Genomic DNA, 57,397 nt, shown 5'->3' with positions numbered 1-57,397 from the left:
CGCACCTGCCACTGACAACACGCCCGGCGGCCACCCGTAAGTGATCTTGATTGGTCGGCTCTGCTCGGAAAAGTGCCTGCTTGGACCGTTGCGGATATGTGTGAGAGGGATCCCGGAAAGGTCAATTCGGGACCACTCGGCAACCAAGGGCCACGGGCGCGCGTCTTTCCACCGGACAACGATCCGGAACGTCCCGGAAAGAAATGACCGGACGGAATCCGACCCGTCGGCGCCCTGTTCGGCGGCACTACAGTAGGTCGGAACACCTTCGGACAGACCCCCGGACCGAACCAGCGTCCGGACGGGACCAGCCAGACCAGCAGGGAGCGCATGACGTGCGGCCGGTAGGCAGCAAGTACCTGCTCGAGGAGCCGCTCGGGCGCGGCGCCACGGGCACCGTCTGGCGAGCCCGCCAGCGGGAGACCGCGGGCGCCGAGGCGGCCGTTCCCGGCCAGCCCGGCGAGACCGTCGCGATCAAGGTCCTCAAGGAGGAGCTCGCCAACGACGCGGACGTCGTGATGCGCTTCCTCAGGGAGCGTTCCGTCCTGCTCAGGCTCACGCACGAGAACATCGTCCGCACCCGCGACCTGGTCGTCGAGGGCGACCTGCTCGCCCTCGTCATGGACCTCGTCGACGGCCCCGACCTGCACAAATACCTGCGCCAGAACGGTCCGTTCACGCCGGTCGCGGCGGCTCTGCTGACCGCCCAGATCGCCGACGCGCTCGCCGCGAGCCACGCCGACGGCGTCGTGCACCGCGACCTGAAGCCCGCCAACGTCCTGCTCAAGCAGGACGGCCAGGGCATGCACCCGATGCTCACCGACTTCGGCATCGCGCGCCTCGCCGACTCCCCGGGCCTGACCCGCACCCACGAGTTCGTCGGCACGCCCGCGTACGTCGCGCCGGAGTCCGCCGAGGGCCGCCCGCAGACCAGCGCCGTGGACATCTACGGCGCGGGCATCCTGCTGTACGAGCTGGTCACAGGACGTCCGCCGTTCTCCGGCGGCTCCGCGCTCGAAGTCCTGCACCAGCACCTCAGCGCCGAGCCGCGCCGCCCCTCGACCGTCCCGGGGCCGCTGTGGACGGTCATCGAGCGCTGCCTCGACAAGAACCCGGAGCGCCGCCCCAGCGCGGAGAACCTCGCCCGCGGCCTGCGCGCCGTCGCCGAGGGCGTCGGCGTGCACTCCACCCCGGCGCAGATCGCCGCCGCGGAGGGCGTGGGCGCCCTGCTCATGCCGGACCCCGCGCCCGCCCACGTGCCGGACACCCCCGGCGCGGCCGACCCCACGCAGGTGCTGCCGAGCAACGCGGGCTCGTACGACCCGGCCGCGCCGACCAGCGTCATGCGGAGCACCGGCGGGCACGGCCCGGACGCCGACCCGACCTCGGTGCTGCCCACCGGACCCGGCGCCGCCGACCCGACCGCGGTCATGCCGCCCGTCCCGCCGAACGGACCCGGGGCCGACCCGAACGACCCGCATCCCTGGCAGAACCAGATGCGCGCGGCCCGCGACCGCAACGAGCAGACGCAGTACCAGGCGCACCTGGACCCGAACGACGACCCGCTGCGCCGCCGCCCCCAGCGCCAGGTGGCGCGCCCCCAGCAGCCGCCGCAGCAGCGCCCCCAGCAGTACGCGCCGCAGCAGCCGCGCGGGCAGCGGCCCCAGCAGCAGTACGCCCCCGCGCCGCAGCACCACCAGCCGCAGCACCAGCCCCAGCAGTACGCGGCGCCCCCGCAGGCGCCGCAGCCCCAGCAGCCCGCACCGGCGCCCACGCGCGAGCCGCGGCAGCCGCGTCAGCGCAGCGCCAACCCGATGAAGATCCCGGGTCTTGGCTGCCTCAAGGGCTGTCTGTTCACGATCCTCATCCTCTTCGTCGCGAGCTGGCTGGTCTGGGAGTTCAGCCCGCTCCAGGACTGGATCGGCACGACGAAGGGGTACTGGGAGCAGCTGACGGACTGGTACCACACGGTGGGCGACTGGATCGGCAAGGTCGGCGGCAAGTAGCGCCGTCCCCGCCGTGGCAACCCCTGGACCAGTCCGACGAGTCCGGTGATTTGTCGACACCTGCAGAGTGATTTCCGCTCCCGGAGTGAAGGTTGGCGGCAAGGCCGCGTAGTTTTGTCGCCAACACGCATCCGTAGGAGCAGTCTTGACGCGCAAGATCGGCAGCCGGTACACCGCCCACCAGATCCTGGGCCGTGGCAGCGCCGGCACGGTGTGGCTCGGCGACGGACCCGAAGGCCCCGTCGCCATCAAGCTGCTGCGCGAGGACCTGGCGTCCGACCAGGAACTCGTCGGCCGCTTCGTCCAGGAACGGACGGCTCTGCTCAGCCTCGACCACGCGCGCGTGGTGGGCGTCCACGACCTGGTGGTCGACGGCAACGACCTGGCCCTGGTCATGGACCTCGTCCGCGGCACGGACCTGCGCACCCGCCTGGAGCGGGAGCGGCGCCTGGCCCCGGAGGCCGCCGTCGCCATCGCCGCGGACGTCGCCGACGGGCTCGCCGCCGCGCACGCCGCGGGCATCGTGCACCGCGACGTCAAGCCCGAGAACGTCCTCCTGGACATGCAGGGCCCCCTCGGCCCCGGCGGCGCGCACCCCGCCCTCCTCACGGACTTCGGCGTCGCCAAGCTCATCGACTCCCCGCGCCGCACCCGCGCGACGAAGATCATCGGCACCCCTGACTACCTCGCCCCCGAGATCATCGAGGGCCTGCCGCCGCGCGCCGCCGTCGACATCTACGCGCTGGCCACGGTCCTGTACGAGCTCCTCGCGGGCTTCACCCCCTTCGGCGGCGGCCACCCCGGGGCCGTCCTGCGCCGCCACGTCACCGAGACCGTGGTCCCCCTGCCCGGCATCCCCGAGGAGCTCTGGCAGCTCCTCGTCCAGTGCCTGGCCAAGGCGCCCGCGTCCCGCCTGCGCGCCTCCGAGCTCGCCGCGCGCCTGCGGGAGCTGCTGCCGCTGGTCGCGGGGATGCCGCCGCTGGACGTCGACGAACCCGACACGGAGCCGTCGCAGGCCGAGGAGGCGTACGAGGACTCGGCCCCCGAGCCGCGCGAGGCCGCTCCCCGGCGGGGTGCGGTGCCCCTCGTCCCCGGCTCGGCCTCCACCGACTCCAACCGCGACACGCACACGTCCATGCGGGTCCCCGGCCCCGACGAGCTGGCGGGCGGCGCCCGCGGCACGGCCCGCGCGCCCCGTGCCGCAGGCACGGCCCGCCCCGGCTCCGCCAAGCACCGCGTCTCGGCCCGTCGCCGCCGGATCACGCTCGGGGTGGCGGGCGTGGTGCTCGTCGCGGCGGCGGGCGTCGGCACGTGGGCCGCCACGACCGGCGACGACCCGGACTCCCCCCCGACGGAGCCGGGCAACTCGGCCCCCCGCACGCCCTGACCCCCGCGTACGAGTGGTCCACCTCACCCCGCATGTCGTCCGCGTATACGCCGTGGCCGCTCGCGCGGTTCCCCGCGCCCCTGGGTGGTCCGCCTGGGCCGGTATGTCGTCTGCGGGTACGCCGTGGCTGCTCGCGAGGTTCCCCGCGCCCCTGGGTGGTCCACCGCACCCCGCACCCAAGGCGCCGCCCCAGGGGCGCGGGGAACTGCGCGCCCAGCCCCCACGGCCCGCAGGCAGGTCTTCAGGGGCGCGGGGAACTGCGCGACAAGCCCAGCGCCGCCCGCAGGCGAACCCGCGGAGCAGTGGAACCCACCCCCACCGCCCCGCCCCGCAGGGCCCCGTCCCCATAACCGTTACCCTGGATTCGTGGCAGTCGTCGATGTATCCGAAGAGCTCAAGTCCCTCTCCTCGACCATGGAGTCGATCGAGGCCGTCCTGGACCTCGACAAGATGAGGGCCGATATCGCCGTGCTCGAGGAGCAGGCGGCCGCACCGTCCCTCTGGGACGACCCCGACGCGGCGCAGAAGATCACCAGCAAGCTGAGCCACCTCCAGGCGGAGGTCAGGAAGGCCGAGGCGCTCCGTGGGCGCATCGACGACCTCGGCGTGCTGTTCGAGATGGCCGAGGAGGAGGACGACCCGGACACCCGCGCCGAGGCCGAGTCCGAGCTCACGGCCGTCAAGAAGGCGCTGGACGAGATGGAGGTCAGGACCCTCCTCTCCGGGGAGTACGACTCCCGCGAGGCCGTCGTCACGATCCGCGCGGAGGCCGGCGGCGTCGACGCCTCCGACTTCGCCGAGAAGCTCCAGCGGATGTACCTGCGCTGGGCGGAGCGCCACGGCTACAAGACGGAGCTCTACGAGACGTCGTACGCGGAGGAGGCCGGCATCAAGTCGACCACCTTCGCCGTCAACGTCCCGTACGCCTATGGCACGCTCTCCGTCGAGCAGGGCACCCACCGCCTCGTGCGCATCTCGCCCTTCGACAACCAGGGCCGCCGCCAGACCTCGTTCGCCGGTGTCGAGATCCTCCCCGTGGTCGAGCAGACCGACCACATCGAGATCGACGAGAGCGAGCTGCGCATCGACGTGTACCGCTCCTCCGGCCCCGGCGGCCAGGGCGTCAACACCACCGACTCCGCGGTGCGCCTGACCCACCTGCCGACCGGCATCGTCGTCTCCTGTCAGAACGAGCGCTCGCAGATCCAGAACAAGGCGACCGCGATGAACGTCCTCCAGGCGAAGCTCCTCGAGCGCCGCCGCCAGGAGGAGCAGGCGAAGATGAACGCGCTCAAGGGCGACGGCGGCAACTCCTGGGGCAACCAGATGCGTTCGTACGTCCTGCACCCGTACCAGATGGTGAAGGACCTGCGGACGGAGTTCGAGGTCGGCAATCCCGAGTCCGTCTTCAACGGCGAGATCGACGGCTTTCTGGAAGCCGGAATTCGCTGGCGCAAGCAGCAGGAGAAGTAAAAGCCGCCGATAACGGCTTTATCGACAAGGCAACTGCCACCCTTGGGGCGGCAGTTGCCTTTTTCGTCACAGTCACATCTCCGTAGGACGGTCAACACCCCAGATTTCGGACATCGCGCCCGCAACGACCTTGACGCTGCTGTGAAAAGTAGAAAGGCTGGCGCGCGGCATGCGTATTCCTGGGGCGCGTGGGATCTGTGGGGGCTGATCGAATCGCCCCCGGCGAACGCAGCCCCGGACGCTGCCTCTCTGACAATTCAGCTACTGGGGGTAGCAACCAGATGACCAAGAAGACGCGGATCCGTGTCGCGCGGATAGCCGCCGGTGCCGTGATCGCCGCCGGCGCCTCGCTGACCGCCGCGGGAGCCGCTTCGGCCCTCGACGTCGGTGTCGACCTCGGCGGCGTCGGAGTCGGCGCGCACGCCAACGACAGCGGCGTCGGCGTGGACGTGGACGTTCCGGGCGCCGAGAACCCGGAGATCCCGGGGCCGGACGACCCCACGGACGACCCGCCGGTGCCCACCGAGGAGCCCACCAGCCCCGAGGAGCCGACGAACGAGCCGACCGAGCCCACCGAGGACCCGGACCCGGACCCGACGACGCAGCCCACCACCGACCCGACCGACCCGGGGAACGGTGACGGCGGCAACACCGGCAACGGCGGCGACACCGGCAACGGCGGCAACACCGGCAACGGCGGTGACACCGGCAACCACGGCGGCAACGGCACCAACCCCGACGGCGGCTCCGTCCCCGTCGAGCAGGGCAAGGGCAAGGACAGCCTGAACGACACCGGCTCCCAGCCGGTCGAGCAGGGTGGCCACACCGCGGACAGGGCCGCTGACAAGGGCGGCAAGGGCGGCGAGCTCGCCGAGACCGGCGCCGCCGAGACCACGTTCCTGCTGATCGGTGCCGCGACGATGATCGCCGGCGGCATCGGCTTCCGCGTCCTGCCGCGTCTCGTCGGCAACCGCGGCGCCGCCGCCTGAATCAGGCGGTGACGTACGCCACGTACGTGTGAAGAAGGGCCCGGAGCTCGATCAAGCTCCGGGCCTTTCTGTCAGGTCTCTGCCGACGCGTGCGTGCCGTGACGGTTCGTGACCGCCCGGCGCGACGCCGAGCCGCTACGCGGTCTGGTGCGCGAGCAGCGCGACCGCCGCGATCAGCACGACGAGCAGCGCTATCAGCGCCGCGGGATTGAGCCCCGCGAAGGGCCCTTCCTGCTGCATACGGGCGCGACTGGCCCGGCACACGGGGCACCGGCCCTCACTCACAGGCGCTGCGCAGTTCGCGCATACCAACCGATCCAGGGTCATGCGCTTCTCCTCCCGCACAGTCTCAGCCTGCCCAACGCTGAGGGGGACCCAATCGTTCCCCCTACCACTGTGCCAGCTTCCGTGGATTTCGGCGCGCCCCGTCGCCTCCCGACGCCTCCCGGCGCTTTCCGGCGGATCCGTACCCCCGTACTTCCGAGACAATCGGCGCAACTCAGGACGCCGACTGCGCTCGCGCACCGGCTTCGCGTATGGTCACGCTCACCTACCCCCGGCAACCCGTGGTGCATCCGTGATCCGATTCGACAACGTCTCCAAGGCCTATCCGAAGCAGACCCGCCCCGCGCTCAGGGATGTCTCCCTCGAGATCGAGAAGGGCGAGTTCGTCTTCCTGGTGGGGTCATCCGGCTCCGGAAAGTCCACCTTCCTGCGGCTCGTCCTGCGCGAGGAGCGCACCAGCCACGGCCAGGTGCACGTCCTCGGCAAGGACCTCGCGCGCCTGTCCAACTGGAAGGTGCCGCACATGCGGCGCCAGCTGGGCACCGTCTTCCAGGACTTCCGCCTCCTGCCCAACAAGACCGTCGGCGAGAACGTGGCCTTCGCGCAGGAGGTCATCGGCAAGTCCCGCGGCGAGATCCGCAAGTCCGTGCCCCAGGTCCTCGATCTCGTGGGCCTCGGTGGCAAGGAGGACCGGATGCCCGGCGAGCTCTCCGGCGGTGAGCAGCAACGCGTCGCGATCGCGCGCGCGTTCGTCAACCGCCCGAAGCTCCTCATCGCCGACGAGCCGACCGGCAACCTCGACCCGCAGACGTCCGTCGGCATCATGAAGCTGCTCGACCGGATCAACCGGACCGGCACCACCGTCGTGATGGCCACCCACGACCAGCAGATCGTGGACCAGATGCGCAAGCGGGTCATCGAGCTGGAGAAGGGCCGTCTCGTCCGCGACCAGTCGCGCGGCGTCTACGGCTACCAGCACTGACGGTCCCGTCCCCCCGACGGCCCCGTCCCGCTCGTACCGTCTGAACCACCTGATCCACTGAAAGGCCGCCATGCGCGCCCAGTTCGTCCTGTCGGAGATCGGCGTCGGTCTCCGCCGAAATCTCACGATGACCTTCGCGGTCATCGTCTCCGTAGCGCTTTCGCTCGCCCTGTTCGGCGGTTCGCTGCTCATGCGTGACCAGGTGAGCACGATGAAGGGCTACTGGTACGACAAGGTCAACGTCTCGGTCTTCCTCTGCAACAAGGCCGACGCCGAGCAGGACCCCAAGTGCGCCAAGGGCGCCGTCACCAACGAGCAGAAGGACCAGATCCTCCGCGATCTGAAGAAGCTGCCCGTCGTGGACAAGGTCCAGCACGAGTCGGCGGACGAGGCGTACAAGCACTACAAGGAGCAGTTCGGCGACTCACCGCTGTCCAGCTCGCTGACGCCGGACCAGATGCAGGAGTCGTACCGCATCAAGCTCAAGGACCCCGAGAAGTACCAGGTGGTCGCGACCGCCTTCTCCGGGCGCGACGGCGTGCAGTCCGTGCAGGACCAGAAGGGCTACCTGGACAACCTCTTCGGCCTCCTCAACGGCATGAACTGGGCGGCCGTGGCGGTGATGGCGCTGATGCTCGTCGTCGCGCTGATGCTGATCGTCAACACCGTGCGTGTATCGGCGTTCAGCCGCAGACGTGAGACCGGCATCATGCGGCTGGTCGGCGCGTCCAGCTTCTACATCCAGATGCCGTTCATCATGGAGGCCGCGGTCGCCGGTCTCATCGGCGGCGGTGTCGCCTGCGGAATGCTGCTGATCGGCCGGTACTTCATGATCGACCACGGCCTCGAACTCTCGGAGAAGATCAATCTGATCAACTTCATCGGCTGGGACGCGGTCCTGGCCAAGCTGCCGCTGGTGCTCGCGATCGGCCTGCTGATGCCCGCGCTTGCCGCGTTCTTCGCGTTGCGCAAGTACCTGAAGGTGTGACAAGAGCCCTCCGGGTGTCCGGGCGCCGTACGGTTCAACCAGCCGTACGGCGCCCTCCGTTGTCCTAGACTCACCGTCATGTCAGGCCTCGACCGGTTCGCCGATCGGATCTCCGCGCCCCGCCGCATCCGCCGCGGGGCCACGCTGACATTGGTCTTCGCGAGCGTCCTCGCGACGGGGGCCGCCACCGGATCATGGAGCGACGCGGCGGACGACAGCCGGAACGCGCCACCTCCTCCGCTGCGGTCCGACACCGTGCTGTCGTCGGCCGACGGGACCGGCACCGCCGAGAAGGCCGCGGACGCGGCCGCCGAGGCCATGGCCGACGGCAAGTCCGGCAAGAAGGCCGCCGAGGAGGCCGTCAGCCGCAGCGGGGACCGCTGGGGCTCGGTCTACTCCCCGGGGGAGTACCAGGAGTTCGAGAAGGCACTCGGCGGCGGGTACACGGGCGTCGGCCTGTGGGCCCGGCGCACCGCGGAGGGGCGCATCGAGGTCTCCCGGGTCCGCGAGGGCGGGCCCGCCGACCGGGCCGGGCTCCGCGAGGGCGACCGGCTGCGCTCCGTCGACGGCGCGCGCGTCACGGGACGCCCGGTCACGGAGGTCCTCACCCGGCTGCGCGGGAACCGTGCGGGCACCCCGGTCGTTCTCGGCCTGGAGCGCGGCACGCGCGCGTGGCGCGAGACGCTGCACCGGGCCCACCTCTCCACGGACCCCGTCACCGTCACCCAGCTGCCGAGCGGCGCCGTCCTGATCAAGGTCGCGGCGTTCACCAAGGGCTCCGGGGACGCCGTGCGGGACGCGGTGCGCACGGCCCCCGAGAACGCCGGAATCCTTCTCGACCTGCGCGGGAACTCCGGGGGCCTGGTCTCGGAGGCGGTCACGGCCGCGTCCGCGCTGGTCGACGGCGGCCTGGTCGCCACGTACGACGTACGCGGGGAGCAGAAGGCGCTGCACGCCGAGCGGGGCGGCGACACGGACAGACCCCTGGTCGCGCTGGTGGACGGCGGCACGATGAGCGCGGCCGAGCTGCTCACGGGCGCCCTCCAGGACCGCGGTCGCGCGGTCGTGGTGGGCTCGAGGACCTTCGGCAAGGGATCGGTCCAGATGCCGAGCCGTCTGCCGGACGGATCCGTCGCCGAGCTGACCGTCGGCCACTACCGCACCCCGTCGGGGCGCGCGGTGGACGGCCGGGGCATCACGCCGGACCTGGAGGCCGAGGACGGGGCCGAGAAGCGGGCCGAGACAGTATTGACTGGCCTCGGACCCCCCTCGTAGTGCGAAAATGGCCGCACTATGGCGAAGGAAAAGGTAAAGCGCAAGGCCGCGAAGGCCGCTGAGAAGGCCCCTGCCCGCAAGATGGTCGCGCAGAACAAGAAGGCGCGGCACGACTACCACATCCTGGACACCTACGAGTGCGGCCTGGTGCTGATGGGCACCGAGGTCAAGTCGCTGCGGATGGGCCGGGCCTCCCTGGTGGACGGCTTCGTGCACATCGACCGCGGCGAGGCGTGGCTGCACAACATCCACGTCCCGGAGTACGTACAGGGCACCTGGACCAACCACTCCGCCACGCGGAAGCGCAAGCTCCTGCTGCACCGGGCCGAGATCGACAAGCTGGAGTCCAAGTCGCAGGAGACGGGTCACACGATCGTGCCCCTCGCCCTGTACTTCAAGGACAGCCGGGTCAAGGTCGAGATCGCGCTGGCCAAGGGCAAGAAGGAGTACGACAAGCGGCAGACGCTCCGCGAGAAGCAGGACACGAGGGAGACGAGCCGCGCGATCTCGGAGGTGCGGCGCCGGCAGGGCATCGCTTAGCCCGCCCGACAGGAATAGGCTGGCACCGTCGTACGTTGGTCACGTACGATGGGTCTTGCCCCGCTGGTGACGGGGCGCCCGGATCGGAAGATCCACTTTGAAAAATCAACATGGGGATGATCGGTTTCGACAGCGGATGTCGAAGCAGGGGAAGCGTGTCGAGGAAGCGGCAATGATCTCGTAAACCATATGTCGCAAAAAATAATCGCCAACACCAAGCGCGATTCCTTCGCCCTCGCTGCCTAAGTAGCGACTTGCGAAGTGTCAGCCCGGGGCTGTTCCCGACCCGGATCCTGGCATCAGCTAGGGAACTAAACTTCTAGACCCGGTCACGGGGTTTAGAAGGAAATCAAACAGTGGCTGGGCCCGTCGGCGACTTGTTCGCGTGATCGCCGGGGCCGAGAAAATCGCAGCGAACTGCACACGGAGAAGCCCTGATTCTGCACCGTTGGACGCGGGTTCGATTCCCGCCATCTCCACAATTCCCATGTGAGGCGAAAGCCCTCCGGCCACCGGCCGGGGGGCTTTCGTCGTGGATGGCCGTTGTTCGTCGTCGGCCAAGCCGGAGTGGGGTCTGTCGGGACGCCTTCGAGTCGGGGATGCTCCAGGGTCATGAAGAGACCCGTGAGACGCGTCAACACCCGCATGCGCCACTGGATCTGGCCCGCCGTGCTCGCCGTCGCGGCGGCCGGGCTCTCCGCCGGTTCCCCGGCCGGCGCCGACTCCGACCGGTCGGGGCTGCCCGAAGCCATCGACACCATCCTCGGCGACCCGCGCATGGAGGGCGGCGTGGCGAGCGTCGTGATCGCCGACTCCGCGTCCGGCGACGTCCTCTACCAGCACCGCTCCAGCGGGCGCCTGATGCCCGCATCCAACACCAAGCTGCTCACCTCCGCGGCGGCCATGGAGCTCCTCGGCCCCGACCACCGCTTCACCACCGACGTCCTCTCCGACGGCTCCCGGCACGGCCGGACGCTCCGGGGTGACCTGTACCTGCGCGGCACCGGCGACCCGACGACACTCGCCAAGGACTACGGCCAACTCGCCGCGAAGATCGCCGACTCGGGGATCAGGCGGGTCACGGGGCGCCTCGTCGCCGACGACACCCGCTTCGACAGCAGGCGCATCGGTGACACCTGGGCCGGCGACGACGAGTCCTCGTACTACGCCGCGCAGATCAGCGCCCTCAGCGTCGCGCCCGACACGGACTACGACACCGGGACGGTCATCGTCCAGGTGGCACCCGGCGCGCGGCCCGGGGACAGGCCGCGCGTGAGCGTGACGCCGAAGACCGACTACGTGGACATCGACCTGCGGGCGACCACCGTCGCCGGGGGCGGCGCCGACACCGTCGCCGTGGAGCGGCAGCACGGCAAGAACACCATCACCGTCAGCGGCACCGTCCCCGTCGGCGGGGACACCACCAAGGAGTGGGTCACCGTCTGGGAGCCCACCGGATACGCGGCCGACGTCTTCAGGGACGCCCTCGCCGCGCACGGCGTGCGGGTGAGCGGACCGACCAGGACCGGGACCGCCACGCCGAAGCGCGCCCGGCAGCTGGCCTCGCACGACTCCATGCCGCTCAAGGAGCTCATGGTCCCGTTCATGAAGCTCTCCAACAACATGCACGCGGAGAGCCTCACCAAGGCCATGGGGCACCGCGCGACCGGACGCCCCGGGAACTGGGACGACGGCATCGCCGCGATCGGCGGGTACCTGAAGACGGCCGGCGTCGACCCGGGCAGGATCCGTCAGGTCGATGGCTCCGGGCTGTCCCGCAAGGACAACGTCGCGGCCGAGCAGTACATCAGGCTGCTGCGGTCGGTGAAGGGCGAGCCGTGGTTCGCCGACTGGTACGCGTCCCTTCCGGTGGCCTGCGCCCCGGACAAGTTCACCGGCGGCACGCTGCGTTCGCGGATGTGCGGGACTCCGGCGGCCCTCAACGTCCACGCGAAGACGGGGACGCTGACGGGGGCGTCCGCCCTGTCCGGGTACGTCAAGGACAAGGACGGGCGCGAGCTGGTCTTCAGCATCATCCTCAACAACTACCTGCCGTCGTCGGTGAAGGCGCTGGAGGACGCCATCGTGGTCACGCTCGCCTCGTCGACGGGGGACAGGGCCGTCCTGGTCACGCCGCGTTCGAAGCGCGCGTCCGGGCGGGACGGCGGCGAGCTGGAGTGCTCGTGGCGCAAGCCTGCGCGGTGCTGAGCAGCAGCGCACAGCAGGCGGCGGTGACCGGCACTCCGTAGCCCGCGGTGGTGCCCAGGTGCTCCACCGCCCAGCCGCCGCCCGCAGCCCCGCACGCGATGCCCCCGAGGAGGCCGGTCACGGCGAGGGTCATGCCCTCGTTCAGCCGCCCCTCGGGGGTGCGCCGCTGGACCAGCGTCATGCCGGTGACCAGCGTGGGCGCCGTCGCCATCCCGGCGACGAGCAGCGCTCCGGACAGGACGGTCAGCGAGCCCGTCACCACCACGGCGAGCAGGGGCAGCGTCATCATGGCCGCCATCGCGGCGGCACACAGGAGGTGGCGGCGGCCGAGCGGCCCGCTCGGTCTCACGGCTCCGTAGAGGAGGCCCGCGGCGCAGGAGCCCGCGGCCTGCAGGGCGAGGACCACGCCCGCGGCAGCCTTGTGGCCCTGGGAGTCCGCGAAGGCGATGGTGACGACTTCGAGGGAGCCGAAGACGGCACCGGTGGCGAGGAACGCGGCCAGCAGGGCGGGCATCCCGCGCGCGCGGAGGGGCGATTTCGCCTCCGCGGACGTTTTCGTACGTCTCTGGGGCGGGGGTTCCGTCGAGCGCTGGGCGGCGAAGACGAGGACGCCGCTCACCAGCAGGACCATGCCGGTCAACGTGCCGGCCTGGGGGAAGAACGTGCCGCAGAGGAAGGCCGCGAGGACCGGGCCGAGCATGAAGCAGAGCTCGTCGGCGGCCTGCTCGAAGGAGTTGGCGGTGTGCACGGCCTGTGTGTCGTCCTTGAGGAGGTGGGCCCAGCGGGCCCGGGACATGCCTCCCGTGTTGGGGGTCGTGGCCGTGGCGGCGTACGACGCGAAGAGCGTCCAGTCCGGCGCCCCGTAGCGCACGCACAGCAGCAATGAGAGGGAGCCGAGGGCGGCGACGAGGGTGGCGGGGACGGCGACGCGCGCCTGGCCGTGGCGGTCGACGAGCCGCGCCGTCCAGGGCGCGACGACGGCGGTCGCCGCGAGTCCGGTCGCGGTGACGGCGCCGGCCAGGGCGTACGAACCGCGCGCACCGGAGATCATGATGACGGCGCTCACGCTGAACATGCCCATGGGGAGGCGGGCGACGAGGTTGCCGAGGGTGAAGGCGGTGGCGCCGGGTATCGCGAAGAGGCGCGCGTAGGGGTTGCGGGGCATGGAGCCAGCCTCGCCGGGAGAGATCGGCGGGGTCCAACACCTTCTGGGTGCCGATTCACGCACCTGCGTTGTAGGTTCCTGCGATGACCGCAGAACCAGTCGTACGCCGCCGCGATGTGGACCCGCGCCTGCTGCGCGCCTTCGTCACCGTCGCGGAGGAGCTGCACTTCACCCGGGCGGCCGCCAGGCTGTACGTCGCACAGCAGGCGCTGAGCCGTGACATCCGGCGCCTGGAGCGGGAGTTGGGCGCAGGGCTCTTCGCGCGTACGACGCGGCAGGTCGTGCTGACCGCCGACGGCGAGCGGCTGCTGCCGTACGCGCGGCGCGTCCTGGAGGCCCAGGACGACCTGGCCGCAGCCGCCACCGGCGCGGCCCGCCCGCTGCTCGTCGACCTCAACAGCCCCGGCCTGGTCTTCGGCCGTATCCTGGAACGGGCCCGCGAACTCAGCCCGGAGTGCGAGCTGATGGCCCGCTTCGAGAGCGGACTCACCGGCGCCGCCGCCGAGTTGCTCGCCGGGCGGCTCGACGTCTCCTTCGGGCGCTTCGCGGGTCTGGCTCCCGCGCTGCGGGCCGGGCTCGACCAGCAGCCCGTGCGGTACGAGCCGATGGCCGTGCTGCTTCCCTCCGGCCATCGGCTGACGGAGCTCGACGCGGTGCCGCTGGACGCGCTCGCGGGCGAGATCGTGTACGCGGGGGCCGGCAACCCCAGGACGCCGGAGTGGACCGACCTCGCACGCTGCCTCTTCAAGGGGCGCGGCATCGAGATCGCGCCACCCGTGCCGCTCGCCGTCGGCGTCGCGGAATTCGAACGAGTCATGGCGAAGAACCGGTATCCGGTCCTCGCGGTGGTGGACTTCCCGGCCATGCGGGGAGCCGAACTGCGGCCGCTGACCGATCCCGTCCCGCTGTCCCCGGTGTCGCTGGTGTGGCGAAGGGGCCTTGTACACCGGGGACTTACCGCGATGCGCACGGCCGCCGCGACGCTCGCCGCCGAGGAAGGCTGGCTGGACAGGCCTTCGGGCACCTGGGTTCCGACCGCAGATTCACTCATCATGATGAGTCCGAACTGACGACAACCACACGCCTCGCTCCGGTGCGTACATTCGTGGCCTGAGGGTTCTCGAGTGCAGCTTGAGCACACCTCGAATGCATGGTGAAAGTGGGGGCGTTGGGATCGGGTGGGGGCCCGGTCCGGTCGGCGGGCACTCGTGTTCGTACGCGCACCCGAGCCGGATATGTGGGGGTTGTGCGTACGCATGGAAACGTGGCGAGAAGATGCCCTGTCAGGACACACTCATGATCCGAACGAGGTCACCGTTCAGATCGACGGCGTCGGGCGCCAACTGGCGGACCTGCCTCCCGACCCGGGCCGGGAGGCCACGGCCGACGGACCGGTGTTCGTCGACGAGACGGGCCGCCGCAGCCGGAGGTTCCGCAGGCTCGGCGTGATCGTCGGCATCGTCTGCGCGGTCTACGCGGTGGTCATCGTCGGCACGCTGCTCTCGGGCAACTCCAGCGCGCCCTGGCTGCCCATGCCGGGCCCCGAGGACGACAAGCCCGCGAGCAGGATGCGGCTCCCCGACCGCCCGGCGGTACCCGCCGATCCGTACTTCCCGTCGAGGGTCTCGCCGTCGGACGAGGCCAGGGGCGGCCCCAACGGAATGCCGGAGTCCGGTGACAGCGACGAGCTCGGCCCCTTCCGGACCGGGGGCGACGACAGCCGGGGCACGCCCTTTGCCCCCGGCCCCCGTTCGAGCTCCGGCACCAGCACTGGCACCGGCTCCGACACCGGCCCCGACACCGGCTTCGGCCCCCGTCCCGCCGACGGCGTCGACAGGCCAGGCCCGGGCCCCGGTCCGGCCGTCGGGACCCCCGGCCCGGTCCCGCCCGGCGGCACCGCGGGCCCCGGCTCCGGACCCGGCCCCACCGATCCGACCGTCCCGCCCGTCGAGCCGCCCCCGGCGTCCCCCGCGCCCAGCGTCAACGGCGGTGTCAGCGGCGGCGGAAGCGGGGGAGACGGCGGAGGCGCGGGCGCAGGCGGCGAGGCCCCCGTCGTCTACACCTCTCCCGCGGCGCGGTCCGTCTCGGACACCAAGCCGTCCTCGGAGGGCGCACAGCGATGAACTTCCGCACCACCCGGGGCCGGTCCGGCCACCTCCGGGCCGACGGCCACACCCACGGGCCACGCACCCACGGGCCACGCACCCACGGGCCACGCGCCCGCGGGCCCGGCGCCCACGGCCAAGCCTCCCCGGGCCCGGCCACTGACGTCCGCCCCGGCCCGGCAGAGAACCGGCACGCCCCCGGCAGCGGACGGCGCCGCCACCGCCTGCCCCTGCGCCATCTGCTGCCCCTGCTGCTCCTCGTCGCACTGCTCGCGATGCTGATGCTGCGCGGGTACGTGCACAGCGAGATCCTCGCCGACCATCGCGTCAGGCCCCCCGCACCCACCGATCACGTGCCGCGGAAGATCCTTGAGGGCGGCCCCGTCATCGACACGCGGGGCGGCCGCGAGACCACGCTCAAGGTGCCCGACCACCGGCTCGTGCTCACCTTCGACGACGGCCCCGATCCGGAGTGGACGCCCAAGGTCCTCGACGTCCTGAAGGAGCACCACGCCCACGGCGTCTTCTTCGTCACCGGCACCATGGCCTCGCGCTACCCCGGCCTCGTGCGGCGCATGGTGGACGAGGGGCACGAGGTGGGCCTGCACACCTTCAACCACCCCGACCTCTCCTACCAGTCCACGAGCCGCATCGACCGGGAGCTCTCGCAGAGCCAGCTCGCGCTGGCGGGCGCCGCGGGCATCCGGACCTCGCTCTTCCGCCCGCCGTACTCGTCCTTCGCGAACGCCATGGACGACAAGTCGTACCCGGTCACGCGGTACATAGGCCGCCGCGGCTACCTCACCGTGGTCAACAACACCGACAGCGAGGACTGGCAGCGCCCCGGCGTCGACGAGATCATCCGCCGGGCCACGCCCAAGGGCGGCGCGGGCGCCGTCGTCCTCCTGCACGACTCCGGCGGCGACCGCTCCCAGACCGTCGCCGCGCTGGACCGCCTCCTGCCCGGACTGGACCGCAAGGGGTACCGGCTGGTCAACCTCACCGAGGCCCTGGCCGCGCCGAGCGCGCACACCGAGGTCAGCGGCGTGGAGCTGTGGAAGGGAGAGGCCTGGGTCTTCCTTGTCGGGGTTTCCGAGCACCTCACCGACGGGCTCGCCGTGGCACTCGCCGTCATCGGCGTCCTGGTCCTCGCCCGCTTCGGACTGATGCTGCTGCTCTCCGCGGTGCACGCGCGCCGGGTGCGACGGCGCGACGACGGCCGGTTCCCGCCGGTCACCGAACCGGTCTCGGTCCTGGTCCCCGCCTACAACGAGGCCAAGTGCATCGAGGCGACGGTCCGCTCCCTGATGGCGGGCGACCACCCCATCGAGGTCATCGTCATCGACGACGGCTCCTCGGACGGTACGGCACGCCTCGTGGAAGGGCTGTGCCTGCCGGACGTACGCGTCGTACGCCAGCGGAACGCGGGCAAGCCGGTCGCCCTCAACCGAGGCCTGGCCAACGCCCGCTTCGACCTCATCGTGATGATGGACGGCGACACCGTCTTCGAGCGGTCCACCGTCAGCGAACTCGTGCGGCCCTTCGGCGACCCGCGCGTGGGCGCAGTCGCGGGCAACGCGAAGGTCGGCAACCGCGACTCGCTCATCGGCGCCTGGCAGCACATCGAGTACGTGATGGGGTTCAACCTCGACCGCCGGATGTACGACATGCTGCGCTGCATGCCGACGATCCCGGGCGCGGTCGGTGCGTTCCGGCGGTCCGCCCTGGAGCGGGTCGGCGGCATGAGCGACGACACCCTCGCCGAGGACACCGACATCACGATGGCGCTGCACCGCGACGGCTGGCGCGTCGTCTACGCCGAGAAGGCGCGCGCCTGGACCGAGGCCCCGGAGTCGGTCCAGCAGCTCTGGTCCCAGCGCTACCGCTGGTCGTACGGCACGATGCAGGCGATCTGGAAGCACCGCGGGGCGCTCGTCGAGTCGGGCCCCTCCGGCCGCTTCGGCCGGGTCGGGCTCCCGCTGGTGTCGCTGTTCATGGTCCTGGCCCCGCTCCTGGCACCCCTCATCGACGTCTTCCTCCTCTACGGCCTGGTCTTCGGCCCCACCCAAAAGACCGTCCTCGCATGGCTGGGCGTGCTCACGGTGCAGGCGGTCTGCGCGGCGTACGCCTTCCGCCTCGACCGCGAACGCATGACCCACCTGATCTCGCTGCCCCTCCAACAGGTCCTCTACCGGCAGCTGATGTACGTCGTGCTGCTCCAGTCCTGGATCACCGCTCTCACCGGGGGCCGGCTCCGCTGGCAGAAGCTCCGGCGCACGGGAGTGGTGGAGGCGGCGCCCGTATCCATCCCCGGGCAGCGCACGGGCAGCCATGAGCGGAGGCCCGTCGCATGAGCCACGGCCGCGTACCGGAGGGGTTGCGTCCGCCCAGCATCGACACGACGCGTTCGGCGGCTCGCGAAGAGCCGGGGTGCGGGGGGCGGGGGCGCGGGGAGCGGGGGCGTGAGGGACCGGGGCGCGACCGTTACCTGGACCTCCTGCGCTCCCTCGCGCTCGTCCGCGTCGTCGTCTACCACCTCTTCGGCTGGGCATGGCTGACGATCGTCTTCCCGTCCATGGGGGTGATGTTCGCGCTGGCGGGCTCACTGATGGCGCGCTCGCTGAAGCGGCCCGCGTGGAGCGTGATCAAGGGCCGCGTGCGCCGACTCCTCCCGCCCATGTGGGTGTTCAGCGCGGTGGCGCTCACGCTGCTCTTCGCGGGCGGCTGGAACATCTCCGGGGACCCCGACCACGGGGGTACGTGGGGCCTGCTCTCGATGGTCGGCTACGTGGTGCCGGTGGGCGCCGCGCCCTTCCCGTGGCACCTGGGCGATCAGGCGGGACTCCTGGAGGACACCTGGGCGGTGCAGGCGGTGGGACCGCTCTGGTACATCCGCGCGTACCTGTGGTTCGTCCTCGCGTCCCCGTTGCTGCTGCGGGCGTTCCGCAGGTTTCTCCGGGCGACGCTGCTCGCCCCGCTGGCGCTGACGGCGGTGGTCGGCACGGGCGTCGTGACGATTCCCGGCGAGACGGGCAACACGGTCTCGGACTTCGCGGTCTACGGCAGCTGCTGGGTCCTGGGCATCGCCCACCAGGAGGGCGTACTGGCGCGGGTCCCGCGCTACCTGGCCGTGTCGGCCGCCGCCCTCGTCATGGCCTTCGGCCTCTGGTGGGCCTCGGCGCATCCGGGCCCGGACGGCTGGGACCTGAACGACATCCCGCTGGCGCAGGCGACGTGGTCGCTGGGTTTCGTGGTCATCCTGCTCCAGTACGCGCCGTCCTGGCAGGAGTTGCCGGGAAGGCTGGCGAAGTGGGACAAGCTGGTCACGCTCTCCAACCGGCGGGCGATCACGATCTACCTCTGGCACAACTTCCTCATCATGGCGACGGTGCCGATCATCGACATGGCGTACGACCTGCCGCTCATGGAGGACGAACGCTGGAGTTCGGCGCTCGACTCGACGTACATGCTGTGGATGACCGTCCTGGTCTGGCCGTTGATCGGCCTGACGTTGGTGGCCGTGGGGTGGGTCGAGGACCTGGCGGCGAAGCGGAGGCCGAGGCTGTGGCCGGATGGACGTACGTACGGGCGGGCGGACGGGCGGACGTACGGGCGGACGGCCGGAAGTGGAGGTTCCACTCCCGGCATCGCCCGCGGACCGTTTGCGCCTCGTACCGCGAAGCAAAAGGGAACCGGGCTCGATGAGTGACTGACGGCTGACCAATGGTCGACCGAAAGCCAGCCGAAAGCTGGTCGAAGGGCAGGGGTTTGGGTCGGTATACCCCACTGCTAGGCACACTCGTCGCTGGCATGGCCACAGTCCCCATGGATAGCTTGGTTCACTCCAGAGAACCTCCCACCCTTCACAGGAGCTGACCGGCCGTGAACCGCCGCCCGACTTTGCTCGCAGCGGCCGCCATGACTGTTGCGGCAGTCGTCTCGCTTTCGGCCTGCGGAGCGAGTGACGGCGATTCCCAGGACAAGGACAAGATCGCCGGTGCGGACTCGGGTGGCCGAGCGAGCGAACCGCCGTCCGCCAAGGCGCCCGACGACGGGGTCGACCGGCCGGAGATCGAGTTGCCGAAGGGGGTGAAGAACGTCTTCGAGGGCGGCAGGACCGGTGACTCGAAGAAGGACGCCGTGCTGGCCGACAACGAGCGGTGGCTCAACTCCCTGATCGAAGCGGTGACCGTCGAAGCCAAGGATCACCCGGCGCTGAAGTTCTACGCGGCGGGCGACGGCCTGGTGGCGTCGGCGGAGTACATCCAAGGATTCCAGGAGAAGAAGAAGAGCTTCGTCGGGACCATTCGGTACTACGACCGCAAGGTCACCTTCCTCAAGGACGGTGTCGCGGCGGTGTCGTACTGCAAGGACGGCACCAAGACGTACCCCAAGGATCTGAAGACCGGCACGGTGGACAGGTCGATCGAGGGCTCCGCGAGCGACTACGCCTTCGTCAACACGCGCGTGACAAAGAACGACAAGGGCGTGTGGCAGACGGACTCCGTCACGTCCACGACGGCATCCAAGAAGTGCACGCCGTGAGTGCCCGGAAGCCGTCGGCCCGCTGGTTCGCTCCGAGCACCTCGGGTGAGGGCGGCAAGCTGCCGGCGGGTGAGTTCGGCGCGGCGCAGGACGTCGTCGTGCGAGAGGTTCAGTCGGTCAACCGGTAGCAGGACGACGCGGACGAGGAGAGGGAACGGCATGGGGAACGGCATGGGGAACGGGCGCGAGCGGGTCAGCAGCGGGCAGGTGCGGAAGATGTTCCGGCTCATGGCGAGCGGGGAGCCCGTGGTGCTCACCACCCCCATGTCCTCGCTGAAGAAGCTCGCCCGACTCGCATACGTCGCCGAGCAGTTCGGCTACCAGTACATGGACGCTCGTTACAGCGGTGGCCGCAACGCCCAGCTCCAGCTGTTCATCGCCCCCGACCCGAGCCCTCAGGCGCAGCAGCGTGCGGCGCAGTCCTGGGCCATGTATCCGCACGCCGCCGAAGCCGGTGCGCTCCCGCCGTCGCGGCCCGAGGCCGTGGAGCTGATCAAGGCCCGCGCCAAGTTCGACCTCACCGGCAAGAATGCCGAGCAGCGCATGCTGTACGGCATCGGTGGCGTCACAATCGCCAGTGTGGTGCTGGCCTTCCGCTTCGGGGGCGAGCGCGGTGACTTCGTCGTCGCGGGGATCATCTGGGTCGCCCTGATGGGCCTCGTAGGCATCGGCTTCGTCGTCAACCGGCGACGCAACGCGAAGTTCGCGGCGCGGCTCCAGGGGATGGGCTTCGTGCCGGTGACCGATGAGACGGGGCGCCTTCGGTATCTGCCGCCGGGTACGTCGTGGGGTATGCCGGTGGGTATGCAGGCGGGTCCGCCTCCGGGGGTGCCCGCGCCTGTGTACCCGAATCCGTACTTGAGCCCCTCTCCGTATGCGCAGGGGCCGTACGCGCCTCAGGCGCCTCAGGCGCCGCACCAGTACCAGCAGCCGCCGTCGGCCTAGGACCCGTGCCGACGGGCTGCCTTCAGCGTCTGTATCAGGGCATGCAGTGGTGTGGGGGCGGTGATGAGGATCGCCTCGGGGGTGTCGCTTTCGCGGAGGTGGATCGTGGTCGGGGCGGGCGCGGATATGTAGACGCAGTTCGAGGAGTCGGGACTGAACGTGGACTTCTGCCATTGGGGGGTGGGCAACTCCGGCATGACTGGTTCCTCTCAGGTGTCCTGGGCGATGCGGTGGATGAGGTCGCGGGACTCGGCGGGCCCCAGCGCGTTCTCCTCCATGCGGGCAATCACGAAGCGGTACTTCTCCAACTGTGCTTCGGCGTCGAGGAATTCACAGCCGTGGTGTGCGTCCAGCTGGACTGTATCGAGCTGTGGCACGGGCCCACTGAGGTAGTCGATGGGCTGCCCCGTGCCGGGGAAGGACCCCCTGCCGAACGGGAGTACGCGCACGGTGACGTGTTCGAGCTCGCTCATCTCCAGGATGCGGTGGAGCTGGCCCCGTACGGTGGCGGCTCCGCCGTATCCCATGTGCAGGCGCCTTCGGTATCTGCCGCCGGGTACGTCGTGGGGTATGCCGGTGGGTATGCCGGTGGGCCCGCCTCCGGGGGTGCCCGCGCCTGTGTACCCGAATCCGTACTTGAGCCCCTCTCCGTATGCGCAGGGGCCGTACGCGCCTCAGGCGCCGCAGGCGCCGCACCAGTACCAGCAGCCGCCGTCGGCCTAGGGCCCGTGCCGACGGGCTGCCTTCAGCGTCTGTATCAGGGCGTGCAGTGGTGTGGGGGCGGTGATGAGGATCGTCTCGGGGGTGTCGCTTTCGCGGAGGTGGATCGTGGCGGGGGCGGGTGCGGATATGTAGACGCAGTTCGAGGAGTCGCCACTGAAGGTCGACTTCTGCCAGTCGGGTCGCATGGGGGACGTCTTCTCTCAGAGCTGCTGGGCGAGGTTGTGGATGAGGTCGCGTGACGCGCGAGGGGTGAGCGCGCCGTGCTCCAGTCGATCCAGTACGGTGCGGTACTTCGCCAACTGTGCCTCGGCATCCAGGAATTCGCATCCGTGGTGTGTGTCCAGCTGCACTGTGTCGAGTTGCGGTACGGCCCCGGCGAGGTAGTCGACGGACTGTCCGGTGCCGGGGAAAGCGGCGTCTCCGAAGGGAATGACCCTGATGGTGACGTTGGGCAGCTCGCTCATGGCGACGAGGTGGAGCAGCTGGGCGCGGCTGGTGGCGGAACCGCCGAAGCCCATGCGCAGGGCGGACTCGTGGATGGTCGCCGCATACGGGGCGGGGGAGTCCCTGTGAAGCACTTCCTGGCGCTTGATGCGGTGTGTGAGGCGGTGCTCGATCTCGTACTGACGCATGGGCGGGACCACTGCGCGGAAGAGGGCGCGGGCGTGGTCCGTCGTCTGTAGGAGCGCGGGGATGTGGATGACCAGGGCAACCCGGAACTCCCGCGTGTGGTGCTCCAGTTCGGCCAGATCGATCAGGCTTACGGGGAGGTGATCTCGGTACTCGTCCCACCAGCCCCGTTTGCGGCCGCCTGTCATGGCGGCCAAGGCGTCGAGCAGCGAGTCGTCGGCGCAGTTGTAGGTACGGGCGAAGCTGCGGATGCGGTCGGCGCCCACAGGGTAGCGGCCGGCCTCGATGCTGCTGATCTGGCCCTGCCTGAGGCCCAGCTGCTCGGCGGCGGCTGTCGCGGTCAGTCCTGCCTGCTCTCGTAGCTTGCGCAGTTCGGTGCCCAGTCGCCGCTGGCGGAGGGTCGGGTTGGTGCTGGGCGGCACGTGTGCCTTCTCTCTTGCGGGGCGTGGCCCTCGCGTCACCCACACGAGGGAAATGTGAAGTGTGTTGCCTGTTCAGTATCAAGTATCACACTGACTCCTCTACGGTGAGTCGCATACCGCCCAACTAGCCGCGTCCATGAGCCGGAAGAGCACCGCATCACGGCGGCATCGCCACCGCTGGACGCCAGGCGGGCACCCCCTTCCTCCCAGGAGCCATCCATGGTCACCGTAACCCCACCCGAAGGCTGGTCCTACGCGCTTCACCTGCCCCATGACCCCCGCGCCCCGCGCGTGGCCCGTATGACCCTGCGGGCCGCCCTCGCCGGGCACGGCATGGCCGAACTCGGTGACACTGCCGAGCTGTTGACGTCCGAGCTGGTCACCAATGCCTACCGGCACACCGAAGGGCCCGCCTCGCTGCGACTGCGATCCGTGCGGGCGGGCCGGCTCCGGGTGGGGGTGTGGGACACCAGTTCCCACATTCCCGCCCCCTTCGACAAGCCGCCCGGGGCCTTCGGGGGCGCGACGGCGCCGCCCGCCCCGGAGGGTTCCGGTGGCGGGCGGGGGCTGCATCTCGTGTGCGAGTGTGCCGACTCGTGGGGCGGGTGGCTGCTCGGGCACGAACTCACGGGCCGGGGCGGCAAGTTGTTGTGGTTCGAGCTGGATCGCAGAGGGATCAGTAGCCGACCGTGAATCGTGCGCGGTGGTGGGCGGGGCGTTCGGCCTCGTCCAGGAGGGCTACCGCGAAATCCTCCATGGAGATCGCCGAGTTGCCGTCCGCGTCCACCAGCAGCTCGTCCTTGGCGAGGCGGAACTTGCCCGTACGTATGCCGGGTTCGAAGAGTGCCGCAGGGCTCACGTACGTCCAGTCCACGTCCGTCTCCGCCGTGCGGACCGCGTCGTACTGGGCGTTGGACGCCTCGGCTATGTGGCGCCAAGCCGCGGGGACGTAACGCGGGTCGTCGATCGCGAGGACCCCTTCCGTGCCCGGGACCGTGAGGCTGCCCGCGCCGCCGACCACGAGCAGGCGGACGCCGGTGCCGGCCAGGCCCGCGAGCAGTGACGTGGAGACGGTGGCGTGGTCGCCCTCGCGGCCCGGGGCCGGTCTCGTGGCATTGACCACCAGGCCCTGTCGCGCGCTCAACTCCCGTACGTCGTCTGGGTTGGCCGCGTCACCCGTGCGGTGTACGGCGTCGGGGTGCAGCTCCGTGAAGCGGGCGGCGTCGCGGACGACGGCGGTGACCTCGTGGCCCCGGGAGAGGGCTTCGGTGACGATGCGGCTGCCGGTGTTTCCTGCTGCTCCGAAGACGGTGATGCGCATGGGAGTGCTCCTTGGGTTGTCGGTTGTCGGTTATCGGTTCTCGGGGTCTTGCGTGCTGTGGGAGGGCGTCAGCTCGACTTGGGCTGCCGGGGTCCGGAGTTCCTGGCCTGGCCGAGGAGCACGCTCGCCAGCACCAGGGCCAGGCCGACGAGCTGCCACACGGTCAGGGTCTGGCCCAGGAGCAGCAGGCCCGCGAGTGTGGCGACCACCGGGTTGGTCAGGCCGAGGAAGGAGAGCGAGGACGCGGGGAGGCGTTCGATGCCGCGGAACCACAGGGCGTACGCGAGGGCCGTGCCGATGATGCCGAGGTAGGCGTATCCGGCGATGTTGGAGCCGGTGAAGTGGTCGGGCAGGCCCTCGGCGGTGAGGGCGACGGGGGCCAGTATCAGACCGCCCGCGGTCAGCTGCCAACCGGTCAGGGCCAGGAGCGAGACGCCCTCGGGTCGACCCCACCGCTTGCTGAGCACCACGGCGAAGGCCATCAGCGTGGTGGCCGTCAGCATCGCCGCGATTCCCGCGAGGTCGACCACCGCGCTGCCGCGCAGGACGAGGAGGGCGACGCCCCCGACTCCGACGAACCCGGCGGTCAGCGTACGGCGGGTGGGGCGCACCTTCAGGATGCCGACTCCGAAGCCCGCCACGAGCAGGGGCATGACCGCGCTGATCGTCGAGGCGACGCCGCCGGGCAGGTGGTAGGCGCCGAAGAAGACGAGCGGGAAGAAGGCGCCGAAGTTGAGTACGCCGAGCACGGCGGCCTTCCACCACCAGTCGCCGCGCGGCAGTCGCCGGGTGAGGGCGAGGAGGATGAGGCCGGCGGGCAGGGCGCGCAGGGCGGCGGCGAGCAACGGACGGTCGGGCGGCAGGAGTTCGGTGGTGGTGACGTAGGTGGTGCCCCAGGTGGCGGGGCCGATGGCGGCGAGCGCGGCGATGCCGGCGGCGGCTTTGGCGGAGGTGCGGGGGGCCGGGGCCTGCTCCCGGACTCCCTGGGCCTGGACGGTCGAGCTCCGGACGGTCGAGCTCTGGACGGTCGGGCTCTGGACATCGCTCTGCACGGACATGACGCTTCCCCTCGTTTTCCCCTGAACGCTGTTATTCTCAACGTTGAGATAAATATGAGCCCTGGGCCTGCGAACGTCAAGTATCTGAACGTTGAGAGATTTGCGTGCGCGGAGAAGAGACGCCGCCGGCCCGGCTCCCCGAAGGAGGAGGACACCTCGTGACCGACCAGGAGAGCGCGGACGCCATCGACGAGCTGCGCGGCCAGTGGCGCCGCGAGCGCCCCGACCTCGACCAGGCACATCTGGACGCGATGGCCCTGGTGGGCCGCATCAAGCGCGCCGATCACCTGCTGAGCAAGGGCATGAAGCGGGTCTTCGTCGAATACGGCCTGGAGTTCGCGGAGTTCGACGTGCTCGCCACGCTGCGCCGGGTCGGCGCCCCGCACGAACTGACCGCGGGCGGCCTCCTGAAGACCGCGATGGTGACGTCCGGCGCCATCACCAACCGCCTCGACAAACTGGAACGCAAGGGCCTGATCGAACGCCGCCCCGACCCCGCCGACCGCCGCGCCATCCGCGTCCGCCTCACCCCGGCGGGCATGGACGTGGTCGACCGCGCGGTGGTCGACCACGTCGCGAACGAGGAGGCCATGCTGGCGGCCCTGACCCCGGAGGAACGTACGGCTCTCGACGGGGCGCTGCGCCGGCTGCTGGTGTCACTGGGAGATACGCATCTGGGGTGAGGCGGGCCTGCGTTGCTTTCGCGGGGCGTGAACGGATGGCTGGGCGCCCCTCCTCGCGTGGCACTCAGTGATCAAATCGGTGCAGTTGGCGATCGACTCCCGCCAACGGCAGGCGTGTGCGGCCGCTATGCCCGCGTATGCCTGATGTGCGGCAGAGCTCGACGTGGCCTAGCCCTTCTCTCATGGATAGCTTGGTTCACTCCAGAGAACCTTCGCCCCACAGGAGCTGACCGTGAACCGCCGACCCGCCCTGCTCACAGCGGCCATCATGACTGCTGCGGCGGTCTTCTCCCTCTCTGCCTGTGGAGGGGGAGGCGGTGGTTCCGAAGGCAATGACAAGATCGCGGGCGCAGGTTCCGGAGACGAGGCGAAGAAGGCCCCGTCGGCCACGGCTTCGCCCGCCGGGATCGATCGGCCCAAGATCTCCGTGCCGAAGGACGTCGACCTGGTATTCGCTCCCGAGGCGACGGGAGACGCCAAGACCGACGCGGTGTTGCGCGACAACGCGGAGTACTGGCGAGCCATCATCGAGTCGATCGAGAAGCAGGACCCGAAGTCGGAGGCTGTGCGGTTCTACAGCAAGGGGTCGGGGCTGCTTGGGACGATCGAGTGGTCCGGCAACTTCATCAAGTCCGACCTGACGCTGGCGGGAACGGTGCGCTTCACCGACCGAAAGGTCAAGTTCAGCAAGGACGGTTCGGCCGGTCTCACCTATTGCTCGGACGAGTCCAAGGGATTCACGAAGGACCGCAAGACCGGGGAAAAGCACGTCACGCAGGCCGGCAAGGACTCGTACATCCTCTACAACGATCGTCTGCGCAAGAACGCCGACGGCGTGTGGCAGCTCACCAACAGCACCTCCGAGATGGGGAGCGCGCTGTGCCGGCCGTGAGTCCGAAGGGCGTGGTCGTGACAGCCCTCGCGGTCATGGTCATCAGCGCACAGGCAGCATCGCCGGCCTGGGCCGGATGGTCGGATCAGACGGACGGCAAGCAGGCGAAGGGCGGCAAGAGCGGCCGGACCATCACCGTCGAGACCAAGATTCGGACATCGGTCAACGGCAACTCCAACTCGTCCAGGACCGGGAATCTCTCGTCAGCGGACAGCAATTGGGATCCACCCGCCTGTTGGTACGAGCCCGCTTTCTCGCCCAAGGAGATCGAGCGAACGGTCAAGGCGTGGCGGGGCTTCGGAGGCGGTGTGCCGCTCTTCGACGGTGTCGGGGAGTTCGTGGGCGACTTCCTCGACAGCCGCTACAAGGAGGGGCATCCGTACAAGAACTACAACCTCGACAAGCAAGGAAAGGGGATGTTCTGGGCCGCTGCTCCCAACCCGAACCGCAAGGGCGATCCCGAGGCCAGCGCATGCGACAGGCAGCCCTTCTGGGTCGACAAGGGCGAGACGCCGAAAGAGCCCCTGGCCGTGACACCCGAGGTCCTCGCTGAGTACGCCTACGACGAACTGCCCGTACCTGGCACCGAGATCGCCATGGCGCCCGAGGGGGTGACGAAGGTCAACCTCCCAACGTGGGCCTGGCTGGACAGGGCGAAGTTCAAGAAGGTTTCCGTCACGGCAAGCATTCCGAACTCAGGGCTTTCCGCGACTACGACAGCCGAGCCCGTCTCGCTGTCGATCGATCCGGGAACGGACGACGCCGAGACCTACCCCGCCTCCGGGGAGTGCCCCATCGAGGGCGGCAAGATCGGCACCCCCCGTGCCAAGGGCACTCCGGCAGACACGCAGCCCGCGTGCGGGGTGAAGTATCTGAGGTCCTCCGGTGACACCTCGTACAACCTCCGGGCGACCGTCACCTGGGAGATCAGCTGGACCAGCACCACAGGCGAACGCGGAACGCTGCCCGACGGGCAGTTCGGCGCGGACCAGCAGGTTGCGGTCGAGGAGGTGCAGTCCGTCAACCGGTGAGCGGAAGCGGGGGTCGGCGGCCTGCGCCGAACATCCCGGGCAGGGGCTCGTACCTGCCGGAAGCGGCTGCCCCCCCATGGATCTCCTGCTGCGTGACGAGGGGAAGAACGCGCGTGAGCGACCTGTACATCGACGGCGAAATGTTGCGCCGAGTTCGACGCAACTTGGGAGATATCGAGGATCTTCTCGGCAAACCGATCCGGGCCATGGCTGACATGGATGTCAAAGCGATGGGCACCAAGGACTTGGAGCGCCGTATGGAAGATTTCGGCGAAGAGTGGGACTACGGGATCGGGCAGTTGCGAAAATTTTCGAAGGGGGCGGCGAAGACTCTGGCCCATATCGAGAATACCTTTGAAAAACTGGACCTGGATCTCGCTGCCGCGCTCTCGAAGGCGGCGAAGAAGTGAGTGCCCCCGCGATCGATGACTTCCCTGCGTTGGGGTTCGTCCCGTGCCCGGGAAACCATGACGAAGTGGACAAGGTCGTCGGCTCGATTCGTGGAGCGGCAACCGCACTTGGGGAGATCAGAAGGGTCCTGCGCGGCGCTGACGACGGGGAGTGGCGGGGGAAGGCGGCCATCTCCTTCCGGGAGCTGCTGGATGACGAGTTCCGGCCCAAGGTGGAGGAGGCCTTCGATTCCTTCGACGGGGCGAAGGCCGTCATTCAGGGCTGGGCCGACTATATGAAGGACAAGCAGAAGGTGGCCCGCGGCCTTGAGCGGGAAGCCGCAGAGATCAAGAAGGCTGTCGATAAAGAAAAGGGAAAGAAGGGAGGTGCGGGGAAGCGTGAATCCGGGTACGAGGCCAAGGAGACGTCAACCGGTTCCGATGACGACACCGATCCGGTCGAAGAGGTGCGCAAGCGGGCGCGGACTCTACATGCGAATTATGAAGAGGAAGGGAAGAACGCTGCCGATCGCCTGAAAGATGCCATCGATGTGGCACCGAATGAGCCCGGCTTCTGGGAGAGCCTGGGCGACTTCATCGGCGACGTGCTCGATAAGATCGGTGATGCGCTGGCGTGGGTGCACGATCAGCTCATCGAGTTACTGGGCAAGTTTGCCCCTCTGCTGGACCTCATCGGGGATATCGCGGGGCTCTTGAGCGCCGTCACAGGGCTTCTGGCGCTGATCCCGGGGCTTCAGTTCATGGCCGCTGTCTCGCTCCCCCTGGCCGGAGTTGCACTGGGGGCCCACTACCTCTCCGCAGTCGGCACCACAGGGAGTTTCGGCAAGGCGTTGCTGACCAAGGACGTCATCATGGATGCCGTGGGATTCGGGGTCGGAAAGTTGGGCGCAAGGATGGGGGACAGTGTTCTCGCGGCGGCTCAGCTCTCGGGAGCGCCGATGCGGACGGTCCCCCAACTCATCGGCCCTGCCCAGGAAATTCCGTACGGAATATTTCAACTCGCCAAGAGTACGCCCAGTGCTTCCTATGTCATGGGGCAGGATGAGTTCATCTCACGTGCCGCCAGTTTCCATATGACCTGGGCTGGGCACGCGCTGACGGCCGAGGGCGGCGGCGACACCGCCGAGACCGTCGGAAAGATCTTCAAATGGGACTTCGGCGCACTGACGCAGAAGCCAGTGGTGTCCAAATGACTGTGGTGAGCGACGAAGTGGCAGGCATCGAGCCGGGTCGGGTCGAACTGTTCGTTCCTCCCGACTGGTTCGACCTGTTGGCCGACGGGGCCGACAAGGAAGCCGCTCGGGTCCGTTGTGCCGAAATGATCCGCCTTACCTACCCGAACACCCCGGCGTGCCGCAGTGAGGAGTTCGTCGACGGTTTGATGGAGTGCCATGAGCGCTACCTCGCCGACGGTGCTCTCATGTACGGCGTGATCACGGCGCCGCTTCCCAGCACGGGCGCACAGGCCGTATGGCAGGTGCAAGCGGGGGTCGTCGCCGTGCCGTCGGCCCCTGACGAGGTGGACCTCGGTGAGCTGATGTCGAGAGTGTTCGACGCGCAATTCAGGGATCAGGTCGCCTACGTAGAACGGTTCACCACGGAAATGGGGATCGGTATCGGGTTTCTGTCACAGCCGCCTGTTCCCGTTCCGGAGGACTGGGAAGAGGAGGTTCCCGCAGACTTCAGGACCGGTCTGGCGGGTGCCCTGGCCTGCCCGCCCGAGGGAGGCAAGGGTCTCCTGGTCATAGGGACCTGCTTGGATCCTGACCAAGTTCGTGAGCTCGCCGGTCTCGTTGCGATCATTGCCGGGAATTCGGTCTTTCTGCCCGCCTCGCCACCGACTCCGAGTGACCAGTAGGACGACAGAGGAACGGACATGACGAATACCACTCACGCAGACTCCTCACCACGAGGTTCGTTGTTCCGTGCGGCGCCGCTTCCCGAGGGACCCGGTCCGGCCGGGGCGTGGCCGGAGCGGGCGGATCTTCTGCGGGTGCAGTCGGAGGCGCTCAGGAAGCTGATGCGTGAGGATCTCTCGCGTGGCCGTGGACTGGTCTTTCTGTTGTGTGCGGGGCTGGCGACCCTCGTGGCCGTTCTCGTGCCGGTCCTGTTGGCCGACGCGGCCTCGAGTGACAGCGACGACTTCGCCGTATCGGTCGCGGGCTGTTTGCTGCTGGTGATCGTTGCGCTGCCGGCGCTGCTGGTCCTGCGCTCGTTGCGTGCCCGAGGGCTGCGGCGTCGGCGTCTGTTGCGTGAATGGGCCGCTGCGGATCGGGGGCACGACTCCGAGATCCCGTCGGGCTACGGATCTCAGGGCTCTCCGCACTCCCGCTTCTTCAACGCGGCGGCCATCCTGGTCGTGGCGTTCGTCCTGGCTGTCGTGGTGTCGGCGAACGTGTCCGATGCCGACGCACTGGTGATGCTGCCGGGGCTGGCCGTGGGAGCATCCTTCGCTTGGGCGACGGTGCGGAAGTACGCCGACCGGTACAGCTGGGCGTCGCGGGAGAACGTGATGCGAGGGCGCGCCCGCCGACGGCATCAGCACCGGACTCAGATGTCCGGAGGGGTGGAAGTCCAACGGGCCGGGGTCGGCCCCCTGTTGCTCTACGTCGCTCTGTGTGCGCCCGTCACCATCGTTGCGGTGGTCTTCGTGATCGTCCGGCCGGAGAACGTACTCGGCCTCGTCCCAGTGGGTCTTATCGCCCTGGCCGTGTTGGTCGTCGGCCTGCCCATGACCGCGCTCCGGCGGAGCCGGGAGCGAAAGCGGCTCGCTCGGGCTGTCGGCTCCCTGGCGGCCGAGTTCCCGCCCGGAGCGGTCGTGCATCCCGTCCGGTATGGGCTGGGCGAACCCACCGAGCATCATCTGGCCGACGGCCCCGCGGCGTGGGATTGCGGCCCCTCGCGGGCCGGCGTGCTGGCGATCGGCGCGGGGGCGCTCCAGCTTCGCGGGGCGGACGGCAGCGCCCTCGACATCCCGCTCACGGAGCTCGTGTGTGTGGTGTGCATCGCCAATACGGTGAACTGGCTCGATCCGACTGTCGACCTCCTTCTCCACTCCGGCTATTCGGTCGAGCTGCGCACGGCCCGAGCCCAGGAGGTCGCCGAGACGCTGTCCGGCGCGGGGGTGCGGACCGTGTCTGTCTAGAGCTCCCCGCCCCCTCACCACCTCACCCCGCCCCAAGTGAGAGCAACGTTCCCCCACGGTCACCGGAGGCCACGAGGTCGAAATGCGGGATGCCTAGCTTCGGGAGGCGTGGGGTCGTCCTTGGGGGGCGGCCGGGGCGACGTCTGGAGGCATGTGATGTGGATCGAGCGGTGGGATCCGGAGGATGAGACCTTCTGGAAGGAGGAGGGCGGGGAGCGGGTCGCCCGGCGGAATCTGGCGTTCTCCGTGCTCTCCGAGCACATCGGGTTCTCCGTGTGGAGCCTGTGGTCCGTCATGGTGTTGTTCATGGGGCCCGAGTACGGCATCGACGCCGCCGGGAAGTTCTTCCTCGTGTCGATGGCGACCCTCGTCGGCGCCGTCGTCCGCGTCCCCTACACCTTCGCCGTCGCACGCTTCGGCGGGCGCAACTGGACCGTCATCGCGGCGTCCCTGCTGCTCGTGCCGACCGTCGCCGCCTTCGTGGTCATGGAGCCGGGGACGTCGTACGGCACGTTCATGGTGTGCGCGCTGCTCACCGGCGTCGGCGGTGGCAACTTCGCCTCAAGCATGACCAACATCAACTCCTTCTTCCCGTTGCGGGAGAAGGGATGGGCTCTCGGGCTCAACGCGGGGGGCGGCAACATCGGCGTGCCCGTCGTGCAGCTCGTCGGGCTCGCAGTCATCGGCGCGGGCGGCGGGCCGCGCCTGGTGCTCGGGATCTACATTCCCCTCGTCATCGTCTCCGCCGTCTGCGCCTTCCGCTACATGGACAGCATCTCGTCCGTCCGCAACGACACCGGGGCGGTGAAGGCCGCCGTCCGCGACCCGCACACGTGGATCATGTCGTTCCTGTACGTCGGGACGTTCGGGTCGTTCATCGGGTACAGCTTCGCCTTCGGGCTCGTCCTGCAGACGCAGTTCGGGCGTACGCCGCTGGAGGCCGCCCAGCTCACCTTCATCGGGCCGCTCCTCGGCTCACTGATCCGGCCGGTGGGCGGGCGGCTCGCCGACCGGTTCGGCGGGGCGCGCATCACCCTGGGGAACTTCCTCGGGATGGGCGCCGCCACCGGCGTGGTCGTCGTGGCGTCCGTGCGCGAGTCGCTGCCGCTGTTCGTCGGCGCGTTCGTCGCGCTCTTCGTGCTCACCGGGCTCGGCAACGGATCGACGTACAAGATGATCCCCGGCATCTTCCAGGCGAAGGCCGAGGCCAAGGGGCTCGTCGGCGAGCAGGCCGCGGCGTACGGGCGGCGGCTCTCCGGGGCGGCGATGGGGCTGATCGGGGCGGTCGGCGGGCTCGGCGGCCTCGCCATCAACCTCGCCCTCCGGCAGTCCTTCCGGACGGTCGGCTCCGGCACCGGCGCGTTCGTCGCCTTCCTCGTGTTCTACGCGGTGTGCTCGGCCCTCACCTGGGCCGTATACCTTCGAGCGGCGGCCCCCCGTACGGCCCGCGCGACCGCCACGGAGGAGAAGCCGCAGCTCGGCTACGCCGAGGTGTGACGTGCTGCCGTGCTCGGATATGACGTAACACGACGGACATCGCAGCGAACCGGGCCCGTCACGCGCCGTTGACAGGCTCGGTCGTCCGCCGCCCACGAGCAGCCGCCGGCGGGACGAGAGCCACGAGCGCGACGAGACGAGACAGGCCTATGCACGACACCCCATCGAACGACCCGGCCGCCCACGGCCCCCTCGCCGGATTCACCGTCGGCGTGACCGCCGCCCGGCGCGCCGACGAGCTGGGCACGCTGCTCAAGCGGCGCGGCGCCACCGTGCTGCACGCCCCCGCGCTGCGCATCGTGCAACTCGCCGATGACAGTGAACTCCTGGACGCCACCAAGGAGTTGATCGACCACGCGCCGGACATCGTGGTCGCCACCACCGCCATCGGGTTCCGCGGCTGGGTCGAGGCCGCCGACGGCTGGGGGTACGGCGAGGCCCTGCTCCGCTGCCTGCGCGGGGTCGAACTCCTCGCCCGCGGGCCCAAGGTGAAGGGCGCCGTGCGCGCCGCGGGGCTCACCGAGGAGTGGTCGCCGTCGTCGGAGTCCATGGCGGAGGTGCTCGACCGGCTGCTCGGCGAGGGCGTCGCCGGGCGGCGCATCGCGCTGCAACTGCACGGGGAGCCGCTGCCCGGCTTCGTCGAGGCGCTGCGGGCCGGCGGCGCGGAGGTCGTCCTGGTGCCCGTCTACCGGTGGCTGCCGCCGGAGGACCTCACCCCCGTGGACCGCCTCCTCGACGCGACGGTCGGACGCGGCGTCGACGCGCTCACGTTCACCAGCGCCCCCGCCGCCGCGTCGCTGCTCGCCCGCGCCGAGGAGCGGGGCATGACGGACGAGCTGCTCGCCGCCCTGCGCCACGACGTCCTCGTCGCCTGCGTGGGGCCCGTCACCGCGCTGCCGCTGCAGTCCCTCGGCGTGGACACCGTGCAGCCCGAACGCTTCCGGCTCGGCCCGCTCGTACAGGTGCTGTGCCGCGAACTTCCCGCCCGGGCGCGCGCCCTGCCCATCGCGGGCCACCGCGTCGAGATCCGCGGCCACGCCGTCCTGGTCGACGACGAGCTGCGCGCCGTGCCGCCCGCGGGCATGGCCCTGCTGGGCGCGCTCGTCCGGCGCCCCGGCTGGGTGGTGGCCCGCGCCGAGCTGCTGCGCGCGCTGCCGGGCGCGGGGAGCGACGAGCACGCGGTGGAGTCCGCGATGGCCCGCCTGCGCACGGCGCTCGGGACGCCGAAACTGATCCAGACGGTCGTCAAGCGGGGCTACCGCCTCGCCGTCGACCCGGCCACGGGGTCGAAGTACGCGGAGTGAAGGGCGTCGCACAAGGCCAAGGGCCCTAATCCCGAAGCGTACGCCGGGTTCCGGACCCGCCCGGGGAGGGGCACTGTAGGGGTACGCAACGGCATTCACTCACCGGTAACCCCCAAGGCGGTGACAGGCGCATGGCGTTGGGCACGGCCCCGGCCCCGTACGAGCTGCGCTTCGACTCCGGGCGGAGCTGCCTGGACCTCGTGGCGACGGACCATCCCGTGGAACGGCTCTACTCCGTCGAGAGACTGCGCGCCTGGCTCGCCGGCGCGGGCCTCGTCCCGGTGGGCGCGCCGCTGCCCGAAGCGGGGCCGCAGTGGCTCGCCGCTTTCCTCGAACTGCGCGGCCACGTCGCCCAGTTGGTGTACGGCGAGATCGAGCACAGGCCCGCCGTCACCGTCGCCGCGCTCGACCGCGTCAACGCGCTGGCCGCCGCGGCGCCCCCCGCGCCGTGCGCCGTACGCGCCGCCGACGGCACGCTGGTGCGCGTGCTGCGCGGCGACCCCGGCTGCGCGGCACTGGTGGCCGCCGTCGCCCGGGACACCGTCGACCTGCTCACCGACCCGGCCGCCCGCGCCCTGCTCCGCCGGTGCGAGGGCGACAACTGCCCCCTCGTCTACCTCGACACCTCCCGCGGCCGCCGTCGCCGCTGGTGCTCCAGTGAGGTGTGCGGCAACCGCGAACGGGTGGCGAGACACCGCCGCAGGGCCGCGCTCGCCCGCCCGTGAGCCGACGGGCGCCCGGCAACGTACGCAGTGATGTACGCAGTGATGTACGCGGCACCGTACGCAGTGACGTCCGCACGCGCCGGACCCAGTGACGTCCGCACGCGTTGAACACCCGCCACTCCCCGTACGTACCTCCGACGTGAGACCCGCCCGACCCCGCCAAAGCGCGGACACCGGAGGTACGCGTGCGCAAGGATTCCGCCGTGGCCGATGAGCGCCCGCAGCCGCACCGACATCGTCTCGGCCGGCCCCCGGGCCCGGACGAGGAGTTGATGCGCGCCCTCTACCAGGAGCACGCGGGGCCCCTTCTCGCCTACGTGCTCCGGCTGGTGGCGGGTGACCGGCAGCGCGCCGAGGACGTCGTGCAGGAAACGCTCATCCGTGCCTGGAAGAACGCCGGTCAGCTCAACAGGGCGACCGGTTCGGTACGCCCCTGGCTGGTGACGGTCGCACGGCGCATCGTCATTGACGGCCACCGCAGCCGGCAGGCCCGGCCGCAGGAGGTCGACCCGTCGCCACTGGAGGTCATTCCCGCGGAGGACGAGATCGACAGGGCGCTGTGGCTGATGACTCTCTCGGACGCGTTGGAGGACCTGACTCCCGCGCACAGAGAGGTACTTGTCGAAACCTATTTCAAAGGGCGTACGGTCAATGAGGCGGCGCAGACGCTGGGTATACCGAGCGGGACGGTCCGTTCGAGGGTGTTCTACGCGCTCCGCTCGATGAAGCTGGCGCTCGAGGAGCGGGGGGTGACGACATGAGCGAGTTCCACGGCCACCACGACGCGGGCCACCACGACGCTGGCCACCACGACGCAGGCCACCACGACGCGCTCCACGAGACCGTCGGCGCCTACGCCCTCGGGATCCTGGACGACGCGGAGGCCACCCGGTTCGAGGGGCACCTCGCCGGGTGCGGGATCTGCCGACGGCAGCTGGAGGAGTTCTCCGGCATGGAGCCGATGCTGGCGGCGCTCGCGGCCGGCTCGCCCGGCGTACCGGCGTCGGCCGAGCCGCTCGGCACCCGGCCGGGCCCCCGCCTCGCCGAACGCCTCGCCGACGAGGTGGCCGCCAAGCGGGAGCGCGGGCGCAGGCGCGGCCTGTACCTGGTCGCGGCGGCCGTCGCGCTGATCGTCGGCGGCCCGCTCGCCGTCCTCGCGCTGACCGGTGACGGCGGCTCGCCGGACGCGTTGGCCGACCCGCACCCCACCAGCCCCGCCGAGGACGCCTTCTTCCACCACATGGACGAGAAATGGCGGGCCACCGACCCGACGACCAAGGTCAGCGCCACGGTCGGCACGGAGAAGAAGCCGTGGGGCACGCACGCCGTCCTTGAGCTGAAGAACGTCAAGGGCCCCCTCAAGTGCTCGCTGATCGCGGTCGGCAAGAACGGCGAGAAGGAGACGGTCACCAGCTGGTCGGTGCCCGAGTGGGGGTACGGCGTCAAGGACAGCCCGGACAAATGGGCGCGCGGCCCGCTGTACGTCCACGGGGGCGCCGCCATGGACCGCAACGACATCGACCACTTCGAAGTGACCACGTTCGACGGCAAACGTCTGGTGGAGGTCGAGGCGTAGCGCACGACAAGTGCACAGGGCGGGCCCCTTTCGCTTAAGGTGGACGGCTGCTCAATACGGGCAGCAGCACGGTGTGAAAGGGGCCTCGGTGGCCGACGTACGCGAGCGCGAGATCAGCGTCGAACAGGAACATCTCGACCAGGTCTACCGGCGCCTCGAGGAGAAGATCCACGAGGCGGAGTTCCTGATGAACGACGCTGCCCAGCGCTCCCAGGTCGGTACGCCTGGCGCGCTCGCCGAGCGGGACGCCCAGGTCTTCCGGGCCGGCGTCCATCTGAACAGGCTCAACAACGAGTTCGAGGACTTCCTCTTCGGCCGCATCGACCTGCTCCTCGGCAAGGACGGCAAGAAGGGGCCCGACGGCGCCTACACGGCCGTCGAACCGGCGGAGGGCGCGGTCCGCGAGGACGACACCGGCAAGTACGCGGAGATCGCCGAGACGCTGCACATCGGCCGCATCGGGGTCCTCGACGCGGACTACTCCCCGCTGGTCATCGACTGGCGCGCGCCCGCCGCCGCGCCCTTCTACCGCTCGACCCCGGTCGACCCGGGCCGCGTCGTGCGCCGCCGCGTCATCCGCTCCAAGGGCCGCAAGGTCCTCGGCGTCGAGGACGACCTGATGCGCCCGGAGCTCACCGCCCGCCTCGACGGCGAGGAGCTCCCGGTGATCGGCGACGGCGCCCTGATGGCCGCGCTCGGCCAGGCCCGCAGCCACTCGATGCGGGACATCGTGGCGTCGATCCAGGCGGAGCAGGACATGGTGATCCGCGCGCCCGCCGCGTCGGTGACGTACGTGGAGGGCGGCCCCGGCACCGGCAAGACGGCGGTGGCCCTGCACCGCGCCGCGTACCTGCTCTACCAGGACCGCCGCCGGTACGCGGGCGGCATCCTCATCGTCTCCCCGACCCCGCTCCTCGTCGCCTACACGGAGGGCGTCCTGCCCTCCCTCGGCGAGGAGGGCCAGGTCGCGATCCGCGCTGTCGGCTCGCTGGTCGACGGGGTCGAGGCGACCGTCTACGACTCCCCGGCGGTGGCCCGCGTCAAGGGCTCGTCCCGGATGCTCACGGTGCTGCGCAGGGCGGCACGGGGCGCCCTGGAGACGTCATCGGGGGCCGCCCGCAGGGAGCGGGAGCGCGAGCCGCAGGGGCAGCTGGCCTTCGGCGATGAGAGCGACGAGAGCGACGAGCGCGGCGAGGGTGACGGAGGCGACAGGCACGGCTCCGGTGCCGGCCACGGGAACGCCGCCGCGCCCCAGGGCGCCCCCACCCGCCTCCGCGTCGTCGTCTTCGGGCGGCGCCTGGAACTGGACGCGGGCCAGCTGAACCGCATCCGCCGCAACGCGCTCGGCGGCACCGCCCCCGTCAACCTGCTGCGTCCGCGCGCCCGCAAGCTCCTCCTTGACGCCCTGTGGTCCCAGTCGGGCGCGGCGGGCCGCCACACGGACCCCGAACTCGCCGCCGAACTGCGCTCCTCCTTCGACGACGACGTCTCGTCCGAGGACGACTTCATCCACTTCCTGGACGCCTGGTGGCCCGAGCTCACCCCGCGCGGGGTGCTCGCCGCGATGGGCGACGAGCGGCGCCTGGGCCGCTGGGCCCGCCGCGTCCTGAACCCCGGCGAGGTCCGCAAGGTCGCCCGCTCCCTCAGGCGCGACGCCCTGTCCGTGCACGACGTGGCGCTCCTCGACGAGCTCCAGGCGATCCTCGGCACGCCCCACCGGCCCAGGAAGAAGCGCGAACTCGACCCGCTCGACCTGCTCACCGGCCTCGAAGAGCTGATGCCGCAGCGCGAGGAGACCCAGCGCGAGCGCGCCGAACGCCTCGCGGCCGAGCGCACCGAGTACGCCCACGTCATCGTCGACGAGGCCCAGGACCTCACCCCCATGCAGTGGCGCATGGTCGGCCGCCGCGGCCGGCACGCCACCTGGACGGTCGTCGGCGACCCCGCCCAGTCGTCCTGGTCCGACCCGGACGAGGCGGCCGCGGCCCGCGACGAGGCCCTCGGCACCCGCCCGCGCCGCCGCTTCACCCTCACCGTCAACTACCGCAACCCGGCGGAGATCGCGGAACTCGCCGCCAAGGTGCTCGCGCTCGCGATGCCGGGCGCCGAGTCCCCGTCGGCGGTCCGTTCGACCGGCGTCGAGCCCCGCTTCTGCGTCGTACGTGACGGGGATCTCGCCGCGTCCGTACGGGAGGAGGCGGCCCGGCTCCTGGAGCGGGTGGACGGCACGGTCGGTGTCGTCGTGGCGATGAACCGGCGCGAGCAGGCGGCCCGCTGGCTCGCGGGGCTCGGCGAGCGCGTCGTGGCCCTCGGCAGCCTGGAGGCCAAGGGCCTGGAGTACGACGCGACGCTCGTCGTATCGCCCGCGGAGATCGCCGACGAGTCCCCCGCGGGCCTGCGCGTCCTGTACGTGGCGCTGACCCGCGCGACACAGCAGCTCACGGTCCTTTCGGGGGAGCGCGACGAGCCGGACGCGGACGGTGTGCCGGATCTGCTGAGAGATTGACCGGAGCGGCTTCCCGGGAGGGGAATTGCCTTACGGGGTTCGTTTGTTACCTTGGATGTGGCACCGGCCCGATCCAAGCCCCCGGGCCCAACCATCGTCGCTACGAGCGACCACTTGCCGCGAGGCGAGCATGGCGGGTCGGTGTCATGAACTTGAGGAAGAGGTCCACGTCACCAGTGACGTGGACCTCTTCCGCGTTTCCGGAGGCCCGTCGTTTCCGGAGGCCCCTTCCACAGAAGCCCCTACTTCTCGTATGGTGGAAACAGGTTTCCGAAATGAAGCGCTACAGCCGATGAACAAAACGTTCTCAATCCGGGGCGGCTACCACGTACTCGGCGGTAGGTGCGACCATCGGACGGCAAGAGCTACAAGGTGAAAGCAGAGGAAGTCGGCCATGGCAACGGCGCCCAGCGTCTCCTACTCGATGACGGTCCGGCTGGAGGTGCCCGCGAGTGGCACGGCGGTCTCCCAGCTGACCACGGCCGTCGAGTCGTCCGGGGGCTCGGTCACCGGCCTCGATGTCACGGCCTCCGGCCACGAGATGCTGCGGATCGACGTGACGATCGCGGCATCCTCCACCACGCACGCCGACGAGATCGTCGAGCAGCTGCGCACCATCGAGGGCGTCACCCTCGGCAAGGTCTCCGACCGTACGTTCCTGATGCACCTCGGCGGCAAGATCGAGATGCAGTCCAAGCACCCCATCAGGAACCGTGACGACCTCTCCATGATCTACACCCCGGGTGTCGCCCGGGTCTGCATGGCGATCGCCGAGAACCCCGAGGACGCGCGCCGCCTGACCATCAAGCGCAACTCCGTTGCGGTCGTAACGGACGGTTCGGCCGTGCTCGGCCTCGGCAACATCGGCCCGAAGGCCGCGCTGCCGGTCATGGAGGGCAAGGCGGCCCTCTTCAAGCGCTTCGCGGGCATCGACGCCTGGCCGCTCTGCCTGGATACCCAGGACACCGACGCCATCGTCGAGATCGTCAAGGCCATCGCCCCCGGCTTCGCGGGCATCAACCTGGAGGACATCTCCGCGCCCCGCTGCTTCGAGATCGAGGCCCGCCTGCGCGAGGCCCTGGACATCCCGGTCTTCCACGACGACCAGCACGGCACGGCCATCGTCGTCCTCGCCGCCCTCACCAACGCCCTGCGCGTGGTCGGCAAGAACATCGGCGACGTGCGCGTGGTCATGTCCGGCGCCGGCGCGGCCGGTACGGCCATCCTCAAGCTGCTCCTGGCCGCCGGTGTGAAGAACGCCGTGGTGGCCGACATCCACGGCGTCGTGCACGCCGACCGCGAGGACCTGGTCTCCCACGAGGCGGACTCGCCGCTGCGCTGGATCGCCGACAACACCAACCCCGAGGGCCTCACCGGCACGCTCAAGGAGGCCGTCGTCGGCGCCGACGTCTTCATCGGCGTGTCGGCGCCGAACGTACTGGGCGGCGAGGACGTCGCCGCCATGGCCGACGACGCCATCGTGTTCGCGCTCGCGAACCCGGACCCCGAGGTCGACCCGGCGATCGCCCGCCAGACGGCGGCGGTCGTGGCCACCGGACGCTCGGACTTCCCGAACCAGATCAACAACGTCCTGGTCTTCCCCGGCGTCTTCCGCGGCCTCCTGGACGCCCAGTCGCGTACGGTCAACACGGAGATGATGCTGGCCGCCGCCGGCGCCCTCGCCGACGTCGTCGCCGAGGACGAGCTGAACCGCAACTACATCATCCCCAGCGTCTTCAACGACAAGGTCGCGGGCGCCGTGGCCGGTGCCGTGCGCACCGCCGCGAAGGCCGTGGGGGCCGTTGTGACGGGTGCCACGGCCTAGCGGCACGGCGCGTCGCGGAACCCGGGCCCGAAAGGCCCCTCTAGGGTGGCTTGGCAGCAGGCCCCCGACCCCTTCTTTCCAGGGGTGGCGGACGCTTTTCGTGTGACCCCCGGGGGCACCGGATTGGCTTTCCCGCCGCAGGTGGGGGCAGGATGCGTAATCGGGCGCGAGGGTCTGACGTCAGACCCGGGTCCGGGGACTGTCCGAGGACCCTGGCAGCATCGTCTTCGCTGTGCCCATCATGCGGCCCTGCCGCGTGGCACGCCTCAACGGCAAAAGAACACGGGAGTACAAACATGAACCGCAGTGAGCTGGTGGCCGCGCTGGCCGACCGCGCAGAGGTGACCCGCAAGGACGCCGACGCCGTGCTGGCCGCGTTCGCCGAGACCGTCGGCGAGATCGTTGCCAAGGGCGACGAGAAGGTCACCATCCCCGGCTTCCTGACCTTCGAGCGCACCCACCGTGCCGCTCGCACCGCCCGCAACCCGCAGACCGGTGAGCCGATCAACATCCCGGCCGGTTACAGCGTCAAGGTTTCGGCTGGTTCCAAGCTGAAGGAAGCGGCGAAGGGCAAGTAGCCCCGAGCAGCGAGAAGGGGCGGTCACCCGGTGGGTGACCGCCCCTTTTGCGTGCCGTCTACAACATGGCCTCGGACGCCGGCCGGAACGGAATCATCCGGCCGGGCCGGATCAGCTCAGCGCGGCCTTGCCCGGGAGCTCGACCTTCGCGCCCAGCTCCTGGAGCTTCTCCATGAAGTTCTCGTAGCCGCGGTTGATCAGGTCGATGCCGTGGACGCGGGACGTGCCCTGCGCCGCGAGGGCCGCGATCAGGTACGAGAAGCCGCCGCGCAGGTCGGGGATGACCAGATCGGCGCCCTGCAGCTTCGTGGGGCCGCTGACGACCGCCGAGTGCAGGAAGTTGCGCTGGCCGAAGCGGCAGTCGGAGCCGCCGAGGCACTCGCGGTAGAGCTGGATGTGCGCGCCCATCTGGTTGAGCGCGGAGGTGAAGCCGAGCCGCGACTCGTAGACCGTCTCGTGGACGATGGAGAGGCCCGCGGCCTGCGTCAGGGCCACGACGAGCGGCTGCTGCCAGTCGGTCTGGAAGCCGGGGTGCACGTCCGTCTCCAGGGCGATCGCGTTGAGCGAGCCGCCCGGGTGCCAGAAGCGGATGCCCTCGTCGTCGATCTCGAAGGCACCGCCCACCTTCCGGTAGGTGTTCAGGAACGTCATCATCGAGCGCTGCTGGGCGCCGCGGACGTAGATGTTGCCTTCGGTCGCCAGGGCCGCGGAAGCCCACGAGGCGGCCTCCAGGCGGTCCGAGAGGGCGTGGTGGTTGTAGCCGCCGAGGCTGTCGACACCGGTGACCCTTATGGTCCGGTCGGTGTCCATCGCGATGATCGCGCCCATCTTCTGCAGGACGCAGATGAGGTCCTCGATCTCGGGTTCGACGGCGGCGTTCGAGAGCTCGGTGACGCCTTCCGCGAGGACGGCGGTGAGCAGGACCTGCTCGGTGGCGCCGACGGAGGGGTACGGCAGCTTGATCTTCGTGCCGCGCAGCCGCTGCGGGGCCTCCAGGTACTGGCCGCCCTCGCGCTTCTCGATGGTCGCGCCGAACTGGCGGAGCACCTCGAAGTGGAAGTCGATCGGCCGGCCGCCGATGTCACAGCCGCCGAGGCCCGGGATGAAGGCGTGGCCGAGACGGTGCAGCAGGGGGCCGCAGAACAGGATCGGGATGCGCGACGAGCCCGCGTGGGCGTCGATGTCGGCGACGTTCGCGCTCTCCACGTGCGACGGGTCCAGGATGAGCTCGCCCGGCTCCTCACCGGGGCGGACCGTGACGCCGTGCAGCTGCAGCAGGCCGCGTACGACGCGGACGTCCCGGATGTCCGGGACATTGCGCAGCCGGCTCGGAGCGCTGCCGAGCAGCGCGGCCACCATGGCCTTGGGCACGAGGTTCTTCGCGCCGCGGACACGGATCTCGCCCTCCAGCGGGGTTCCGCCATGGACAAGCAGTACGTCTTCGGTGCCGGTGACGGTCATGAATCTCGCGTTCCGATTGGATGGACGGGGGGACCAAAGGGCAAGCGTAATGGCCGCGTACCCCCCTTCCGTAAGGCCAAGGCACCCAGAACAGGTCATGAGTTCGTGACAACACGAACCGTGCGGAACCGGACACTCCAGGTCACCGTCCCCGCCAGGCGCTCCACCTGCCCCTTTCGCCCCTGAGCTGCGTTCACTCCGGTATGCGCATTGGCTCCCCGCGCGGGGCGAAGATGCGGGATCATGTGGTCCATGACCGAGGTGTCCTCGCTCACAGGGCGGCTGCTCGTGGCCACGCCGGCCCTGGCGGACCCCAACTTCGACCGTGCGGTGGTGCTGCTCCTCGACCACGACGAGGAGGGCTCGCTCGGCGTGGTCCTGAACCGTCCGACGCCGGTGGAGGTGGCCGACATCCTGGAGGGCTGGGGAGAGCTCGCGGGCGCGCCCGGCGTCGTCTTCCAGGGCGGCCCCGTCTCGCTGGACTCGGCGCTCGGCATCGCGGTGATCCCCGGCGACGAGGGAGCGCCCCGGGCGGGCGCCCGCTCGCGCGCGGGCCGTGAGGACCCCGTCGGCTTCCGGCGCGTGCACGGCGCGATCGGCCTCGTCGACCTGGAGGCCCCGCCGGAGCTCCTCGCCTCCGCCCTCGGCTCGCTGCGGATCTTCGCCGGCTACTCGGGCTGGGGCCCGGGCCAGCTGGAGAACGAACTGGAGGACGGCGCCTGGTACGTCGTCGAGTCCGAGCCCGGCGACGTGTCGTCCCCGGACCCGGAGCGGCTGTGGCGGGCGGTGCTCAGACGGCAGCGCAGTGAGCTGGCGATGGTCGCCACCTATCCGGACGACCCGTCGCTGAACTGACCGGCCTGCCGGAGGTACCGCTCGGCCAGCGGGTGGGCGTCGCGTGCCGGGACCGCCAGGTGCACGGTGACGGGCGGCGCGTTCTTCAGGCGTACGCGGCGCAGGCCCGGGTGGGAGTGTCTGCGGGCCACCGGCTCGGGCGCCACACCCACGCCGTGGCCCGCCGCGACCGCCTCCACCCACTCGTCGAAGTTGTCGGCGGTGCAGGCGAGCCGGGGCCGGCGGGACGCGGGCCACAGGTCGGGGCGGGTCGTGCCGGTGACGGTGTTCACGACGAGCGGCACGTCCGCCAGCTCGGACCAGTCCACGACGCGGCGGCCCGCGAACTCGGCGGCGCCGCGGGCGACGACGGCCACCCGGGGCTCGTGGTGCAGCACGCGTGAGCGCACCGTGCTGCCCGGCGGTATCTCGCCGCGTACGACCGCCACGTCGCAGGCCCCCGAGGCCAGGCCCGCGAGCGGGGCGTCCCGGCGCACCAGGCGGACGCCCGCGCCGGTCGACGCCTTGAAGGCGGCGCTGAGCGCGACGCACGCCTCGGGCAGCACGGAGGTGAAGCCGAGCCGGAGCAGGGGCGGCTCGGCGCACGTCGCGCGCAGGGTGGCGTCGAGGCGGGTCAGGAGCGGGGCGAGGTCGTCCCGCAGCCGGTGGCCCGCGTCGGTGAGGACGACGCGGCGCGTGGTGCGCTCCAGGAGCCGGGCGCCGACGGCCTCCTCCAGGGCGCGCACGGTCCGGGTGAGCGCGGGCTGCCCCACGCGGAGCCGGTCGGCGGCGTGCGTGAAGCTCAACTCGTCGGCGACGGCGAGGAAGCCTCGGAGGTGGCGTAGCTCGACGGTGCGGAGGAGGGGGGTGGCGACGGGACCTTCCTGAGCGGTGCCGTCGGCCCTGTCCGTGCCATCCATGCCATCCATGCCATCCATGCCATCTGTGCCATCTGTGCCATCTGTGCCATCTGCGCCATTCACGCCATCCATGCTGCCCAAGCATAAATGGGCGCTCCGGGCATTTCCCCGGCGATGCGGAGGCCTCCTACGTTTCCCTCTCCCGGCGTGCCTGCCGGTGCTGAAACGTGACCGTACGAGGGAGTTGAGTGGCGTGCGCAAAGTGTGGCTGCTGATGTTGGGGGCCTTCACGTTGGGGCTCGATGCCTATGTGATGGCCGGGCTGCTGCCGGTCGTCGCCGGGGACCTGGGCACGACGGTGTCGCTCGCGGGGCAGATGGTCACCGTCTTCACCCTCGCGTACGCGGTGAGCGCCCCGCTCGTCGCGGGGATGGCGTCAGGCGTACGCCCCCGGGCGCTGATCATCGGCGCGCTCGCCGTCTTCACACTCGGCAACGCGCTGACCGCGCTCGCGCCGGGCCTCGCGGTGCTGCTCCTCGCCCGCGGCGTCGCGGGTGCCGGTGCCGGGGTCTACTCCGCGCTGTCCACGGCCGCCGCCGCCTCGCTGGTGCCGGGGGAGCGTCGCGGGCGGGCCCTCGCGCTCGTCATGGGCGGGATGAGTTCGGGCACGGTGCTCGGGGTGCCGCTGGGGGTGCTGCTCGCCGAGCACGCCGGGTGGCGCGCCACGATGTGGGGCGTGACCGGTCTCGGGGCGCTCGCGCTTGCGGGGCTCGCCGTGTGGCTGCCCGCCGTGCCCGCCGATCCGCCGGTGCCCGCGCGGGCCAGGCTCGCGGCGCTCACCGACCGCGGTGTCGTGCCGGTCGTCGGCGTCTCCTTCCTCGGGGCGGTCGCGAGCCTCGGCCTGTACACGTACCTCGCTCCCGTCCTCGATGCCACGGGCGGCGTGGGGGAGGGGGATGTCGCGCCGTACCTGTGGGCCTGGGGTGTCGGCGGGGTCATCGGCAGTGTTCTCGCGGGGCCGCTCGTGGACCGTACGGGGCGGGCGGTGGTGCTGGTCGGCGGCCTCATGGCGGCGCTGGTCCTCGCCATCGGCGCGCTTCCGTTGCTCGGTGCGGGGGCCTTTCCCGCGCTCGTCCTGTGGGGTGCGGTGGGCTGGGCGCTCCAAGTCCCCCAGCAGCACCGCCTCCTGTCGCTCCGCGCCGAACGCGGCACGGTGGCTCTCGCGCTCAACAACTCCGCGCTCTATCTGGGCAGTGCGGTGGGGTCGGCCGGGGCGGGGCTCGCGCTGTCCGCGGGGCTGGGGGCGGGGGATCTGCCCTGGGTGGCGGCGGGAGTGGCCGGTGCGGGGCTGGTCCTGCACGTGTTCGCCACCGGCTCCTTTCGTGTGCGGGTCGCCGGGGACGGGGTGCGCAGTTCCCCGCGCCCCTGAGGGAGCCGTGGTGCGGGCCCAGCGTCAACCCCCCACCGTGAGTACCCTTGGCCGTTATGAGCACTCTTGAGCCCGAGCCCGAGCGCGGGGCAGGTACGGGGACCCTCGTAGAGCCGACGCCGCAGGTGTCGCACGGTGACGGCGACCACGAGCGCTATGCGCATTACGTCCAGAAGGACAAGATCATGGCGAGCGCGCTCGACGGCACCCCCGTCGTCGCGCTCTGCGGCAAGGTGTGGGTCCCCGGCCGCGACCCGAAGAAGTACCCCGTCTGTCCCATGTGCAAGGAGATCTACGAGTCCATGAACTCCGACGGCGACAAGGACAAGGGCGGAAAGGACGGCAAGGGCGGCAAGAAGTAGCCGGCCCTCCCTTGCCTCTGTCTGTGTCTCTGTCTCTGTCTGTGTCTCTGTCTCTGCCTCGCATGAGCATGAGCAAGTCCTGATCGTCCGTTTCGGCCCCTTGTGGGGTCCCTTCGCCCGAGGGGCGTTGCGCGCGGCGCAACGCCCCTTTTGCGTTGCGCAATCGCGTGACAGCCTTGGGCGCCATGACCTTTGGGCAACTCATCCCGGCGCCCGCACGCGCCGAGGCCACGCAGAGCTCTTCCTTCGTCATCGACGCCTCCACCACGCTCCACGGCGGCCCCGGCACCGAAACCACCGAGCGGTGGCTGCGCACCACCCTCGGCGCCGCGCTCGGCCTGCCGTTCCCCGCAGCGGCCCAGGGCGCCGAGGACGCGGCCAATTCCCTCTCCCTGCGCGTCGACGACTCGCTGGCGCCTGAGGCGTACCGGCTCACCATCGACAGCGACCGCGTCGAGATCCGCGGCGGCGCGAGCGCCGGTGTCTTCTGGGGTGCCCAGACGCTGCGCCAGCTCCTCGGCCCCGACGCGTTCCGCCGCGCGCGGCTGCGGCCGGACGCCGAGTACTCCGTCCCCGCGGGCGTCGTCGAGGACGCCCCCCGCTTCGGCTGGCGCGGCATGATGCTCGACGTGTCACGGCACTTCATGCCGAAGGACGGGGTCCTGCGCTACCTCGACCTGCTCGCCGCCCACAAGCTCAACGTCTTCCACTTCCACCTCACCGACGACCAGGGCTGGCGCGTGGAGATCAAGCGCCACCCGAAGCTGACGGAGGCCGGTTCGTGGCGGGCCCGCTCCAAGTGGGGGCACCGCGCCTCGCCGCTCTGGGAGGAGCGGCCGCACGGTGGCTACTACACGCAGGACGACATCCGCGAGATCGTCGCGTACGCCGACTCCCTGCACATCGCCGTCGTCCCGGAGATCGACCTGCCGGGCCACTCGCAGGCCGCCATCAGCGCCTACCCGCACCTCGGCAACACCGACGTCGTCGACACCGAGGCGCTCACCGTCTGGGACACCTGGGGCGTCAGCAAGAACGTCCTCGCCCCGACCGAGGACGTACTCCGCTTCTACGAAGGCGTCTTCGAGGAGATCCTCGACCTCTTCCCCTCCACCTTCATCCACGTGGGCGGCGACGAGTGCCCCAAGGACCAGTGGAAGGAGTCGGCGCAGGCGCAGGCTCGCATCAAGGAACTGGGCGTCGAGGACGAGGACGGCCTGCAGAGCTGGATCATCCGGCACTTCGACCGCTGGCTCGCCGCCCGCGGCCGGCGGCTCATCGGCTGGGACGAGATCCTTGAGGGCGGCCTCGCCGAGGGCGCGACCGTGGCCTCCTGGCGCGGCTACCGGGGCGGTGTCGCCGCGGCCAAGGCGGGCCACGACGTCGTCATGTGCCCCGAGCAGCAGGTGTACTTCGACCACCGCCAGCACGGCGGCCCCGACGAGCCGATGCCCATCGGGTTCATCCGCACCCTGGAGGACGTCTACCGCTTCGAGCCCGTCCCCGCCGAGCTCACCGAGGAGGAGGCGGCCCGCGTCCTCGGCACCCAGGCCAACGTCTGGACCGAGGTGATGGAGAACCAGGGACGCGTCGACTACCAGGTGTTCCCGCGGCTCGCCGCCTTCTGCGAGGTGGCGTGGCGCAGGCTGCCCGCCTCAGCCGAGCGGGACTTCGCGGACTTCGAGCGGCGAATGGCCACCCACTACGCGCGACTTGACGCCCTCGGCGTCGACTACCGCCCGCCGACGGGACCGTTGCCGCACCAGCAGCGCCCGGCCCCCGAAGGGCTGACGAACAGGGATCTCGGACGCCCGATCGAGGGAGCGCCCCCGAACGTGTGAGGCGGCCCCGGGTGCGTACTCCCGGCGGCCCGCGCGAGAGCGTGGGCCGCCGGAAGCGTCAACGCAGAGCAGGGCCCAAGAAACCGGCACATTCCCCGTACCGGGGACGAATGCCTCCTACTGGACCCCCGCGTCGGGCCCCCGGGAAGATGTGCCAGAGTTGCCACGTCCGGGTTGTGAGCACGTACCGTACGGCGGAACAGGCGTAACGGTGACACGTCGCGAAACGGCGAGCACTTCACATACGCGTTGTACGTGGAGTAGGCGGCCGGGCATCGGGAAGGGGCAGCCGGTTTTGAGCACGCACGCACCGCAGGCGGCACGGACACCGCAATCGGTGAAGCTGCCCGCCACGCTGGACGAGGCCGTGGCGGCGCTCACCGCCATGCCCGCCGCCGTGCCCGTCGCCGGCGGCACGGACCTGATGGCCTCGGTCAACTCGGGGCAGCTGCGCCCCGCCGCCCTCGTCGGCCTCGGCCGCATCAGCGAGATCCGCGGCTGGCAGTACCAGGACGGCCACGCCCTGCTCGGCGCCGGGCTCACCCACGCCCGCATGGGCCGCCCCGACTTCGCCGCGCTGATCCCCGCGCTGGCCGCCGCCGCGCGCGCCGCGGGCCCGCCCCAGATCCGTAACGCGGGCACCCTCGGCGGCAACATCGCCTCGGCCGCGCCCACCGGCGACGCGCTGCCCGTGCTCGCCGCCCTCGAAGCCGTCCTGATCATCGCGGGACCCGGCGGAGCCCGCCGCGAGATCCCCGTCTCCCACCTGCTCACCGGCATGGAGATGCTCCGCCCCGGCGAGCTCATCGGCTTCGTGCGCGTCCCGCTGCTGCACGCCCCCCAGGTCTTCCTCAAGGCGACGGGACGCACCGGGCCCGGCCGCGCCACGGCCTCCGTCGCGCTGGTCCTCGACCCCGCGCGGCGCGGCGTGCGCTGCGCGGTCGGCGCCATCGCGCCGATGCCGCTGCGGCCCCTGGAGGCCGAGGAGTGGGTCGCCTCCCTGATCGACTGGGACGGCGAGCGCGGCAGCCTCGTCCCGGAGGCGGTCACCGCCTTCGGCGAGTACGTCGCCGCCGCCTGCATCCCGGAGCAGCCCCCGGCGGCCGACGGCACCGAACAGCCGTTGTCCCCCGCCGTACTGCACCTGCGGCGCACCGTCGCCGCGCTGGCCCGACGAGCACTGGGGAGGGCGCTGTCGTGAGCGACGACCAGAACACCCACAACGGCGGCGGCTGGCAGCCGCATCCGCAGGGCGAGTACGACTCCGACGCCACGGCGTTCGTCCAGCTCCCCGAAGGCATGCTGGACGCCCCGCTCGCCGCGCCGGGCCACGGCTACGTCCCGCCGCAGATAACGGTCACCCCCACCACCAGCGACGCCACCGATCCGGCGGCCACCGGCGCGTGGGTCATGCCGCCCGAGGTGACGGGCGTGCCCGGCGGCGGACGCGGGGTGCGGTGGCCCGACGCGGACACGGTGCAGGGCCACGCGGAGAGCCACGGGTACGACCCGCGGGCGACCGGCCAGTGGAACTTCGGCGAGGCGGAAGCGCCGCGGTCGCCGGTGTACGGGCACATGCAGGGCCACGGCCAGGCCCAGGCCCACGGTCAGGGCCAGGGGTACGAGCAGGGCCAGGGGTACGAGCAGGAGTACGGCCAAGAGCAGGAATACGGCCAGGACTACGGGCAGGACTACGCGCACCAGCAGTACGGGCAGGAGCCCGCCGGGCCGCCCGCGCCCGCCTCCGACGTCACCGGGCAGTGGTCGATCCCGGTCGCCGACGGCGATCTGCCGGACGAGTCGGGCGAGTTCACCGCCTCGTCGCTGTCCACGTGGGGCGGCACGCCTCCCGCGACGCTGCCCGGTGGCGCGCCCGCGCCGTGGGCGACGGGTGCGGGTGCGGGTGCCGGTGTGCCGTGGGGCGTGCAGGCGCAGGAGGCTCTGCGGCAGGTCCCGCCGGAGGTGCCGCAGGGCGTCCAGGAGACGCTCCGGGCGCCGGAACCCGCTCCCGCCCCGGCCTCGACCCCGGTCCCGGCCGCGGAGGAACCGGAGAACCGGTTCGAGAAGACGCAGTTGCTGCGGGCGATCCGCGTACCGTCCGAGCCGCCCGTGCCGCCCGTTCCCTCCGAGGACGAGTTCGCCGCCGAGCCGCTTGTGGAGCAGGTGCACGAGCCGGTTCACGAGCCGGTTCACGAGCCGGTTCACGAGCCCGCCGAGGTCGTGGCGGAGACCGAGCCCGAGCCCGAGCCCGCCGCTGAGCCGGACGAAGCGCACGTATCGACGGAAGAAGCGGTCGCGCCGGACGAAACGGGCGCCGTGGCGGACGAAGCGGACGTCGTGGCGGAAGCGGCGGACGAGCCCGCCGAGCAGCCCGCCGAGCCCGCCGAGGTTGTGGCACCCCTCGAGGCCGCCGAGACCCCGGACGTCACCGAGACCCCGGACGTCACCGAGACCTCGGACGTCACCGAGACCCCGGACGTCACCGAGACCTCGGACGTCACCGAGACCTCGGACGTCACCGAAGTCACCGACGCCGACGAGTCGCCCGCACCCGAGATCGCCCCCAACCCCCTCCACGACGACCACCCCCTCGTCTCCTACGTCCTGCGCGTGAACGGCACCGACCGTCCCGTCACCGACGCCTGGATCGGCGAGTCGCTGCTCTACGTCCTGCGTGAGCGGCTCGGTCTCGCGGGGGCCAAGGACGGCTGCTCGCAGGGCGAGTGCGGGGCCTGCAACGTCCAGGTGGACGGCCGTCTCGTCGCCTCCTGCCTGGTCCCTGCCGCCACCACCGCGGGCAGCGAGGTCCGCACCGTCGAGGGTCTCGCCGCCGACGGCCGGCCCTCCGACGTACAGCGGGCGCTCGCCAAGTGCGGCGCGGTGCAGTGCGGCTTCTGCGTACCGGGCATGGCCATGACCGTGCACGACCTCCTTGAGGGCAACCCCGCCCCGAGCGACCTGGAGGCCCGCCGCGCGCTGTGCGGCAACCTCTGCCGCTGCTCCGGCTACCGCGGTGTGCTCGACGCCGTGCGCGAGGTGGTCGCCGAGCGCGAGGCGACAGCGGCCGCCGCCGAACCAGCCGAACCCGCCGAGCCCGCCGCCTACGAGGAGCACGGCGGGACGGCCCGCATCCCGCACCAGGCGGGCCCGTACGACGCACACGGACCCGAAGGACCGCAGGGCCCCTACGGCCAGGACGGAGGCCACGCGTGAGCACCGAAGCCACCACCGCGACCGCGCCCGACGCCGCCGAGGAGGGCGCCGAGCAGCCGCCGCACGGCGTCGGCTCGTCCCTGCCGTCCGCGGAGTCCCGGGTGAAGACCGAGGGCACCTTCCCCTACGCGTCCGACCTGTGGGCCGAGGGCCTGCTCTGGGCCGCGGTCCTGCGCTCCCCGCACGCGCACGCGCGCATCGTCTCCATCGACACCGGCCACGCCCTTCAGATGCCGGGCGTGCACGCCGTCGTCACCCACGAGGACGTGCCCGGCGACGCGTTGCACGGCCGCCGGACGCCGGACCGGCCGGTCTTCGCCTCCGACGTCGTACGCCACCACGGCGAGCCCATCGCCGCCGTCGCCGCCGACCACCCCGACACCGCGCGGATGGCCGCCGCCGCCGTCATCGTCGAGTACGAGGTCCTCGAACCGGTCACCGACCCGGAGAAGGCGTTCGAGGCCGAACCGCTCCACCCCGACGGCAACCTGATCCGCCACATCCCGCTCCGCCACGGCGACCCGGAGGTGGCGGGCGAGATCGTCGTCGAGGGCCTGTACCGCATCGGCCGCCAGGACCCGGCGCCGATCGGCGCCGAGGCGGGCCTCGCCGTGCCGCGTCCCGACGGGGGAGTGGAGCTGTACGTCGCCTCCACCGACCCGCACGCCGACCGCGACCGCGCCGCCGCCTGCTACGGCATCGCACCGGAGCACGTGAAGGTCGTCGTGACGGGCGTCCCGGGCGCGACCGCCGACCGCGAGGACGCCGGTTTCCAACTCCCGCTCGGCCTCCTCGCGTTGCGCACCGGCTGCCCGGTCAAGCTGACCGCGACCCGCGAGGAGTCCTTCCTCGGCCACGCCCACCGCCACCCCACCCTCCTGCGCTACCGCCACCACGCGGACGCCGAGGGCCGCCTGGTCAAGGTCGAGGCGCAGATCCTGCTCGACGCGGGCGCGTACGCGGACACGTCGTCGGAGGCGCTCGCCGCCGCCGTCTCCTTCGCCTGCGGCCCGTACGTCGTGCCGAACGCCTTCATCGAGGGCTGGGCGGTCCGTACGAACAACCCGCCCTCCGGGCACGTCCGCGGCGAGGGCGCCCTCCAGGTGTGCGCCGCGTACGAGGCCCAGATGGACAAGATCGCCAAGAAGCTGGGCGTCGACCCGGCCGAGCTGCGGCTGCGCAACGCCATGGCGACCGGCGACATCCTGCCCACCGGGCAGACGGTGACCTGCCCGGCCCCGGTGGCCGAACTCCTCGCCGCCGTACGGGACTTCCCGCTGCCCGAGCTGCCCAAGGACACCCCCGAGGACGAGTGGCTGCTGCCCGGCGGCCCCGAGGGCGCGGGCGATCCGGCCGCCGTGCGCCGGGGCGTCGGCTACGGCCTCGGCATGGTCCAGCTCCTCGGCGCCGAGGGCACGGACGAGGTCTCCACGGCCACGGTGAAGGTGCACGACGGCGCGGCGACGGTGATCTGCGCGGCCGTCGAGACCGGCCAGGGCTTCACCACACTGGCCCGCCAGATCGTCCAGGAGACGCTCGGCATCAAAGACGTGAGCGTCGCGCCCGTCGACACCGACCAGCCGCCGGCGGGCCCGAGCTGCCGCGGCCGCCACACCTGGGTGTCGGGCGGCGCGGTGGAACGGGCCGCGAAGATGGTCCGCACCCAGCTCCTCCAGCCCCTCGCGCACAAGTTCGGCATGTCGACCGAGCTGCTCCAGATCACCGACGGCAAGATCACCTCGTACGACGGCGTGCTGTCCACGACCGTCACCGAGGCCCTGGAGGGCAAGGAGCTGTGGGCCACGGCCCAGTGCCGCCCCCACCCGACCGAGCCGCTCGACGAGGCCGGGCAGGGCGACGCCTTCGTGGGCATGGCGTTCTGCGCGATCCGCGCGGTCGTCGACGTCGACATCGAGATCGGTTCCGTACGGGTCGTGGAGCTGGCCGTCGCCCAGGACGTGGGCCGCGTCCTCAACCCCGCCCAGCTGCGGGCCCGCATCGAGGCGGGCGTCACCCAGGGCGTGGGCGCCGCGCTCACGGAGAACCTCCGCACGCCCCGCGGCCTGGTCCGCCACCCGGACCTCACCGGCTACGCGCTCCCCACCGCCCTGGACACGCCCGACATCCGCATCGTGAAGCTGGTCGAGGAGCGCGATGTCGTGGCCCCCTTCGGCGCGAAGGCGGCCAGCGCGGCCCCGGTCGTGACGTCCCCGGCGGCCATCGCCTCCGCGGTCCGCGCGGCGACGGGCCGCCCGGTCAACCGCCTCCCGATCCGCCCGCAGGCGGCCGTAGCGACGTGACGGCCCGCCGGAACCGCGGGGTTCCGACGGGCCGCCGGGTGTGCCGGGGCGGGCCCCGGGCTCAATGGCGCGGGGCTACTTGCCGTGGTACGCGTCGTGGACCGACAGCGTCGACTTGTTGCCGTCCTTGTCCGTGACGGTGGCGCGGAAGGCGATTCCCTCGCCCTTCGCCGGGTTCCGCACGGAGATCCTGCCGTCCCGGACCGGCGTCTTCTGCCAGGTCCGGCCGTCGTCGTACGAGACGTACACGGCAAGGGACTTGAGGTTGCCCGGACCCGCCGCCGAGCCCTGTACCTTCACCGGCACGGACTGGGTGGCGCCCGCCGGGGCCCGGCTCGACAGGTCGAGCTTCGGCGCGAACCGCACCGTGGACGCCGGGAGCCGGACCTTCTCCGTCCCCGTGTTCTTGGACCGGAACGTCCAGCTCGCGTCGATGCGTGAGGAGGCCGCGGCCGTCCTCGGATCGCGCGTCACGGAGGTCGTCAGCCGGTACTCCGCCTCGTCGGCCGGGACTCTGAAGGTCTCGGAGCCGGACACCGGATCGTCGTTCTCGGCGATTTTCGTGCCGTCCCGGTACAGGGTGGACTTCGCCGAGGCGTACGCGCTCCAGCCCGGGTGGCCCTTGCCGTCGGCGGCGACGGGGAGCCGGCCGCCGATCCTGTCGCCCTCGCGGAAGAGGCCGAGGTCCTTGCCGAGGGCGGGGCCGAAGACGCCGGTGTTGAACGTCCTGGCGTATGTACCGCCCGCCTTGTAGGTCTCCGGGGGCATCGAGTAGCTGCCCTCCAGGACCGGGTCGCCGTCCGCGTCCTTGTCGCCGTACTGCGAGAAGTCGATGCCCCACCGCGTCCCGTCGAGCGCGGAGACGTGCACGGTCTTGGTGCGCGGCAGCGGCTGCGGGGTCAGGATCGGTGAGATGCCGCCGGCCTGCGGCTGGTATCCGGCGACGAACAGGGAGCCCGAGCGGCCGGGCGAGGAGGCGCCCGTGCCGACCTTGAGCGTGGCGAAGTCGGCGGGCTTCAGGTGCCGGGTGTAGCCGGTCGCGAGCTTCTTGACGGGGCCGCCGATGACCATGTCGTAGCGGGTGTCGGCGCCCTTCAGCCAGGTGCCGAGCCACTGCTGGCCGAGGCCATCGGGCGCCTGGGGGCCGAGGTGGGCGGTGCGCATGTGCTGGAAGGCGGTGACGCGCAGGGCGCCGAGTTCGTACCCCGCGTAGCTGTAGCGGCCGTCCATGGAGACCAGCTCGGCGGACGGGTCGGGCCCGGTGATGTCGACCGGCTTCGTCTTGCGGGCGTCGACGGTCACCGTCGTGTCCTTGTCGACGACCAGCGCGGGACCGGCGAGCCAGTCGACGCCCTTGTCGCCGTTCTCGGGGTCGACGTAGATCGCCGCGTCGAGCAGGTAACTGCCCTTGGCCAGGCGCGCCTTGAACGTCGCCGACGAGGAGTCCGGGAACAGGTTGAGGCCCTTGTCGGCGCCGGTGATGGCCGACAGCGACGACGCGTGGTTCGACGCGGGCCTTCCGTCGCGGCCGATGAACTTCAGCGTCACGTCGTACCGCTCGATCTCCCGCTCGACCACGGCGGCGGTGCGTACGGACTGGCCGCCGCCGTTCGCCATGACGTACGCGGAGTACGTGCCGTCGACGGTGCCGCCGAGCTTCGAGTCCGCGGTCAGCTCCACCGAGGCGGTACCGCCCGCCGGGACGGTCACCTTCTCGGCGCCGAGCGAGAAGAAGCCTGCCGGGGCCGGGTCGCCCTCGGGCCCGGCAGCCGCCATGCTGAGGTCGAGGGAGACGTCATCCGTACCGAGATTGCGGTACGTCACCTTCTTGGTGAGCGGCTCGTCGTCGGTGTGCGGCCACGCCTGGATGCCGAAGTTGACGGAGACGGGTTCGGCGATCACGGTCTGCCCGATGGCCCGGTCCACCGCGATACGGCCCGAACCCTGCTGGAACGGCCGGTAGCCGCCGTCCTTCGTGGAGGCGGTGAGCGCGCCCTTGAGCTCGGCGTACGTCCACTTCGGGTGCTGCTGCTTGAGCAGTGCCGCGGCGCCCGCCACGTGCGGGGACGCCATCGACGTACCGGAGATCGACAGATAGCCCTCCGGGTTCTGGCCGACCTGCTTCTCGATGGCGGAGCCGGGGGCGGCCGCGGCGGTGATGTCCACGCCGGGCGCGGTCACGTCGGGCTTGATCCCACCGTCACCGGCGCGCGGACCCCGGCTGGAGAACGGGGCCAGCTTGTCGTTGTCGTCGACCGCGCCGACGGTCAGGGCGGCGTCCGCGGTGCCCGGCGAGCCCACGGACCCGGGCCTGCCGTCGTTGCCCGCCGAGACGGCGAAGAGGATGCCGTTCTCCTCGGAGAGCTTGTTCACCGCCGCTTCGAGCGGGTCGACATCGGGGCTGTCGCCGCCGCCGAGGCTGAGGTTGACGACGTCGGCGCCCTCGGCCGCCGCCCACTCCATGCCCGCGACGATCCCGGAGTCGTCACCGAACCCGTCGTCGTCGAGGACCTTGCCGCTGATGAGCTCGGCGCCGGGTGCGACGCCCTTGAACTTGCCGCCCGACTTGGCCCCCGTGCCCGCGGCGGTCGACGCGACGTGCGTGCCGTGGCCGACGCGGTCCTTCAGGTCGGGGGAGGCGGAGAAGTTCTTCTCGGCGACGACCTGGCCGTGGAGGTCGGGGTGGGTGGTGTCGACGCCCGAGTCGAGGACGGCGATCCTGACGCCCTTGCCGTCGTACCCGGCGTCCCACGCCTTGTCGGCACCGATCTGCCTGACGCTCTTGTCGAGGGTGGCCTCGCGGGTCCCGTCGAGCCAGACGTGCTCGATGCCCTTGCCGCCGACGCCGTCGGTCAGGGTCTTCCACAGGTCGGCCGCGTCCTGCTTCGGGGTGGTGACGGCGTCGGCGTTCAGTGACTTCAGGGTCCGGCGGACGGTGGTGTCGCCGGTGGCGCGCAGGCCGGCCCTGGCGTGGGCGGCGCTGCCCTTGTAGCCGACGATCAGCTTGAGGCCCTTCGCCTTCGCCTGAGCCGCACGGTTGCGCTTCTCGCTCAACTCCGTTACGTCGAAGAACCGTTGATCGATCCGTCCCTCGGATATCAGGCGCTGGGCGTCCGCGGGGAGTACGAGGGTGTGGCCGCCCGGCGAGCGGAGCGTACGGACGGGAACGCGTTCGCGGCCCTTCGCCGGGGCGAAACCGGTGACGCGGCCTTGGGGGTCGACGGTGACGTGGTCGCCGGTGAGGAGGGTGAGTCGGTGTGTAGTGGTGCGTGGCGCGAAGGCGTCGGAGCGGGTGCTGTTGCTGTCGCGGGTGCTGTTGCTGTTGGTCCCGGGCCGTAACGGCCCGTCCCCGTCCTGCCGGGCCGCTGCGGGGCCCGTCATACCCGCCGTGAGAGCCATGGCGGCGGCCGCGGCTACGGTCGCCGCGCATGCTCTCTTCACGTGGTCGCGCAAGTTTCCTCCCTGGAACCGTGTGGACTCGTGGCACGTGAGTCCTGTTCCGGGAGTATGTCGGCCCAACTGGGCGTGTTTCGATGCCTGTTACAGGAACCAAACGGAAAGAGAGAGGCCGTGGCGGGAATCGAACCCGCGTAACTGGATTTGCAGTCCAGCCCCTCAACCACTCGGGCACACGGCCAAGTCTTCGACGTGCTGTCGACCTGACCTCTTGAACGTAGCGGTGGTTCGGGTGGGGGCTCAAGGGAGTGGAGGGTGGCGCAATGGGACTGCCATGTGGCGTTCATGAACGGGAGACGTTCGGTGGGCCGGTGTCTTTGGGGGTGGGCGGGGGCGTCCGGGGTTTTGCGGAGTGTGGCGGTTACCGGCCCGCACTACTAGGGGGGCGCCGGCGGGCCGAGGGGGTGTCACGATACAATGGG

The 57,397-nt window shown here is 70.9% G+C and carries 50 protein-coding genes, 1 tRNA gene and 1 other RNA gene; 40 read left to right on the top strand and 12 right to left on the bottom strand.

The features are described from left to right. Positions 1-335 precede the first annotated feature (335 nt). The 4 genes from ACFVYR_RS27740 (at position 336) to ACFVYR_RS27725 (ending at position 5,855) form a co-directional block, all read left to right on the top strand. Positions 336-2,006 carry a protein kinase gene (locus ACFVYR_RS27740; protein ID WP_384255018.1) on the top strand — a complete coding sequence of 557 codons (1,671 nt, stop codon included), beginning with the start codon at positions 336-338 and terminating at the stop codon, positions 2,004-2,006. Positions 2,007-2,151: 145 nt separating this feature from the next. Continuing rightward, a complete protein-coding gene (locus ACFVYR_RS27735; RefSeq protein ID WP_384255015.1) occupies positions 2,152-3,393 on the top strand; it encodes a serine/threonine-protein kinase in 1,242 nt (413 codons plus the stop codon). 366 nt (positions 3,394-3,759) lie between these two features. Then, positions 3,760-4,866, top strand: coding sequence for a peptide chain release factor 2 (prfB, locus tag ACFVYR_RS27730; protein ID WP_055569414.1), 1,107 nt, complete (start codon positions 3,760-3,762; stop codon positions 4,864-4,866). 281 nt (positions 4,867-5,147) lie between these two features. Further along, positions 5,148-5,855 (top strand): LPXTG cell wall anchor domain-containing protein, encoded by a 708-nt coding sequence (locus ACFVYR_RS27725; RefSeq protein WP_384255013.1) that lies wholly within the window; start codon positions 5,148-5,150, stop codon positions 5,853-5,855. A gap of 135 nt (positions 5,856-5,990) precedes the next feature. On the opposite strand, the gene ACFVYR_RS27720 is transcribed toward ACFVYR_RS27725, so the two are convergent. Then, positions 5,991-6,182 (bottom strand): hypothetical protein, encoded by a 192-nt coding sequence (locus ACFVYR_RS27720; RefSeq protein ID WP_384255011.1) that lies wholly within the window; start codon positions 6,180-6,182, stop codon positions 5,991-5,993. A gap of 250 nt (positions 6,183-6,432) precedes the next feature. Here ACFVYR_RS27720 and ftsE point away from each other — a divergent pair, with 250 nt between their 5' ends. The 6 genes from ftsE (at position 6,433) to dacB (ending at position 12,133) form a co-directional block, all read left to right on the top strand. Then, positions 6,433-7,122 carry a cell division ATP-binding protein FtsE gene (ftsE, locus tag ACFVYR_RS27715; protein ID WP_055569411.1) on the top strand — a complete coding sequence of 230 codons (690 nt, stop codon included), beginning with the start codon at positions 6,433-6,435 and terminating at the stop codon, positions 7,120-7,122. Between the two features lie 70 nt (positions 7,123-7,192). Next, positions 7,193-8,110 carry a permease-like cell division protein FtsX gene (gene ftsX / locus ACFVYR_RS27710; RefSeq protein WP_384255007.1) on the top strand — a complete coding sequence of 306 codons (918 nt, stop codon included), beginning with the start codon at positions 7,193-7,195 and terminating at the stop codon, positions 8,108-8,110. 78 nt (positions 8,111-8,188) lie between these two features. Beyond that, positions 8,189-9,385 carry a S41 family peptidase gene (locus ACFVYR_RS27705; RefSeq protein WP_384255005.1) on the top strand — a complete coding sequence of 399 codons (1,197 nt, stop codon included), beginning with the start codon at positions 8,189-8,191 and terminating at the stop codon, positions 9,383-9,385. Between the two features lie 18 nt (positions 9,386-9,403). Beyond that, positions 9,404-9,925 carry an SsrA-binding protein SmpB gene (gene smpB, locus ACFVYR_RS27700; protein ID WP_384255002.1) on the top strand — a complete coding sequence of 174 codons (522 nt, stop codon included), beginning with the start codon at positions 9,404-9,406 and terminating at the stop codon, positions 9,923-9,925. 112 nt (positions 9,926-10,037) lie between these two features. Beyond that, positions 10,038-10,407, top strand: a transfer-messenger RNA (tmRNA) gene (gene ssrA / locus ACFVYR_RS27695). 130 nt (positions 10,408-10,537) lie between these two features. Then, positions 10,538-12,133 (top strand): D-alanyl-D-alanine carboxypeptidase/D-alanyl-D-alanine-endopeptidase, encoded by a 1,596-nt coding sequence (gene dacB / locus ACFVYR_RS27690; RefSeq protein WP_384255000.1) that lies wholly within the window; start codon positions 10,538-10,540, stop codon positions 12,131-12,133. Here the strand turns inward: dacB and ACFVYR_RS27685 are convergent. Continuing rightward, entirely contained in the window at positions 12,054-13,298 is a 1,245-nt protein-coding gene (locus ACFVYR_RS27685; protein WP_384254997.1) for an MFS transporter, read from the bottom strand. The two genes, dacB and ACFVYR_RS27685, sit on opposite strands and share 80 nt — an antisense overlap. An 83-nt stretch (positions 13,299-13,381) precedes the next feature. Between ACFVYR_RS27685 and ACFVYR_RS27680 the strand changes: the two genes are divergently transcribed. From ACFVYR_RS27680 to ACFVYR_RS27650, 7 genes are all read left to right on the top strand, one after another. Continuing rightward, positions 13,382-14,368 carry a LysR family transcriptional regulator gene (locus ACFVYR_RS27680; protein WP_384254995.1) on the top strand — a complete coding sequence of 329 codons (987 nt, stop codon included), beginning with the start codon at positions 13,382-13,384 and terminating at the stop codon, positions 14,366-14,368. 186 nt (positions 14,369-14,554) lie between these two features. Next, positions 14,555-15,421: a hypothetical protein gene (locus ACFVYR_RS27675; protein WP_384254992.1), complete on the top strand. Its 867-nt coding sequence runs from the start codon at positions 14,555-14,557 to the stop codon at positions 15,419-15,421. Between the two features lie 257 nt (positions 15,422-15,678). Continuing rightward, entirely contained in the window at positions 15,679-17,757 is a 2,079-nt protein-coding gene (locus ACFVYR_RS27670; protein WP_384255139.1) for a glycosyltransferase, read from the top strand. Next, positions 17,754-19,112, top strand: coding sequence for an acyltransferase (locus ACFVYR_RS27665; protein WP_384254990.1), 1,359 nt, complete (start codon positions 17,754-17,756; stop codon positions 19,110-19,112). The genes ACFVYR_RS27670 and ACFVYR_RS27665 overlap by 4 nt, the downstream gene beginning before the upstream one ends. A 209-nt stretch (positions 19,113-19,321) precedes the next feature. Continuing rightward, positions 19,322-19,948: a hypothetical protein gene (locus ACFVYR_RS27660; RefSeq protein ID WP_384254987.1), complete on the top strand. Its 627-nt coding sequence runs from the start codon at positions 19,322-19,324 to the stop codon at positions 19,946-19,948. After that, complete coding sequence (locus tag ACFVYR_RS27655; protein ID WP_384254985.1) at positions 19,945-20,076, top strand: hypothetical protein; 132 nt, start codon at positions 19,945-19,947, stop codon at positions 20,074-20,076. The genes ACFVYR_RS27660 and ACFVYR_RS27655 overlap by 4 nt, the downstream gene beginning before the upstream one ends. A 31-nt stretch (positions 20,077-20,107) precedes the next feature. Next, the gene (locus ACFVYR_RS27650) at positions 20,108-20,893 is read left to right on the top strand and encodes a hypothetical protein (protein WP_384254983.1); all 786 of its coding nucleotides are present in this window, start codon (positions 20,108-20,110) and stop codon (positions 20,891-20,893) included. Here the strand turns inward: ACFVYR_RS27650 and ACFVYR_RS27645 are convergent. From ACFVYR_RS27645 to ACFVYR_RS27630, 4 genes are all read right to left on the bottom strand, one after another. Continuing rightward, positions 20,890-21,090, bottom strand: a complete 201-nt coding sequence (locus ACFVYR_RS27645; RefSeq protein ID WP_384254980.1) for a DUF397 domain-containing protein — start codon at positions 21,088-21,090, stop codon at positions 20,890-20,892. The genes ACFVYR_RS27650 and ACFVYR_RS27645 overlap by 4 nt on opposite strands. A gap of 12 nt (positions 21,091-21,102) precedes the next feature. Next, entirely contained in the window at positions 21,103-21,420 is a 318-nt protein-coding gene (locus tag ACFVYR_RS27640; protein WP_384254978.1) for a Scr1 family TA system antitoxin-like transcriptional regulator, read from the bottom strand. Between the two features lie 192 nt (positions 21,421-21,612). Continuing rightward, positions 21,613-21,801 (bottom strand): DUF397 domain-containing protein, encoded by a 189-nt coding sequence (locus ACFVYR_RS27635; protein WP_384254976.1) that lies wholly within the window; start codon positions 21,799-21,801, stop codon positions 21,613-21,615. Positions 21,802-21,816: 15 nt separating this feature from the next. Further along, on the bottom strand, positions 21,817-22,668 hold the full coding sequence (locus ACFVYR_RS27630) for a helix-turn-helix domain-containing protein (RefSeq protein WP_384254974.1): 852 nt from the start codon (positions 22,666-22,668) through the stop codon (positions 21,817-21,819). A 219-nt stretch (positions 22,669-22,887) separates the two neighbouring features. Between ACFVYR_RS27630 and ACFVYR_RS27625 the strand changes: the two genes are divergently transcribed. Further along, positions 22,888-23,361: an ATP-binding protein gene (locus ACFVYR_RS27625; RefSeq protein ID WP_384254972.1), complete on the top strand. Its 474-nt coding sequence runs from the start codon at positions 22,888-22,890 to the stop codon at positions 23,359-23,361. Here the strand turns inward: ACFVYR_RS27625 and ACFVYR_RS27620 are convergent. Both ACFVYR_RS27620 and ACFVYR_RS27615 read right to left on the bottom strand, forming a co-directional pair. Then, on the bottom strand, positions 23,345-23,989 hold the full coding sequence (locus ACFVYR_RS27620) for an NAD(P)-dependent oxidoreductase (RefSeq protein WP_384254969.1): 645 nt from the start codon (positions 23,987-23,989) through the stop codon (positions 23,345-23,347). The genes ACFVYR_RS27625 and ACFVYR_RS27620 overlap by 17 nt on opposite strands. Positions 23,990-24,057: 68 nt before the next feature. Beyond that, positions 24,058-25,047, bottom strand: a complete 990-nt coding sequence (locus tag ACFVYR_RS27615) for an EamA family transporter (RefSeq protein WP_384254967.1) — start codon at positions 25,045-25,047, stop codon at positions 24,058-24,060. A 158-nt stretch (positions 25,048-25,205) separates the two neighbouring features. Between ACFVYR_RS27615 and ACFVYR_RS27610 the strand changes: the two genes are divergently transcribed. From ACFVYR_RS27610 to ACFVYR_RS27540, 15 genes are all read left to right on the top strand, one after another. Further along, positions 25,206-25,730, top strand: a complete 525-nt coding sequence (locus ACFVYR_RS27610) for a MarR family winged helix-turn-helix transcriptional regulator (RefSeq protein ID WP_384254964.1) — start codon at positions 25,206-25,208, stop codon at positions 25,728-25,730. Positions 25,731-25,962: 232 nt separating this feature from the next. Further along, entirely contained in the window at positions 25,963-26,622 is a 660-nt protein-coding gene (locus ACFVYR_RS27605) for a hypothetical protein (protein WP_384254962.1), read from the top strand. Continuing rightward, positions 26,610-27,653 carry a hypothetical protein gene (locus ACFVYR_RS27600; protein ID WP_384254959.1) on the top strand — a complete coding sequence of 348 codons (1,044 nt, stop codon included), beginning with the start codon at positions 26,610-26,612 and terminating at the stop codon, positions 27,651-27,653. The genes ACFVYR_RS27605 and ACFVYR_RS27600 overlap by 13 nt, the downstream gene beginning before the upstream one ends. A 113-nt stretch (positions 27,654-27,766) precedes the next feature. Further along, a complete protein-coding gene (locus tag ACFVYR_RS27595) occupies positions 27,767-28,063 on the top strand; it encodes a hypothetical protein (protein WP_384254956.1) in 297 nt (98 codons plus the stop codon). Then, the gene (locus ACFVYR_RS27590; RefSeq protein ID WP_384254953.1) at positions 28,060-29,256 is read left to right on the top strand and encodes a putative T7SS-secreted protein; all 1,197 of its coding nucleotides are present in this window, start codon (positions 28,060-28,062) and stop codon (positions 29,254-29,256) included. Before ACFVYR_RS27595 ends, ACFVYR_RS27590 begins: the two co-directional genes overlap by 4 nt. A gap of 5 nt (positions 29,257-29,261) precedes the next feature. Then, the gene (locus ACFVYR_RS27585) at positions 29,262-29,921 is read left to right on the top strand and encodes a hypothetical protein (RefSeq protein ID WP_384254950.1); all 660 of its coding nucleotides are present in this window, start codon (positions 29,262-29,264) and stop codon (positions 29,919-29,921) included. An 18-nt stretch (positions 29,922-29,939) separates the two neighbouring features. Beyond that, positions 29,940-31,208, top strand: coding sequence for a hypothetical protein (locus ACFVYR_RS27580; protein WP_384254947.1), 1,269 nt, complete (start codon positions 29,940-29,942; stop codon positions 31,206-31,208). Between the two features lie 156 nt (positions 31,209-31,364). Beyond that, positions 31,365-32,705 (top strand): nitrate/nitrite transporter, encoded by a 1,341-nt coding sequence (locus tag ACFVYR_RS27575; protein WP_384254944.1) that lies wholly within the window; start codon positions 31,365-31,367, stop codon positions 32,703-32,705. A 149-nt stretch (positions 32,706-32,854) separates the two neighbouring features. Beyond that, on the top strand, positions 32,855-34,009 hold the full coding sequence (locus tag ACFVYR_RS27570; RefSeq protein ID WP_384254941.1) for a uroporphyrinogen-III synthase: 1,155 nt from the start codon (positions 32,855-32,857) through the stop codon (positions 34,007-34,009). A 131-nt stretch (positions 34,010-34,140) separates the two neighbouring features. Beyond that, positions 34,141-34,734, top strand: a complete 594-nt coding sequence (locus ACFVYR_RS27565; protein ID WP_384254938.1) for a CGNR zinc finger domain-containing protein — start codon at positions 34,141-34,143, stop codon at positions 34,732-34,734. Between the two features lie 185 nt (positions 34,735-34,919). Further along, on the top strand, positions 34,920-35,495 hold the full coding sequence (locus tag ACFVYR_RS27560; RefSeq protein ID WP_384254935.1) for a sigma-70 family RNA polymerase sigma factor: 576 nt from the start codon (positions 34,920-34,922) through the stop codon (positions 35,493-35,495). Continuing rightward, positions 35,492-36,310, top strand: a complete 819-nt coding sequence (locus ACFVYR_RS27555; protein ID WP_384254932.1) for an anti-sigma factor family protein — start codon at positions 35,492-35,494, stop codon at positions 36,308-36,310. The genes ACFVYR_RS27560 and ACFVYR_RS27555 overlap by 4 nt, the downstream gene beginning before the upstream one ends. A gap of 88 nt (positions 36,311-36,398) precedes the next feature. Continuing rightward, positions 36,399-38,816 (top strand): HelD family protein, encoded by a 2,418-nt coding sequence (locus ACFVYR_RS27550; protein WP_384254929.1) that lies wholly within the window; start codon positions 36,399-36,401, stop codon positions 38,814-38,816. Positions 38,817-39,210: 394 nt separating this feature from the next. Beyond that, on the top strand, positions 39,211-40,641 hold the full coding sequence (locus ACFVYR_RS27545; protein ID WP_384254926.1) for an NAD-dependent malic enzyme: 1,431 nt from the start codon (positions 39,211-39,213) through the stop codon (positions 40,639-40,641). A 296-nt stretch (positions 40,642-40,937) separates the two neighbouring features. Beyond that, positions 40,938-41,219, top strand: a complete 282-nt coding sequence (locus tag ACFVYR_RS27540) for an HU family DNA-binding protein (RefSeq protein WP_016645140.1) — start codon at positions 40,938-40,940, stop codon at positions 41,217-41,219. Positions 41,220-41,330: 111 nt separating this feature from the next. On the opposite strand, the gene murA is transcribed toward ACFVYR_RS27540, so the two are convergent. Further along, positions 41,331-42,680, bottom strand: coding sequence for a UDP-N-acetylglucosamine 1-carboxyvinyltransferase (gene murA, locus ACFVYR_RS27535; RefSeq protein ID WP_384254922.1), 1,350 nt, complete (start codon positions 42,678-42,680; stop codon positions 41,331-41,333). Positions 42,681-42,932: 252 nt separating this feature from the next. Between murA and ACFVYR_RS27530 the strand changes: the two genes are divergently transcribed. Continuing rightward, positions 42,933-43,535: a YqgE/AlgH family protein gene (locus ACFVYR_RS27530; protein WP_384254919.1), complete on the top strand. Its 603-nt coding sequence runs from the start codon at positions 42,933-42,935 to the stop codon at positions 43,533-43,535. Here ACFVYR_RS27530 and ACFVYR_RS27525 read toward each other — a convergent pair. Beyond that, positions 43,508-44,443, bottom strand: coding sequence for a LysR family transcriptional regulator (locus ACFVYR_RS27525; RefSeq protein ID WP_384254916.1), 936 nt, complete (start codon positions 44,441-44,443; stop codon positions 43,508-43,510). The two genes, ACFVYR_RS27530 and ACFVYR_RS27525, sit on opposite strands and share 28 nt — an antisense overlap. 184 nt (positions 44,444-44,627) lie before the next feature. On the opposite strand from ACFVYR_RS27525, the gene ACFVYR_RS27520 reads away from it, so the two are divergent. From ACFVYR_RS27520 to ACFVYR_RS27495, 6 genes are all read left to right on the top strand, one after another. After that, positions 44,628-45,803, top strand: a complete 1,176-nt coding sequence (locus ACFVYR_RS27520; RefSeq protein ID WP_384254913.1) for an MFS transporter — start codon at positions 44,628-44,630, stop codon at positions 45,801-45,803. A gap of 56 nt (positions 45,804-45,859) precedes the next feature. Then, a complete protein-coding gene (locus tag ACFVYR_RS27515) occupies positions 45,860-46,165 on the top strand; it encodes a DUF3039 domain-containing protein (protein ID WP_384254910.1) in 306 nt (101 codons plus the stop codon). Between the two features lie 185 nt (positions 46,166-46,350). After that, positions 46,351-48,006, top strand: a complete 1,656-nt coding sequence (locus ACFVYR_RS27510) for a beta-N-acetylhexosaminidase (protein WP_384254907.1) — start codon at positions 46,351-46,353, stop codon at positions 48,004-48,006. Between the two features lie 295 nt (positions 48,007-48,301). Beyond that, on the top strand, positions 48,302-49,207 hold the full coding sequence (locus tag ACFVYR_RS27505) for an FAD binding domain-containing protein (RefSeq protein ID WP_384254904.1): 906 nt from the start codon (positions 48,302-48,304) through the stop codon (positions 49,205-49,207). Continuing rightward, on the top strand, positions 49,204-51,219 hold the full coding sequence (locus tag ACFVYR_RS27500; protein WP_384254902.1) for a 2Fe-2S iron-sulfur cluster-binding protein: 2,016 nt from the start codon (positions 49,204-49,206) through the stop codon (positions 51,217-51,219). Before ACFVYR_RS27505 ends, ACFVYR_RS27500 begins: the two co-directional genes overlap by 4 nt. Further along, complete coding sequence (locus ACFVYR_RS27495; protein WP_384254899.1) at positions 51,216-53,519, top strand: xanthine dehydrogenase family protein molybdopterin-binding subunit; 2,304 nt, start codon at positions 51,216-51,218, stop codon at positions 53,517-53,519. The genes ACFVYR_RS27500 and ACFVYR_RS27495 overlap by 4 nt, the downstream gene beginning before the upstream one ends. Positions 53,520-53,594: 75 nt before the next feature. Here the strand turns inward: ACFVYR_RS27495 and ACFVYR_RS27490 are convergent, their stop codons facing one another. After that, a complete protein-coding gene (locus ACFVYR_RS27490; RefSeq protein WP_384254896.1) occupies positions 53,595-56,972 on the bottom strand; it encodes a S8 family serine peptidase in 3,378 nt (1,125 codons plus the stop codon). 112 nt (positions 56,973-57,084) lie between these two features. Beyond that, positions 57,085-57,156, bottom strand: a tRNA-Cys gene (locus tag ACFVYR_RS27485). Positions 57,157-57,397 lie beyond the last annotated feature (241 nt).

Source organism: Streptomyces sp. NPDC058284 (genome assembly GCF_042881135.1).
Lineage (GTDB): Bacteria > Actinomycetota > Actinomycetes > Streptomycetales > Streptomycetaceae > Streptomyces.
This window is presented reverse-complemented; position numbering and strand designations above follow the sequence as displayed.

Bases quoted from the DNA above. Each gene is read 5' to 3' on its own strand.
- ACFVYR_RS27725 (WP_384255013.1), top strand. From the start codon at position 5,148: ATGACCAAGAAGACGCGGATCCGTGTCGCGCGGATAGCCGCCGGTGCC.
- ACFVYR_RS27720 (WP_384255011.1), bottom strand. From the start codon at position 6,182: ATGACCCTGGATCGGTTGGTATGCGCGAACTGCGCAGCGCCTGTGAGT.
- ftsX (WP_384255007.1), top strand. From the start codon at position 7,193: ATGCGCGCCCAGTTCGTCCTGTCGGAGATCGGCGTCGGTCTCCGCCGA.
- ACFVYR_RS27705 (WP_384255005.1), top strand. From the start codon at position 8,189: ATGTCAGGCCTCGACCGGTTCGCCGATCGGATCTCCGCGCCCCGCCGC.
- smpB (WP_384255002.1), top strand. From the start codon at position 9,404: ATGGCGAAGGAAAAGGTAAAGCGCAAGGCCGCGAAGGCCGCTGAGAAG.
- dacB (WP_384255000.1), top strand. From the start codon at position 10,538: ATGAAGAGACCCGTGAGACGCGTCAACACCCGCATGCGCCACTGGATC.
- ACFVYR_RS27685 (WP_384254997.1), bottom strand. From the start codon at position 13,298: ATGCCCCGCAACCCCTACGCGCGCCTCTTCGCGATACCCGGCGCCACC.
- ACFVYR_RS27680 (WP_384254995.1), top strand. From the start codon at position 13,382: ATGACCGCAGAACCAGTCGTACGCCGCCGCGATGTGGACCCGCGCCTG.
- ACFVYR_RS27675 (WP_384254992.1), top strand. From the start codon at position 14,555: ATGGAAACGTGGCGAGAAGATGCCCTGTCAGGACACACTCATGATCCG.
- ACFVYR_RS27670 (WP_384255139.1), top strand. From the start codon at position 15,679: ATGCTGATGCTGCGCGGGTACGTGCACAGCGAGATCCTCGCCGACCAT.
- ACFVYR_RS27665 (WP_384254990.1), top strand. From the start codon at position 17,754: ATGAGCCACGGCCGCGTACCGGAGGGGTTGCGTCCGCCCAGCATCGAC.
- ACFVYR_RS27660 (WP_384254987.1), top strand. From the start codon at position 19,322: ATGACTGTTGCGGCAGTCGTCTCGCTTTCGGCCTGCGGAGCGAGTGAC.
- ACFVYR_RS27650 (WP_384254983.1), top strand. From the start codon at position 20,108: ATGGGGAACGGCATGGGGAACGGGCGCGAGCGGGTCAGCAGCGGGCAG.
- ACFVYR_RS27645 (WP_384254980.1), bottom strand. From the start codon at position 21,090: ATGCCGGAGTTGCCCACCCCCCAATGGCAGAAGTCCACGTTCAGTCCC.
- ACFVYR_RS27640 (WP_384254978.1), bottom strand. From the start codon at position 21,420: ATGGGATACGGCGGAGCCGCCACCGTACGGGGCCAGCTCCACCGCATC.
- ACFVYR_RS27635 (WP_384254976.1), bottom strand. From the start codon at position 21,801: ATGCGACCCGACTGGCAGAAGTCGACCTTCAGTGGCGACTCCTCGAAC.
- ACFVYR_RS27625 (WP_384254972.1), top strand. From the start codon at position 22,888: ATGGTCACCGTAACCCCACCCGAAGGCTGGTCCTACGCGCTTCACCTG.
- ACFVYR_RS27620 (WP_384254969.1), bottom strand. From the start codon at position 23,989: ATGCGCATCACCGTCTTCGGAGCAGCAGGAAACACCGGCAGCCGCATC.
- ACFVYR_RS27615 (WP_384254967.1), bottom strand. From the start codon at position 25,047: ATGTCCGTGCAGAGCGATGTCCAGAGCCCGACCGTCCAGAGCTCGACC.
- ACFVYR_RS27580 (WP_384254947.1), top strand. From the start codon at position 29,940: ATGACGAATACCACTCACGCAGACTCCTCACCACGAGGTTCGTTGTTC.
- ACFVYR_RS27575 (WP_384254944.1), top strand. From the start codon at position 31,365: ATGTGGATCGAGCGGTGGGATCCGGAGGATGAGACCTTCTGGAAGGAG.
- ACFVYR_RS27570 (WP_384254941.1), top strand. From the start codon at position 32,855: ATGCACGACACCCCATCGAACGACCCGGCCGCCCACGGCCCCCTCGCC.
- ACFVYR_RS27565 (WP_384254938.1), top strand. From the start codon at position 34,141: ATGGCGTTGGGCACGGCCCCGGCCCCGTACGAGCTGCGCTTCGACTCC.
- ACFVYR_RS27555 (WP_384254932.1), top strand. From the start codon at position 35,492: ATGAGCGAGTTCCACGGCCACCACGACGCGGGCCACCACGACGCTGGC.
- ACFVYR_RS27545 (WP_384254926.1), top strand. From the start codon at position 39,211: ATGGCAACGGCGCCCAGCGTCTCCTACTCGATGACGGTCCGGCTGGAG.
- ACFVYR_RS27540 (WP_016645140.1), top strand. From the start codon at position 40,938: ATGAACCGCAGTGAGCTGGTGGCCGCGCTGGCCGACCGCGCAGAGGTG.
- murA (WP_384254922.1), bottom strand. From the start codon at position 42,680: ATGACCGTCACCGGCACCGAAGACGTACTGCTTGTCCATGGCGGAACC.
- ACFVYR_RS27530 (WP_384254919.1), top strand. From the start codon at position 42,933: ATGACCGAGGTGTCCTCGCTCACAGGGCGGCTGCTCGTGGCCACGCCG.
- ACFVYR_RS27525 (WP_384254916.1), bottom strand. From the start codon at position 44,443: ATGGATGGCATGGATGGCACGGACAGGGCCGACGGCACCGCTCAGGAA.
- ACFVYR_RS27515 (WP_384254910.1), top strand. From the start codon at position 45,860: ATGAGCACTCTTGAGCCCGAGCCCGAGCGCGGGGCAGGTACGGGGACC.
- ACFVYR_RS27510 (WP_384254907.1), top strand. From the start codon at position 46,351: ATGACCTTTGGGCAACTCATCCCGGCGCCCGCACGCGCCGAGGCCACG.